Genomic DNA, 55,849 nt, shown 5'->3' with positions numbered 1-55,849 from the left:
CTTTCTGTACCATCTAAATATCGTTTCACCGCTTGGATTTTTTCTTTTGAAGAAAATTTAGCCATAAAAAATGCACCTCCAATTGTTAGACTGTGTCTAACAATTGGGGTGCACTTCACTGCCATAGGTGACTCTAATTTAAAAGTCGTACAAAACCTAAATAACGGACGTTCCATACATTTAGCACCTCCATTATAATTTTTTAAAAAATATAATGCAAGAGGTTTCGTTTCTTGCTGCCTTTTTTAGATAAATAAGAGGTATGTGTTGGAATGTTCCCGAACGAGAGGGGAACTTGGGGAATATGAAGGCTGGAAGCATTACAAAATTTAAGCATTTATCACGATTTAGGGATATAAAAGAATTTAATAATAATGTAGAACAGTGGTTAGTGGATATTAAAAAGGAATTTACTAAAGGTGAATTAGTCGCATTAAAGCGTCTTATTCGTTATGGTTGTAAGTTTGCTGGTGTCTCTAATGCTAAAATTCAAACCATTATTTCAGCTACTCATGAAGGTAGCATAGGCATTTCAAGAAGTACCTTTGAACGTATGCTACGCAAAGCAAAGGAACTTGGTTTAATTGTTGTACATAATACAAAACGAGGTAATTTTCAGGGACATAATGTATATGTATTTCAATGTTATCAATCAAAAATCGACATTAAAGAACAAAATGATGTAGTGAAAAAAGCAAAAATTGACGTACCAAATAAAACTAATAACCCTTCTGAAACTAACAATCAAAATATAAATAAACGTAATAAAGACGTATTTATTAATAATCAAAAAGAAAATGTGAAAAATGGGAAACATACAGAATTAAACGCTGAATTTGTTTCAGAAAGAGTTCCTAGTGCATTTACAAACCTTGTAAAATGCTTCTTTGACAATGCAGCAATAATTGAGGAATTATACAAGATGTATTCTATTTCCGTAAATAAACTGAAGCCTGTATATGAAGGTAGTGAATTATTGCATGAAGGATTAGAAGCGTTTAAACAAACGATTAGAAACATTAAATTAGGGAAGGTTCGTAATATGTATGCTTATTATTACGGAACGTTACAGAAAAAATTAGATGGCTTATATTATTGCTTAATTGAAGAAATACAAGAAGGAGTTCATATAAGACCTAAACTGCTAAATGCTGCTAATGGGATATTTTATGAATTTATTTAATGAGTTAAATGCTATTAAGAATTGTGGTTTAAATGGTATACTTACTTTTTAGGGGGAACGATATTATGACAGAAACATTAAAAAATAACCCACAAATGGTACAAAATAATTTACAGGATAATAATGGATTATACGTAGAAGGCAGTATACCTTCTATCATCAAATACATGGGTTCTAAACGTGCTATCATTGAGTATGTGGTAGAAGGAATTAATGAATGCTACTCAGGAGGCACAGTAGTTGACTTATTCGCAGGAACAACCGTGTTGTCAGGGGCATTGCGTAATCAAGTACCTATGATGTCAAATGACATTCAACAGTATTCAGCAGTTTTAGCAAACACATATTTATCTAACTATGAATGGGACAAGTACCCAAATATTCTTCAAGATACATTAGCAGAAGCTGAAGAACTAGTTAATGTATTTAAAAACTCATACCCTGATTTAGTGTTTAATTATAACCGTGAATTTACATTAGAAGAGTTTAACGAGTTAGAAAAAGCACAGCAAGAATTAATTAACATGGATTTTTCCGAGTTTCCTTTTCACTTGTTCGTAAAGAATTATTCAGGGACATATTGGAATTTTGAACAATGTCTATGGATTGATGCTATAAGGGAAGTAGCAGACAGGTACAAAGATGAACCAGTGTTTTATCCAATCCTAGCTAGCCTAATGTTTGCTATGTCTTATAACTCACAAAGTACGGGACATTACGCACAATATAGGGATGCTAAAGATATTAAATCAATGGAAGACATACTGATTTATCGTAGAAAAGATATAGCTTCATTCTTTGAAAGAAAGTTTACAGAATTTCAACAAACATTAGGGGAAAATCCCTTACAACATAAAGTAATTTCAGTGGACTATATGGACTGTTTGGAAAGCATAGAAAACAATTCTACGGTTTACGCTGACCCACCATATTGTTTTGTACACTATTCACGCTTTTATCATGCAATTGAAACACTTGTGCGTTATGATTATCCTGAAGTGAAATTTAAAGGAAGATATCGTACAGACCGTCACCAGTCACCATTCTGTATTAAAACGAAAGTTAAAAAAGCGTTTCAATCCATGTTTGAAAAGATAAATGAGAAACAATCGAATCTAGTATTGAGTTACAGTGATACTGGTATGATTGAAGCGGACGAAGTAATTCAAATAGCGAAGAGTACGTTTGATGATAATTATTCAATTGAATTTCGCTTACAGGACTACGCACACAGTACAATGGGACGTAAAGAAGATAAAAGTAGAAATGTATTGGAATGTTTAATATTAATTAAGCGTTCATAATAATTAAAAGGTCGTAATACCTACGACCTTTTAATTACCAATATGTAAAAATGTCTTCTGTTATTCCTATTACTACTAAAGGGCAAGTGAACCTGTTAGTTTTAAGTAATTTCTCAAGCTTATCTGTTTGAGTTGTTGTTTCTCCGTATTTATCGGCTATAGGTTTCCCCTTAGATTTATCGTTAACGGTACTAACACCTAATCTTTTGAATAGGTGTTCTAAGTCGTGGTGCCTTGTAATAATTACCCCAACCTCTATAGCTTCGACCTCGTACAGATATGAAAATAATTCTAAATCTCTAGAAAAAAATTGATGTTTGTTGTTCCATTCAATCTCAATGCCAACTTGTTTTTTGAATAAATCAAGTTCGTGAGTTTCGGAGGTTCCTTTAATTCTTTTGTAGACCACTTTATTTTTCTTGTTGAAATTTTTCCCGATTCTAATAACGCTAGAGTGTTCTACTTCTACCCCTCTCCATCCTTTTTTTTTGAAAAGTTTTTCCAGTCTTTGTGTAACTTTAGATTTTCCACCACCAGAACTAGCTACTTCAGAATACAATAATCTAAAGTTACTTAAAACAAATTTTATTTCTTTCCATCTATCAGGATGGCGGGATTTAAGTATAGTTAAACCATTCTTTTTCTCAGCGATATGATAGTGTGCTTCTATCCATGAGTCATCGAATTTTATAGTCATATTTTCTACCTCATGATTTTAAATATTTTCTACATAAAGGTTATCTTTAATTCCGAAAACTAAAATCGGGCAACCGCCACCACTGCCGCCTTCAATACGTGGTACTAATTTGTCCATATGCGTTGTAGAAGCCCCATAAGAACTTCCTTTTCCAAGATTATTAAAGATTGATTGTAAGTGAGTACATCGGGTAATAATTACACCAACACTAACAGCCCTAAGGTCAAATAATAAACGGAAGTTATTTAAGTCTCTATCGTAAAAAGGGTCCTTATTATTCCATTCAATTTCAACAGCAATTCTATTTTTGAAACAATCAATACTATGAGTTGGAGATTCTAGTTCGCTTTCATCGATTACAATCTTAGTATCAAATGATTTCTCTTTCCACTCTAAGCTATAAAAATGCGAGTCAATTTTATTTGAAATTGGTGATTTACGCCCACCTGCTTGTACAATATCACTTCTCAGTAACCTAAAATTACTTAATACATCTATAATTTCATTCCACTCATTTGGAAAATCTTCCTTTAATATGGCACAAGCATGTCTCCATTCATGTACTTCGTAATTGTCTCTAATAAATTGTGGCAATAATTCAATAGTCAAGTCGACGACCTCCTTTCTTTTTTATAGGATTATTTTACCATAATTTTTATTAGTTATATAGATTGTATAATATAGTAGACTTTAGATTCTTTGTACAACGCATATTTAAAAATAAACTTCTTTTCAGCTAAAGTATTTTTAATTTCTTCTATAATAAGCTTGACCAAAAGAGAAGAAAGAACCCTTGTAATACATAGCTGGAAATTGAAAATAATTCTAAAATACACCTGTAAACTCCCTCTATTTCTCACACATTAGTATAGGGGGAACTTATAAGACTGCATACTTCATTGTGTGCGTTTTTTTATTTCCCCCTTATTCTCCTTATATGTTGTACAATTTTCTACCTTAGCCCCTATGTCATTTGATGTGGGGGATTTTTTGTACCAGCAAAAGGAGAAATGAAACTATTTAAACTATCAAAGGGGGTATTTAATAATGCTTGGAGATTATAAGGGCTTACCCTATAAACCTGAAATTAAGCCGCAAATGCTTCGGTACATTCGGCTTTCACGCAATTTAACACAAGCTGATGTAGCTGGAAAGCTAGGGGTAAGTCAAAGAATGATTAGCGAATACGAAAGCGGAAACGTTGAAGATTTTAGTCCAAATGTTTATGCCCGTGTAGAGGAATTAAAACGCCGCTATCGTATCGACAGGGTAGAAATTGATTCTTATAGAAAGCTAATGGAAATCAAATCCAGACGTGGGTACAAAGTATGACAAAGAAATTAGAAAGATTGAGTGCTGCTATTTTAACAAAGGGCTATACCGATGAACAGTTAGACAACAAAGCAAACGCCCTTTTAGATAAGTTATTTCATTTACGTACAACCGAAAAGGAAACAGCTATTAGCATAAAAGAAACAAAATTAGCTATACAAGCTGTAATGTTTGCTAAGAAACAGCAAGGACAAAAGAAAGGGGAAAATACAAATGTTATTTCAAATTGATAGAAAAGAATTAGATAAAGTAATTGCAGGATATAAGCCACACCGTCATACAAAGAAATCTATTCAAGCATTTCAGAAAGATATGGCTGATATTGAAAAGTACGCTAATAGTATTGAGGAACAGCAAGGAGTGAAACAAGCTGAATTAACGAAAGTGCTTGCTGATATGGAAGCGACTTTTGAAATTGGTGAACGTATTTATTTGCAAAATGAACAACAGCACCTAGTAACTGAGTTACAAGCACTTGATGTGTACTTAGAAGAATGTACAGAACGTAAGACACAGGCACGGTTAAAACATGCCCCAGCAGTCGCACAAGCAATTAATGAAGACCGCAGGGAATTAAGTGCCGCATTCACTGAAGAAATGAATAAAGCTGTACGTGTGGGGCTTTCTGATATTATGCAGTCTGTAGCTGACGTTAGTGTAATGCTGGAAACTGATAAGGAAACCTTTGTTACTGATGTATATGACTGTTTAGCTGGTGATAGTGTGATTATTGAAGCTTACAACTACCAACGTAGAACAATTAACACGTCAACACCATTAGAAGTAGGGTATCTAAACATTACACCTTCAGACTTTATTCAAGCTACGAACGGACATAACACCGTTAAGGGTAACAGCTTTATTATTCGTGACTATGGACAAGAAGGGAACGAATAACAATGCAATACAGCAAAGAACTGCTAGACAAGATAAAACAAGGCGATACTAGTATTTTGCAAGGATTACCAGCATTTGCCCTACTCTCATTAGGATTACAGTTACAGCAAGAAGCAAAAGACAAAGCTGAAGGTAAAACAAAATAAATAACATGAGATAGTGAAGGCAGCCATTGTGGTTTGCCTTCTTTTTTTATTAATCACAAATTTAATGTCCCGTTTGGGTGTGATTCAGGTACTACCTTTTTGCAACGCACATGAAGGAGGAACTTACACATGAATAAAAAGACAACTAAACAAAACATTCAAATTCCAGTAAGTGGGACATTAGCAAAAGGAAACATTACCACTAATTATGTAATCTGCCCTATACAGTTGAATTACTACACGCAATTAGGACTAATTTTACCAGCGGATGTACTGACATACCTTAATTTAATTCAATATACCAATGTTGAATATGGTTACGCTTTTCCTAAAATCAGTGACTTAGCGAAGGTAACAGGAATGAACGGGGAAACCGTAAGTAATTCAGTAAAGCGATTGGAACGGGCAGGGCTGATAATTAAAGAAAAGAATTATGAGTACGGAAACAAAAATATTTATTATGTTTTTACTCCATATGAGAAAGAAGATTTGGGCGAAATATTTCCCGACTTAAAAGCCAAAAATGACCAGCGTATTGCTGCTATTGATAAGAAAGAAAAGAAAGACAAGGGGCGTTTAGAGGGATATCAGCAAAAACTAGAAAAAGCGGAGAAACAACGTGAAGCATTGAAGGCTAAAAGTAAGGTAAATTCAACGCCAGAACCACCCGTACAGGACAACGCTAGACAATTGGAAGAAGAAGCGGAAAGAAGTATGCGGGGAAAGTTGGCGAAATTGTAGGCGAGATAGTAATTCACATACGTTGTGTGCTTTATGAAAAAAGGAAACCCTTTAGTTACAAGGATTTTCAGCTTTTATTAATCACAAAAGTTATTAATCACATATGTGTGTTACTTGGAAAATTAGGGTTTAAAGGTAGGAAGAAACCAATTTCTATGAAACGAAAAAAAGGCGGTTATAAAGAATTACAGTATAAAGAATTAAGACAAAGAATTAAAATAGGGCTTCGCCCGTTGTTTCTATCTAAAGATAATATCTATGAAAAGAATACTGTCATAAGTAATAAAGAAAAGAGATAAGAATACGCCGCCGTACTGTGCCATTAGTGGGGCTATTAGGCGTGCAGTAAATAGGGGGAATAAAATGTATACAGAATTTGAAAATGAAATTAGAAGCTATGAAGTAGCTAGCTTTAAAACGTTATCTATTGAGGAATACCAGCAGTTATTGAATGATAAATACGAGAGGTTTATTACAGTTGAGTGGCGTCCTTTTAATGTAATGGTAGCAGTACCACATGAGTGCCGTATTTGTGGCAAAGTCTTCTATAACCGTGCGTTAAATATGTTGGGGAATGCGGAGGAACTTCAGCACCAGTGTTTTTCAGTATTCAAAGGAAGTAATAGTGAAAGTGAGAAGGTACGTAAAAGAAGATTGGCAGAAATAGAGAAGGTAAAACAAAAGCTAAAAAATAAGGTACGTAAAGAAATATAAGACGTTTCTTAAAGTAACCCCTACTGGTTAACGCTAGTAGGGGTTTTTTATTTGTATTAGTGCAAGGCAACTGTATTGACAATACTTTATGCTTTGTTAGCTGAAATAGGCGAATAAATACCGCTTGGGTGTGTGAAATATTGTGAATTTGAAAAATCTTTTTTAATAGTAATGACAGCTATTAAACCCTTGTTATGTATGGGTTTGCGAATGTTTTTCCCTTGTGGAAATTAGTATAAAACCACAAGTATTATCCCCCCTGGCTTCAGCAGTGCGTTTTTAAACTCCTTCTAGAATATACCTCTAAAGACAAAGAAAAAGCCGCCTACCATACAGCAGGGGCTTATAACGTATTTTCGTATTCTTTCACTTTTTTATAAAAGGTTGCTTTTTTCATGCCTACTTCCTCCATAAATTTAACAGCAGTCATTTTGCCAGCTTTCCAATCTTTATATAGCTTGCCCCACTCTTTCGGTAGTTCCATAACAGGACGCCCCAAATGCTTACCCTTAGCCTTTGCAACGTCAATACCTTCCCTTTGCCGTTGTTTAATAGTTTCTCTTTCTTGCTGGGCCAATGTAGTATACACCTCAATAATAATGTTATTAATCATATCTATTACCCATTCTTGTCCTGCTGGAACGTCCTGCATAGTAGTTGGCAAATCAATTATTTTAACCCGTATTCCTTCTTTCTTAAAGTATTCTAGGTAGTCTTTAATTTGTTGTTTATTGCGTCCTAGGCGGTCAATAGACTTAATATAAAGCGTATCGCCTTCACGCATGGCTTTTAGCATGTTTTGGAAGCCTTCACGTTCCATATCTTTACCACTAGCCTTATCACTATATATGTATTTCTCGTCTGTTACATAAGGTTGTAAAGCCGCTAACTGTCTATCTAAATTTTGTTCTTTAGTTGATACACGGATATAGCCAAAATTAATACTCACGATAAAACCGCCCTTTATTTATTCGATAGGCTTAATATACACCAACCGTCTATAAAGGTCAATCATTTCACAAACGTATACAAAGGTTTATTTTTCTTTTTAAATAGACTATTGAAGAAGTTTTTCTTTACCGTCTACAAAGGTACACCTTTATGTACTTTTTTATTTATCTTTTCTTAAAATAACCTTTTCTGAAAGAAATCCTTAAACCAATCTAGCCCCCGTACATAGCTGTTAAATAATATCTCCCTCTTTATTCCCCTATTCCCTCCCCTACGTTATAACACCCTATATACAACCATCTATGAGGTTACTCCCTTAGATATGTGTCCACGTGTACCATGCCTAGTATACTGCACTATATAGCATGCAGTAGTCCCCTTCCCTATCCCCTACGCCGTGCCCACTACATACGGATATACACATGCAATCATATACACATGCAATCACATACACATGAGTCTACGTAGACCACACACGCATACACATACACCAGCACACAAGCCACAGGCACACAGTACACTATCGTATGTGTATACAAATGCAAGTATGAAATCAGCAACGCAAGTATGCGGCTTAAGATACTATCATATGTCCCTGTCACAATGTACCTACCAAAATACACATATATTCTTTTATTTTTTTTGATAGTAAGCCCCCCACAGGGGGAAGTAGGTGGTCTAGGGTCTGGGGCTAGTCCGTTATACATTTCTACACCACTTTTCTAAACTTGGGTAACAGTAACTTTCAATAAGATAAGGGTGGTTCAATTTTAACTAACCTTATCTTACCTGTGATTGTTCTTAAAAATTTCACACCACTTTTGAAAAACTTGGACTGGTGAGTATTTTGTATATTGGATATAATAAAAGTGCTACTTCTTTTAGCGTTAGCATTGTTCACCTCATGCCGTTAAATCTAAAAAAGTCCTATCGGCATAATGAACAGACAGGCGTACTAGTTATATCGACTGGTACGTCTATTTTTTACTTGAAGTTAACTGGATTGAGTTAAAGTTACTCTAAGTTAACTTAAGGTGTATGTGTATACCTACTATTCACTTAACCTATTACGGTATTACGTAATTGTGTAAAAAAATACAGAGAATTATAAATATATAGGTTTAAGGTTTAGATTTATTTGTTCAGCACATACTTAAATTAATAGTAAAAATTAAGGAGTGGGAGTTATTACTTATGAGTAGACGTAAAAGAATACAACTTATGAAAATTACTATTAATGGTGTAAGTGTTGAAGCAAAAGAGTGTACAAAATGTAATGAGATTAAACCCTTAGAGGAATTTAGTAGACATAAAGATGGATTAGGTGGAAGAGTATCGCATTGTAAATGCTGTAAAAAGATACAGTATCAAAAAGATAAAAGTACTATAGGGGAAAGACATAAGCTTTATTATTTAAAGAATAGAGAAATTATTAAACAGCGTGTTAAGGAATACCGTATAGAGAATAAAGAGTATGTTAAACAGCAACATAAATTGTATTATGAGAAAAATAAAACTAAGTTAAAAGAATATAAAAAACAGCATTATATACAGAATAAGGAACATTATAGAGAATTGAGTAAACAACAGTACGAACAAAATAAGCTACAAATTAAGGCTTATAAGAAAAAGCATTATCAAGAAAATAAGCAGCGTTATCAAGAGTTAGGACGGATATGGTGCATTCAGAATAAAGAACTTGCAAGAGAATATAAAAATAAATGGAAAAAACGAAACCCTGAAACAGTAAGGTTGCATAAATTAAGAAGACGGGCTAGGGAATATACATTGCTTGATACGTTAACAATAAAAGAACAAAAAGAAATTTTAGACCATTTCATGGGATGTGCTTTAACAGAAAAAAGGGAAGATATACATTTTGACCATTTTATACCATTATCAGTAGGTCATGGTGGAACAATATTAGAAAATATGGTTCCGTTATGTGCTGAAGTAAATATGTCAAAGGGTAACAAAAATCCCTTTGAGTGGATTAAGACAAGAGATGATATAGCTTTAGAAAAATGGGATAAATTAGTCCGTTATCTTGCTATGTTAAATAATATGACTATGGAAGAATTTGAAACTTATGTTTATTGGTGTTTTGAAAATCCAAATGAAATTGAAATAGAAGAAAGTGAAGAGGACACTGTTTAATATGCAGTAGTCCTTTTTTATTTTGTTTGTCCTTTTTTATTTTATAACTGGTACTACTCATTTGTATTATATAAAACACAATGAAATGGGGTACTTAAAAATGGAGTTTAGCAAAATTGAATGGGAAGAAAAAACAGAGGGGCTATCTGAATTAATAAACGGGAAATCTGTACAAGTTCTAAAGTTAGCGTTTATAGGAGACTTGAAAGAAGAAGCTAATAAATATTTTAGACAAGCTGAGAAGCACTTAAAGGAATTTTTGATATTAGTAGCGGCACATAAAGAAAATGAAAAAAAAGCTAATGACCAGTGGTTTCTATGGGAATTTTTTAATGCAAAAGGTATTTGTTTACAACAAGAAGCCGAAGAATTATATGTTCAATGGTCGTCAAAATGGGAAGTTGTAGCAAAGTAAGCAAATAAAATACTGAAATACATATGTAAAAAGCAAGTAAAGAAAACGACTACAGGCTTAACAGCTTGTAGCCGTTTTATATTATGTTTGTACAAGATGGAAAGTTTACTATATAGATTATCGAACATAACCAGCCAAGTGAAAAAGCCATGAAAGATTTATTTATACGTACATTCGATAAAATTAATAAAAAGCGGCTTAAATAGCCGCCGTCCTAATATCATTTAAATTATTTTCTCTAAACATAATGATTTAGTTCTTTTCTGTTCTTTTCATAAAACCTAAAATACTCTTTTTTCGATTGTCCAGTTTCTCTAGATAATTCTTTGCTTCATCGTAATTAAGAATTAGGCAGCCTGTAAAAGCCCGTGCTATGAATAGGATATAACTCTCTGCTTCAGTGCCTTTCACTTGTATATTGTGGGCTAAATGTAAGGTATTCCAGCTACCTTCTTCAAATTTATAATTAAAATCATTTAATTTTTCGCTTATATCAGTAGGCAGAATGTGACTAGGGTCCAACTGCACAAAAGGATACCCCTTTGCTGAAAGAATATTCAGTAAAGATTCTAGATTATAAAAAGATTTTATATCTCCTTGTACTGCAAATATTTCGAGTGACGGGTCTTTATCTTCATCAAGCATAGGATAAAACATACTACCAAAGGTATAGTAAGTTTCTTCGTTCACAAGCCATCTCCCGTACCTCTGTGTAAAGATTTTCGCAATGTCTTTATTTAGATTACTATGCATAAAGCTATTAACAATTTCATCTTTGACAGTAGTATCTCTTTCTTTTACAAGAAGCAGTTCTCTATGAAAGTTAAGTTGCTTTAATATCTTTACATTCCCAGTAGGTTCTTCCCCTTCTACATGATTTATGAAATCTTCTAATAACTTTTTAACGAAAATATCATTGAATGTTTTTTTATCAATATCCGCATAAATAGTAAGCAAATTAGAGAAATCGTCTAAATAAGTAAGTTGGTTTTCCCATAGATGTTCTAGAAATTGTATCTTATCAGGTTCAAATGCTATATATTTAGCAGCAAAATATTCCATAAAGGATTTGTGAATCCATTTATAGCTAGAACCTTCTTTAATTAATAAAGGAACATTCTGTACTATATCCATAAGAACTTCAGAGGGTTCAATTTTCCTTTCAAGTACACCCTCCTTCAGTATTTCTTTAATTACATTCAAAAGATAATCGGTTTCAAAGTCGTTAATACTATCCTCGATACAACGAAACGCAAAATGTTGTAAAAAAACATCTAATTCATCCCTAGATAGCCCACTCGATATTTGTCTTTTATAACCATCTTCTTTAGTTAAATCGTGGTCAGAGTAAAGTGCATCGTATACCTGACGATAAAAAGACGCTTGAATTAAAGGTAATTCATGTTTATCTCTATATGTAAGGTATAATAAGGAAACATATAGGGGATTCGCTAAAAACTCATTAAATTTACCTTTTGCTTTATTAATGGTTTTCACAAGATTTTCATATATATTATAGCCTGAAACTTTATCGTATTTATCTATTAATTCAAAGGCTTCTTCCTTTCTTAAACCTGCAATTTCAAACTTCTCGAAGTCGGAAAAATTAAGACCGTGGTGCGGTCTAGAGGTGATAATAAAACGATTTTTATTACCATAAGATATAAACTGTTTTAAATCTGAAGATACTTTTTCTCTATCATTTCCAGGGATTTCGTCATATCCATCAAAGAAAAAGAGAAAGTCTCCGTCCTTTATCAGTTCTATGATATGTTCTTTTGTAAAATCAGAAGATAAGTAGTTTATTTTTTTATATATTTCATCTATTACACTGTGGTCACTCTTAAGCTTTCTTAGTTCAATAAACATAGGTATTTGAATTTGCTGCCTAATTGAAGATAAAAATAAAAACTTTAAGAATGTTGATTTTCCCATACCAGCATTATCAGTAATAAGTAATTTGGGATGGTTTTCAAAAAATTCTTCATTATAAGTATCTAGTAATACAGCATTAGTAGGCCTAGTATAAGTATTGAACTCTAAAGATATTATCTTTAATGGTTGATATACTTGTTCTAAATACACTTTGTGGTGTTTTAAAGCAATGGTTGGAATAGTGCGGTATTCATTAACACTACTCTCTAGGTATCTGCTAAACTTTTCAGCTAGTTCATCGTAACATTCAAATTTTATTTTTTTCCTTTCAAAAACATTGTGTATTTTATTTTTTAATATTCCAAATAGGTGCTTAGTACCTTCCGTAGCTAATGTCCTAGTTGCTGAATCTAATAGCAAGGTATCTATATGTTCTATTGACATATCCTTCCTCCCAATCCTTTAAAATAGAATATCTTTACTTTTATTCTATATTTTACAGTATCCATATATATATTTAAATTCTCTTATTTAATTTTCCTCTCATTTGTATTGTTAAAAGATTATATTTAAAATTAATGTTGTTATAAAAAAACTTAGATAAGACAGAATTATCGTTACTATACATCATGAAAGGATTAGAAACAGATAAAGCACCAGTGAAACTATCTTATAATCAGTTACAAAATTATTAATACAACGTCAGAAGCTATAAGAGGACTGAAAACAAAAATCCCTGTCTGTTATAGTAGGACAGGAAACACCCAAAAATAAGAAAGAACTACATGAATTTATTAGCTATCTTTATAAAAGGTTCCTACCTTTTCACCAATAATTAACAATTAAATTATACAGTATAAAGGAAAAAAAGTCCGTGAATAGGATACATTTGAAAAATAGTCTAGCAAACTACTTGACTACATTTTCCAACTACTATAAAATTATTTTAACTTTAACTAGAAGTAAGTGGTTCGTTTTACTTGCCGTTATAAATATGTAGTATTTATGTACCCTATCTTTCTATTCCCTTGACAGGGTGGAGGTCGTGAGTTCGAGCCTCTCCGGGGTCATATGAAAAAGAGACACCATATCAACCTTCTACGTGATATGGCGTCTCTTTTTTATCTCATTCAATTACTTCCCACCAAACATCTTCTCCAAAGACTTCGCATTTGCAAACAATACTTCTTTCAAGTTATCGTCAGCAACGATTTTATAGTCGCCATCTTTGTCTTTCTTTAAGTTCAATGTAACTTCGCGAGTTGCCATTGCTGCATCTTTATCCGTTAAGTTTTTGATGATAGTTGAGGTCATTGTTTTTTCGATTGCTTTTTCAGATTGTTCTTTGTCTTCACTAAATGCGCTAGCGAAGGCCATTGGCACAACTTCTCCCACTGCTTTTGTTACAGCAACGGATAGATCAGCAGATGTAATTTTCACTTTCACTTCTGCTTTGTCATCCTTTTTCGATACTTCTTCTAGCTTTTCAAATTTAAAGTTCTTTGTAATTGCACTTAGCATTGCTTTTGCCTCAGCATCATCTGTTTTTTCATTTAGTTTATTAAATTCCTTGTCACTCTCAACAAATGTACGAGCTTTTTCTACATCACCTTTTTGTATCGCTGTTAAAAATTCTTCTGTAGTATCTTTCGGATTTGCACACCCTGCTAAAACACCTGCTGTTAATCCTACTACCATCATTAATAGCAATAATCTCTTTATCTTTTGCACACTCATTCTCCTCTTATCTTTTCTAGTAAGTCAGCATCATACAATATTATGAAACTTACATTACAAACATTTTTTAGTATAGCATTTATATGATTCGTTTCCTATTAATTCCCAAAAGATAAAGGACCTTGCAGCATTCCTACAAGGTCCCTCTTCTATCAATCTATATCCGTAGCACAAATGAACCACATTTTCTGCTCCCTACTACCCGCCACCATCCACATACTCCAATCAAAAATCATAAGCAATAACCAAAGTGATATATTAATATCAGTAAATAATAAATATAAAATGTAATCTCTCTTTTGTATTGCTCCTCTATTCATCAAAATGTAAGCGGCACCGATAGGAGGAAAAAGACAAATATTTTTCTTAACGACCACGGATACAAAGTTACTGTCTGCATATGAATCCCCTTTTCATCATAATACTTGCTTCAACATCGGTCTCACTACCCTATATTCATCACTATAAGCTTCCTTTATGATTAAAGGCGGGTAATCACTTTTTTCTTCCTCAATCATTATGAATACTTCTGTTTTCTCTTGTAATGTATTAGATTCACTATTTTTAGTAGGTTTTCTACTTGTTTTAATTTTCTTTGTTACTTCGCCAAGTTTTTGCCCAACTTCTTCTACTTTGGCAGGTTCATTCGTAACATAGTATTCTTGTTCGTCCCATACTAATATAGGTGGCACTTGTTCTCTTTTGTTACATATTATATAAGTAGTACTAGCAACAAGTAGTATACAAGTTAATAAATAGAAGATAGTTCTTTTATTCATATACTACACTCCTTATCTATCATTTCATTGGATTATATAACACAAATTATTTACGGTAAATGGATTAGGTGGTAATTTTTAGGTTTAATAATAAAAAAACCTTACCGAAGTAAGGTTCCATTTTTACATTCTATAGTGACTGATTAATTAATACGATCATTACAATAATTGCTATAAGCATAACAACTAAACAGCCGATTAATTTATAAAATCCTCGCTTCGTTAACGTCCCACCTTGAACGTCTTTACGAATAAATAAGAATACGGCTAAAAATAATACAAGCCCAATGCCAAAAGCATACATCATTTGCATATCTTAATCTTCCTTTCTCTCCTCCATCTTAATATCTTTTTGCTAAAACAACAAATGAGATAAAGACGGTACTCATTGTAAGTGCCATAAGTATATTCAATAATTCAGTAGCTGATAGTGTAAGTATTTTTAAGTTTAAGCCGATAGAGAAAAGAAGATAATATGCCGTTAATGCAAAAAAGGTTACAAACATTCCTTTATAACGAATAAGTTTCATTCGCTCATCTTTTTCTTTAAATTGTGGGTGCAAGTAACTAAGGCAGAAACACATAATCATCATTGCAAGTAACGTATAAGTAGGACTTGGCGGTGCAGAATGCGTCATTATACCTGTTAATATCATAAATCCACTCATAAATAGAAAAATAATTCCCATAATCACAAAGTACTTTTGTGAATAATTCATCCCTATTCCCCCTCTTCTTTTCCTTCATAAATAAATACATGTTCTATTGTTGTCTGAAATGTTTTCGCTATTTCAAATGCTAGCGGAAGTGATGGATCGTATTTCCCTTTTTCAATTGAGATAATGGTTTGTCTGGAAACTCCAAGTTTCTCAGCCAACTTTTCTTGAGATAGTCCAAATTTTTTCCGGTATTCGACCATTTTATTTTCCAAGGAAATTTCTCCCTCCTTCCATATACCGAGTATATATGTAAAGGAAACTTTACGTCAAGTTCCCTTTACATATATTTTGATTATTATTCACGCTATTTATATAGAAGAAACTTTTTTAAATTTCAGCACGTCTATTTTGAAGCGAAACACGGAACACTGTAAATAACTGTTACTATATCTCCTCACTTCTTTTTTTAAAATTTAATATCTCCATATTTGTTTTATCCTTTTAAAATATTTCATTTATTTCTTTATTCCAAGAAATGCGTTATTTGTTTTACGGTGTTTTTCGTCATATTTATAGAAACTAACTGTTTATGAAGCATTTTTTATGTTTAGCAACTTTTTTTGTAGAAATCCTTCACTTTCCTTTCAATATTTAACACTATCTAAATAAAGTTTACGATAAATTCATAATTTTTTATTTTTTATACTATATTCCGTTATATTGTTGTATAATATCTATGAAAGCGCTTATTATTTCAATATACATAATTCAAACTATTTTTATCGAAACATTCTAACTATTATACCTATATTTAAATGCAACAATTATAGCTATTAGTATAGGCATACCAAATATATCCACCCCATTTTTCTGTAAAATTACTTTATAACATGAAAGATTAACTTGGGTGATAAGTTATTGTGAATGTTTTTTTACAAAACAGATAAGTAATAGTGTTTGGTATTATGTAAATTATTGTAATAACATAAGAGTAAAGAAAACATTTACATTGATTACTGATTCATTACTTATTGAAAAAGAGCAAAATGCACCTTTGTATGGAAAAGGATTATATGCATTGGGAGGTTTAAACAAATGACGAGGAAGAATACAACGACAAACCCTTGGGCCAAGTTCCACGGTCCGAACCTTGGTTATGTTATTGAGCAGTATGATCTTTACGTAACTGGAGCAGGTTCTGTTGATCCGGAATTACAAGAGCTTTTTGAAATTTTTGGAGCTCCTTCGTTTCAAGATGATGTCGTAACAGGGGACAACACAGCAACACATTTTTCTCCTCAAAACACAGGTAACATTGAAAAAATTCTTAAAGTCGTTCAACTTGTTGAGCAGATTCGTTCTTTCGGGCACACGTTGGCTCACATCAACCCGATGGAAGATGCTGCAAATGGACAATCTCTTCTTGAGAAAGCAATGAACGAACTGAGCGATGCTGACTTGAAAGCGATTCCAGCGAAAACAGTATGGCCAGATGCACCAGAAGGTATTCACACTGCACTTGATGTAATTCATAGATTAAAAGACGTTTATACAAAATCTTTAGCTTATGAATTTTCTCATATACAAGATAGTGAAGAACGCGCGTGGTTGCATCAAATGGTGGAATCAAATTCATTGCGTCAACCACTATCAAATAAAAAACGAACTGCTCTTTTAAAACGTTTAACAGCTGTTGAAGGTTTCGAGCAATTCTTGCATAAAACATTCGTTGGGCAAAAACGTTTCTCTATCGAGGGCGTTGATATGCTTGTACCTGTTTTAGATGAAATTGTTCTAGAAGGTGCTAAAAACGGCGTAGAGGATGTCATGATTGGTATGGCTCACCGCGGTCGTCTAAGCGTACTTGCTCACGTATTAGAAAAACCATATAGTCACATGTTTGCTGAGTTCAAACATGCAAAAATAGAAGGCGCAGTAGCCAATTCTGGCTGGACTGGCGACGTGAAATACCACCTAGGTAGAGAACAAGTCGTTAGTAACGAAGAAGTTAGCACTCGCGTTACATTAGCAAATAACCCGAGTCATCTTGAGTTCGTGAATCCTGTAGTAGAAGGTTTCGCACGTGCTGCTCAAGAGAATCGTAAAAAATCTGGTCTTCCAGATCAAGATACTTCAAAATCATTCGTAATTTTAGTTCATGGTGATGCTGCATTCCCTGGTCAAGGTATTGTATCTGAGACACTCAACTTAAGCAGATTGAACGCGTATCAAACAGGCGGAACGATTCATGTTATCGCAAACAATGCAGTTGGTTTTACGACTGATAGCTATGATTCTCGTTCTACGAAATATTCAAGTGACCTTGCAAAAGGTTTCGATATTCCGATTGTTCACGTGAACGCTGATGATCCGGAAGCTTGTCTTGCAGCTGCTAACCTTGCGATTCAATATCGCATGTTGTTCAAAAAAGATTTCTTAATCGATTTAATTGGTTACCGCCGCTACGGTCATAACGAAATGGATGATCCAGCAGTTACGCAACCACAAGTGTACAAAAAAATTAAAAACCATCCAACTGTAAGAGCAATTTATGCAGAGCAATTACAAGCTGCTGGTGTTCTAAATGCAGATGAGGTTGAAACAATTACACAGTTTACACAAGAGCAATTAAAATCCGACTATGCACAAGTACCACCAGCTGATACGAGCGACGCAACAATTCACGTTAAAGTACCAGATGTTGTTGCAAAAGGTATTCAGTCAATTGATACTGGTGTTGAGATTGACTCACTTCGTGCAATTAATGAAGGTCTACTATCTTGGCCAGAAGGCTTTAACGTATATCCGAAAGTGAAGAAAATTCTTGAGCGCCGTAAAGATGCTCTTGAAGAGAACGGTAAAATTGAATGGGCACTTGCTGAATCATTAGCATTCGCTTCTATTTTACAAGAAGGTACGCCAATTCGTTTAACTGGTCAAGATTCACAGCGTGGTACATTCGCACACCGTCATATCGTATTACACGATACTGATACAAATGAAACATATTCACCGTTACATCGCTTACCAAACATTAATGCTTCGTTCTCTGTTCATAACAGTCCGTTATCAGAGGCTGCTGTTGTTGGTTACGAATATGGTTATAACGTATTCGCTCCAGAAACTCTTGTTATGTGGGAAGCGCAATATGGTGACTTCTCCAATACTGCGCAAGCATTATTTGATCAATATGTTTCAGCTGGAAGAGCAAAATGGGGTCAAAAATCTGGTTTAGTTCTTCTATTACCACACGGTTATGAAGGTCAAGGACCAGAGCACTCTAGTGCACGTCCAGAGCGTTTCTTACAGTTAGCTGCTGAGAATAACTGGACAGTTGCAAACTTAACGAGCGCGGCTCAATACTTCCATATCCTGCGTCGTCAAGCATCTATCTTAGGAACAGAAGCTGTTCGACCATTAGTATTGATGACGCCGAAGAGTTTATTACGTCACCCACTTACGCTTTCAACTGCTAGTCAGTTAAGCGAAGGACGTTTCCAACCTGCTTTAGAACAAGAAAACCTTGGCATGAAACCAAATAAAGTAAAACGTCTTGTTTTAAGCACAGGTAAAATGGCAATTGACTTAGCAGCAGAAATCGAGTCTGGTAAACATGAGTACAACTTAGACGAAGTTCATGTCGTTCGTATTGAGCAATTGTACCCATTCCCTGCTGAGAAAGTTCAATCTATTATTAAACGCTTTAAAAACTTAGAAGAAATCATTTGGGTTCAAGAAGAACCTCGTAATATGGGCGCATGGCATTACATGGCTCCAATTCTGTTCGAACTTGCTGGAGATAAAGTGAAAACAGGTTACATTGGACGTCCTGATCGCTCTAGTCCATCTGGCGGCGATCCATTCGCTCACAAAGCTGAGCAAGAACTAATTGTTGCACATGCTTTAGATGTGAAGTATAACTTCCGTCAAGATAAACAAGAAATTGAAGTTTACAGCAACTAAAAAGTAACAATGAAGGTTTCTAGCTTGTTCCTTGGGCAGAATATCTGCCCAAGGCCAGGCTAACAAATGGAGATTACCGAAGACAAAAGAAGAAAAAACACACCGTTAGGCAAATAAGGGGAGGACATTTAAAATGATCGAAATTAAAGTACCTGAGCTTGCAGAATCTATTACTGAAGGAACTATTTCACAATGGCTTATCAACGTAGGCGACAAAGTTGAGAAAGGTGGCAGCGTTGTTGAGCTTGAAACTGATAAAGTCAATGTAGAAATCATTGCAGAAGATTCAGGTATTGTATCGAAGTTACTAGGCGAACCTGGGGATACAGTTGAAGTTGGCGCAACTATCGCAATTTTAGATGCTAATGGAGCACCAGTTGCAGTAAGTACACCTGCACCGGCTGCTGAGCAACCAAAACAAGAAACGGCTGAAGCACCGAAAGCTGCGGCACCAAATGGTGAGCAAACTGCAACACTACAAGGTTTACCAAATACAAACCGTCCTATCGCATCACCAGCTGCTAGAAAAATGGCTCGTGAATTAGGAATCGACTTAAACGACGTACGTAGTACAGATCCACTTGGACGCGTGAGACCACATGATGTACAAGCTCATGCTGCAGCACCAAAAGAAGCACCAGCTGCTCCAAAGAGTCCAGCTCCTGCTCCAGTTGCAAAAACGGAATTCGAAAAACCAGTTGAGCGCGTGAAAATGTCCCGCCGCCGTCAAACAATTGCAAAACGTCTTGTAGAAGTTCAACAAACATCTGCAATGTTAACAACATTTAACGAAGTTGATATGAGTGCGATCATGGAATTACGTAAAGAACGCAAAGATGCTTTCGAGAAAAAACATGATGTACGTCTTGGCTTCATGTCATTCTTCACAAAAGCAGTTGTTGCAGCATTAAAACAATTCCCACTATTAAATGCTGAAATTCAAGGTGACGAGCTTATCATTAAAAAATTCTATGATATCGGTATTGCAGTAGCAGCTCCAGATGGATTAGTTGTTCCAGTTGTACGCGATGCTAACCAATTAAACTTCGCTGAAATCGAAAGCGAGATTCGTGAATTAGGTAAAAAAGCACGCGATAACAAACTTTCATTAAAAGAACTACAAGGTGGTACATTTACAATTACAAACGGTGGTGTATTCGGTTCTCTAATGTCAACACCGATCCTAAATAGCCCTCAAGTTGGTATTTTAGGAATGCATAAAATCCAAGTACGCCCAGTTGCAATTGATAACGAGCGTATGGAAAACCGCCCAATGATGTACATTGCTTTATCTTACGATCACCGTATTGTAGATGGTAAAGAAGCAGTTAGCTTCCTTGTTGCTGTTAAAGATATGCTTGAAGATCCAAAGTCATTATTATTAGAAGGTTGATAGATTAAAAATCTATTAAAGGCTGTAGAATGAATCATTCTACAGCCTTTTTTTATTGTGTTCATACGGGACAAATTTCATGACATAAGGTAATAATGTATGCCTAAACGTAAGGAGGATTAAAATGAATAACCTTCCAATTCATGCAAAACTTAAAGTAAATAAGGATACTTTCTTCCTCCCCGATTCAAACGGGGGTGTCTATTTTCGAAATAACGCCAGTTCATTTCGCATGGACGGTGATGGAATTTATGACTGGATTGAAAAATTAATGCCAATGTTTAACGGGAATTATTCTTTAGCAGAAATAACCGATGGCCTCCCTCTCCCCTATCAAAATCGAGTATTTGAAATTGGAGAGATTTTATATGAAAATGGTTTCGTTCGCGATGCAAATCAAGATGCACCTCATGAATTAAACAGTACATTACTCGACAGATATGCTTCACAAATTGAATTTTTAGAAGCTGATTCTCATTCAGGTGCTTTAAAATTTGAAACATACCGCGGAGCAAATGTCCTTGTACTTGGCTCCGGAGATATGCTTACTTCTTTAGTTTCTTCTTTATTAGAATCTGGTTTACCTACATTTCATTACCTCGTTACAGATCGAGATGAAACAAACTATGACAGAATACATGAGCTAATAGAACGTGCATATGAAGTTGATAATAGTGTACTCCTTCAAGAAATCGATACTACAATTGACCGTCCCTTGCATGAAGTATTCGAACCTTTTGATTGGATTTTATATGTTTCTCAAAATGGAGACATTGACGGTTTAAAAACAGTTCACACTATTTGTAGAGAAACGAAAAAGAATTTTATACCAGCTATTTGTTTATCAACACTCGGTATAGCTGGACCTGTCGTAACGGAAAATCGTGATGAATGCTGGGAATCCGCATGGCATCGGCTACATGAAACGACTTTGCAAAATGAAAATTCATCGGATTCCTTCTCACCAATTACATCTGCCATGTTAGCAAATGTAATCGTTTTTGAATTATTTAAACATGTCGCGGATGATTCATATCGTGAAAAAGAATCACAATTCTTTTTATTAAACTATGAAACACTTGAAGGAACGTGGCATCCTTTTATAAAACACCCTCTTGCAACTGATGAAAGTTTTACAATTGATACGATAGAAAATCTTTCTGAAAAACTTGAGCATCGGTCGAACCAACATACTTCAACTGATGTATTCCGATTTTTTGACTCATTAACTTCTAAAGAATCCGGTATATTCCATGTATGGGATGAACAAGATTCATATCAATTACCGTTATCACAGTGCTATATTCAAGTAGCCAATCCACTATCAGATGGCCCAGCTCCCCTTCTGCCTCTTATGACTCGCAGTGGATTGACTCATAATGAAGCACGCCGAGAAGCTGGTTTAACAGGAATTGAAACATATGTAGCAGAAATCATTCACCGCCTTATTCCTGAACATAACGATATCGGTATCGGGGCTGGAGAAACGATGACAGAAGGATTTTACCGGGCACTACAACAACATTTAAACAATAAATTGTATGAGCGGCAATCACATATGCTAGAAGAACTTACAACGATTGATTTAACTGATATTCACGATAAACATTGTAGATTTTATTACGATGCCCTTGCTACAATTCATGAAACACCTAAAATCGCAATGAGCGAAGAGATTCTTAGTTTTCCAGTCGTTTGGGTTGGTATAAATGATAGATGGTACGGTGCATCTAATATTAATATGACGTTAGCGTTACGGAACGCACTACAACTATCACTGCTCCACATTCAAAGTGAAGAGACTCCTTACAGAGCTAATATCTTGCCTGAATCGTCTATTATTTTATATGACACGGATTCTTTTAGAGTGGAAATACAAGCGGAAGAAGACATTCCAAGCGTACAATCTTTACAACTCGCCTTACAACATTTAGAAGAACATAATTTTTACCCATTCGTATTTGATTTAGCAATTGAACCATTTTTGAAAGAAAGCTTAGACGGTGTATACGGAGTATTAATTGCAAAGGAGGACGGTCTATGACTCAAAATATATTGCTTATAGGAGATGGCCTTCTTGCAGACTATGTACATGATCAATTATGCAAACAATATTCCATCATTCGCCAGCATACCCTTACAGAAGAACTTCCTGAAAATATTCATCTCGCTCTCGTATTACATGATGGATCTCCTTCTACTATTCATCATGATGCTGAGCTAATTTTTCGGTCAAAACATATCCCGTGGCTACGTGGTTTTACTTCATTTGGCGAAGGTATTATCGGTCCTTACATTCATCCTCTTGCGCCCGGATGTTCCCATTGTTCTGATGGACGCCGTTTTATCGCTGGCTTTGATCAAAAAGAAATGTGGGAACTACAGCGGAAATATGCCTTTAAAGCAGATAATGTAACGAGGCGTGATGTACGTGCCACCCAAAATGGAATGTTGCAAATGTGCCATATTATTTGCGCAGAAACAGAAAAAATATTAACTCATAACCATTCCTCTTTAGAAAATGAACTTATTTTACTAAACTTACAAACATTACAATGTACGCGGCATTCTTTTCTTCCAGATCCTCTCTGTCCTGTATGTAGTAATTTACCTGATGATACTGCGGATGCGGCGGAAGTTTCTTTACAACCGAGTTTAAAAGTAAGCACCGAAACGTATCGCTGCCGTTCCATTCATGAATTAAACACATTTTTAACAAGAGACTATTTAGATTATCGGGTCGGTATGTTGAACGGCAAAATACAGCATTCTTTATTACCATTCGCTGACGTCATTATAAACATGCCATTAATGTTTGGAAATGAAGGTGTTGCAGGCCGAACTCATTCATTTGCAGTGAGTGAAGCAACTGCCATTTTAGAAGGTTTAGAACGATATTGCGGTATGTCGCCTCGTGGAAAAAAAACAAATGTGCATGGTAGTTTTCATGATTTAGAGGAACATGCACTAAATCCCCTCACACTCGGTGTACATACAAATGAACATTACAATCGTAATAATTTTCCATTTAAACCGTTTGATCCTGATTATGAGCAAAACTGGGTATGGGGATATTCTTTATCACAAAACAGACCGCTTTTAGTTCCTGAATCAATTGCTTATTACAGCCTCGGTCATCGAGATGCTTTCGTGTATGAAACATCAAATGGATGTGCAATTGGCGGTAGTTTAGAAGAAGCGATTTTTCACGGCATTTTAGAAATTGTAGAGCGTGATGCCTTCTTACTCACTTGGTATGCCGAATTACCTCTTCCCCGCCTTGATCTTAATTCAGCAAATGATACAGAATTACAATTAATGATCCAGCGGTTACGTACGATTACCGGATATGAATTATACGCTTTTAATGCGACGATGGAACACGGCATCCCGAGCTTATGGGTAATTGCAAAAAATACGCGTGAAAATGGAATGAACGTTGTTTGTGCGGGAGGCGCTCATTTAGATCCTATTCAAGCCTTAAAAAGCGCCATTCAAGAAATAGCAGGCATGTTACTTATAACAGACGATGAGCTCGAGCACAAAAGAGAATACTACGAAAAATGCTTACAAGATCCTTATTTCGTTAATAAAATGGAAGACCATAGTATGCTGTATGGATTGAAAGAAACGGAAGAACGTCTTCACTTCCTTTTACGAGAAGATGCACCGGTGCAAACGTTCCAAGAAATGAATGTATCACAATCATTTGATATGGATTTAACATCCGATCTCCACCAACTTTTAAATCGTTTGCATCAATCTAATCTGGAAATAATCGTTGTAGATCAAACCGTTCCCCTTATAGAAAAGAACGGACTATACTGTGTAAAAGTTATTATTCCAGGCATGTTACCGATGACGTTCGGACACCATCTTACTCGAGTTACAGGATTGGACCGGGTATATACCGTACCGATGACACTTGGATATACAGACGAACCTTTAACGAATGAAAAATTAAATCCACATCCACATCCGTTTCCATAGTAAAGGAGGGATTTCATGCAGCTAGATACTTTTTTACATCATCTCCATTTCTCTATCGATGAAATTATGCCGAATCATGAGGTGGACTGGAAAGACGCACCGCTTCCTTATAAATTATATCGAAATGTACCTACCATCCCGCTCTCCTTAGAAATCCCGTTATCTTTATCGAACTCTTCTACTACACCTACTCTAAATGAGATTGGTTATTACCTTTGGTATTCATTTGGTGTAACACAATTATGTCAGCTAAATAGCGAGAGAAATGTATTACGTAGATCCATTCCTTCAGGCGGTGCCTTATACCCGAATGAATTGTATATCTATTTAAAGGTTGACGATTATCCAGACGGCATTTACCATTATGACGCCGCACATCACCGACTTATTTTACTTCGCGAAGGAAATTTCGATTCTTATTTAACAGACGCACTCGGTAATCGCTGTAATATACATGATTGTTTCGGTGCTGCATTCGTATCCACTATGTTTTGGAAAAACTTCTTTAAATACAATAACTTTTCATATCGACTTCAAGGATTAGATAGCGGGGTTCTCATTGGACAATTACTAGAATGTGCAAAACAGTTCGGTTATACGAACGGCGTATACTTTCAATTTCTAGACCGTGCACTGAACCATTTACTCGGATTGTCAGAAGGTGAAGAAAGTTTGTATGCCGTTATTCCTTTAAGTACAGAGCCAGAAACTAATTGGTTTCACAATGATTACCGTGAAAATAAAACAGTTACTTCTCATGAGTTGTTGCAACAAATTCCGCCGCTCGCACATGAACATTTCATTCGCTCAAAACATGTAGATGAATATCCGATGATAACAAAAATAAATAAAGCTTCTATGATCGAATCGACAGCACACTTCCAAACACTACATCATGAAGAGCACTATCAACATAATACGTACGCTGTACAGCTACCAAAAGTAGAACGGTTATCGTATGATTTCTTGCAACTTTGCAGAAAACGATATTCTCCTGATGCGGACTTTATTTTAACGAAATGGGATGCAGCTGAGCTCGCTACTTTACTACAAGAAGCGAGTCTCTCCTTCCCCTATTACAACGATCTTGACGGTAAGTATACAAATGAAAATACACGCATCTCCTTATATGGATGTTTTTATAACGTGAAAAATATTAAAAACGGGGCTTACGCTTATAACAGTAAAACACATTCCATACAACCAATTCGATATGGAGACCTTCGCTACCCACTTCAGTCTAGTATGACGATGGATAACGTTAACCTTTTTCAAGTACCACTTTGCTTACATGTAGTCGGAAAGAAAGATTACTATACACGTGCATTAGGCTATAGAGGATACCGCATTCACCAAATGGAAGCAGGTATACGCGTTCATAAACTCATTTTCGCTGCAACTGCTATGGGGATGGGCGGGCATCCGTTACTAAGTTTTGATACAAATTCATGTGATCAATTGTACGGTATTGATGCTGGGAATGAAACATCTCTTATTCAAGTTCCAGTTGGGGCATATCGGGCGCGGAATTGGTTAAAAGGGGCTTTGCATAGTTAAAAGCACGCCAATGGACGGCGTGCTTTTTTACTAGATTAACTTAAAAATACTCTTAATTTGTCTAGCAAATAACCAATTTTTCGTACCGTAGTTATCATTTAAACTATCTAAATTAATAGATTGTCCGTTAGCAAACTTTAATTCTAACGTAGTATTTTTGTCATTTGTTTTTAAATTACTATTGGTAATGGCATCATACTTTAATTTTTCAATCTCAACATATTCGTCTTTTTCTTGTCCAATCACGACATGGTCTTGGAAGAAGAAAAAGACTTCTACTTTTTTACCGAAACAAAATACGTTTTTCGTATAAATTAATGTCGCGTTATCAAGTCCGACACATACTTCTTTCATTTCTTCCACAACGTGTCCAAAGTCTTCTTCATGTCTTGCATTTGATTCAGCAATCCATTCTTCGATTGTTTTCATGTTAATTGCCATACTGCGCCCCCTGGTTCGTTCATTGCTTCGTTTAAAAAATAAATACTATATGAAAATATAAGCGATACGTACGATGTTTTCAAGGGGGCACGGTATATTCAAAATAAAGTGAAACTTTATTTACTCCCTCATTGTAAAAAAAATAGCACTTTAAAAAGTGCTATTTCGCTCTCCTTGCCGCTTGCTGAATTGGGTCCCACACGCTGTTATATGGTGGTGCATAACTTAAGTCGACATCTTCTAAATCATGAATACTCATTTTATTGAAAAGCGCCATCGCAATCACATCAATACGTTTATCTACGCCTTCTTCTCCAATTACTTGTCCACCTAATAATTGTTTCGTGTCAGAACGGTATAGTAATTTTAAGTAAAGTGGTTTCGCATTTGGATAATAGCCTGCCATATTTGTGGAATCTACTTTGACTGTTTTATACGGGATATGTAGTCCTTTTGCTTCTTTTTCATTTAAGCCTGTTCTTGCAAGCGTCAAATTCATAAATTTAATAATGCCTGTACCTAACGTTCCTTTAAAAGCTCTTCGTTTATCCAGCATATTCAGCCCGGCAAGTCGCCCTTGTTTATTTGCAGTTGTTCCAATTGGAATATGGTCATAAATTTCTTTTATCACGTGATAATGTGTCGCGCAATCACCAGCTGCATATACGTCTTGCACATTCGTCTGCATATATGCATTTACCTCGATGGCCCCTTTATGATTTGTACGTATGTTCGTTCCTTCAAGAAAATCAGTATTCGGCTTCACTCCGACAGATACTAAAACAAGATCCGCTTTATACGTACCTTTATCCGTTTCAACTGCTTCTACTCGTTCATTCCCTTTGAACGCTTTTACATTTTCATTCGTTAAAATTTCAATATGATGTTTATCTGCTTCTTTATGTATATACTCCGCCATATCCGCATCATAAATCGTACCGATATGATCATTTCGCTCAATCATTCTTACTTTCTTACCAAGTTCGACGAATGTTTCTGCCATTTCCAGTCCGATTGCACCACCTCCAATAATCGTTACATCTTCAACTTTACTCGTTTCTAGCGTTTTTAATATGCGCTCAGCATCAGGAATTGTTTTTAAAAGATGAACACCTTGTAATTCCCGTCCCTCCCATTCTGGCATAACAGGACGCACTCCAGTCGCAATTAATAATCGATCATATGGAAATTCAAAGACATCTTTCGTCTTCGTATGCTCTGCATACACCATTTTCTTTTCCGTATCTACTTTCGTTACTTCATGACGCACTTTCGCATCAATTCCATATTTCTCACGAAACGTCTTCACGTTGCGCGCGATTAACTTTTCAGTTGAAGCGATAGCACCACTAATGACATACGGTAATCCACACTGAGCGTATGAATAAATTTCACCTTTTTCTAAAGTTACAACATTTGCATTTTCATCGTTTCTAACAATTTGCATAGCTGCACTCATACCAGCTGCATCTCCGCCAATAATGACATAGTTCACTTTACCACTCCTTCTTTTTTACATATTCTTTACGTTTTCCATATTTTATAGAAATAACACCTACTTCCATTGTAAAGAAAGAGAATTTCATCTTCAAATTTGGTGCACAAACTTATGTATGAATAGGTAACTGTCGTGTCTTATAAACAACATGTTTAATATGCTATAACAGTAACTATTGAAAGTAGGTGAAACATACATGTGCGCTGGTCTTCTCGCTCAGTTTCCAGAGGAACCGAAAGAACCGAAAGCCGCCCTCCCGCTTGAACAAGAATTTACCGTTAATGCAACATTATACAGTGCTCGCGCTTGGTTATCAGACAATGATACTTTCTCTCAAACTATTTGGAAAGCCACTCGCTTTGCTTCTGCATCACATGCTGGTAAGTCCATCTTCCCCGTCGGTACTATTAAAGTTGTAAATGTTTCTGATGATACAATAACGGTTACTATATCATCAGAATCAGATGATGCACTCAAAATAGTCGTTCCTCCTCATTCTGAAGCTGCCTTAACGTCTAGTTCTTTATCTGATGTGCAAGCCAGTACATCCGGGGGAGCAAGTAAAGTCACATTTCTCTTTCATATCTTTTTCTCTAGGGATCCTGGTCCAGCTAAATAACGATAGAAAAGGTACAGCAATATACACTGTACCTTTTTCAAGCGCTCTATTCTCTTGATTTGATTAGTTCAATATTATAAGTTTCGATATCTGTTAACGTTCCTGTAAAATAAGGATTTTCTCTATACCAAGACTGTTTTGCAAAATACGCTTGCATATCTTTCGTTTGAAAAATATGGCCATGCCTTGCATATATTTCGTTTCTAGCAATTTTCAACTGCTCTTTCGATAAATATGTTAAATCTGCGCTCGTTAATTTTCGAATATCACTATCAGGAAAGATGAAACCATTATATACATACTCAGTCGTAGGTGGCGGGGTAACATTATAAACAACTGGTTTTTCTGTACTTTTCTTTTGGAATGGAAGATTATAAGACGAGAGTGCCGTTACCGTCTCTACTTTTGTCGTTTCCCGTCCACTTTCTCCATTTCGTTCTAAATAAATCGTCGCACTTCCATCAGTCGCTACAGGCCCCCATGTAATTTCTTCTCCTGCCAGCGCTGTAACTGGTTTTTGATTTACGTACAATGTTGCACCAGGCGCGTTCGTTTGAACTGTAATATATTGACCTTGCAACGTTAAATCTACCGTTACGTTATTTTGGCTTTGTTTCATAAGTACAACCTTTTCCTCACGCAATAGTTTTACGTAGTCATTTTTATATTCTGATTGAAACACTTGATTTCCCGGAAGAAATGGCCCATATTGCTTCTCAAACTTTTTGTCATCTGTCTTATCAATTTCTTTTCCGTTCATTTTTAACGATACGTCTTTTTCATTTGTAAGCAAAGTTGTATAGTACGTCTTCGCTTTCAATTTATAGCGATCAAATATAACGAAATACTTTCCATCTTTCGTTAATGAAAAATCAGCTCTTTCTATTCCGTCCCGTTGTTTTTCACCTTGTCTCAAGTATTCTCTTAATTCATTTACGTAAGATGGATTTTCTTTTATATATGAAAATAGAGGCGTTACGCTCTCTCTCGTTATCATAATCGATGGATCATCTGCCGTAACGATCTCAGCTAATTTCTCTCCGTCTCTCTCTTGTAAAATCGTAATCATCCGGTCTACTTGTGCCACCTGCGTATAATACGACGATCCGTACAAATACAATCCAATAATCGCTATAACAAATAGCGCTAACAGTGTAATGCCAACTTTTACACCACCGCTCATGTTCTTCTTTACTACAGAACGTCCCCTCTTCGTCCCGCAGTTTTGACAAAATTGCACACCATCTTCAAACTGAACTCCGCACTTTGTACATACCTTCATCCAGTCAACCACCTTTTCATTAGAAGCCAGTTATTCCTTGTGTTAAGGCTTGAATTATCGTGCTAATGTAAGACCAAAGTACAATGAATGTTGCAATTCCAATTAAAACATTCGCAATAATAAGTGTGTAAACGAGATCTAATCCGCCATTGGCTAGTTTTAATACGGCTACAGTTATACTAATCCCTATATAAGTTGTAGCTACCGATAATAATATCGGTAAGAAAAAGATTAATAAGAAACTAAAAAGAAAAGAAAGGACTAATATGACAATAGCCGGCGTCGCTATCGTTCCCCATATACCGAATACTTCAAGAAACGAAAAAGATGATTTCATCATCTTACCACTTACAAAAATAATAAATCCGACAAATAAAGTTAAAATTAATAAAAAGAAAAAGACCGTAATAGATTCTCCAAAAAACGTGGGAGTAGATATATCTGGTGCAAATGTTCTCGTAACTGCTGATGCTGCACTCATCATTCTATAAAAAATACATGCTCCTAAAAAACAAATAAGAATAAGACTTACAATTCCATTTCGCACTTCAATAGCGCCGCTTTTCATAATCGCTGTCGGTGCTTGTAATGCATGTTTAAAAAATTGAAAATAGCCGCTCGCAAACCGCTTCGCTTGTTCTACCGTTTCATTTGGCCCAGTTTTCTTCGCTTGTGCCGCACGTGCTTGTTCCGGCCCTTCTTCTTGACCACTACTTGCCACTACCTCTTCCGTTAACGAATGTCCACAATTCCCGCAAAATTTTGCCTCCGCTGCATTTTCTGTATGACATGACGGACATTTCATTCTCTTATCCCTCCTTAAGCATATACCATATAGGGTGTTACAAGTTCAATATATGACTTTGGACATAAAACATGACTACAAGAAAAAGATTCTGAAATCCTTCTTCCGAAAGAAAATATATGTGCTAGTAATCTTGAAAAAATGCTATTATGAAACAGAATAAATAATATTTTTAACAGATTGGATGACTGGCAATGGAATTGGTAAACTCAATTTTTCAAATACTCCTTACGAGCGTAATCCAATTATTTTCTTTAATTGGCGTTATCATTGTAATTGGATTTCTATTAGGTTATTTAGAATCACTAACACGGATGTATTGGTCGAGGGCTTTCGGAAGAAAAGGATTCCTTTTAACGGCGTGGATTGGTGTTCCGATTCACGAACTTGGACATGCCATTATGTGCGTACTGTTCCGTCATAAAATTGTAGCAACGCAGTTTTTCCCAACAGATACAAGTCAAGGAGCATTAGGTTACGTACAACATCAATACAATCAAAAAAGTGTGTATCAACGAATTGGGAATTTCTTCATTGGCATCGGGCCTATTATTTCTGGTATTACCGCATTAATCCTTTTAATGCGCTATTTCGTACCAGAATCATATTTTTTATTTAATACAACTCTCGAAAAAACGATTGCTTCTACTTCTATTAATGTAGAAATGATCCAAAACATGCTCTTATCGACGTTTGTATTATTGAAAAGCTTATTTACAATCGGCAATTTATTGAATCCTTCCTTTTGGTTATTTTTATTTATCGCCATTTGTATTTCCGCACATATCGCTTTAAGTAAACCAGACATTAAAGGATCAATAGACGGAGTTATCGTCATGTTTATCGTTTTATTTTTATTCAACATCATAGCGGGACTGTTTCAATACGACAGTAACCAGCTAATTGGACAGGTTATGAAATATAATATGTATCTCATTGCGTTTTCTAGTGTAGCACTGCTTTTCTCTTGTATTTCTACACTTGTTAGTTTTTCGTTTTATAAAATAAGAAGAGGGCGTTCTTTTTAAACGCCCTCTTCTTATTAATTATTCCCCTTATAATCACAATGCTCAACCGGAACGCGAGCATGCCCTTCTTCATCGGTACACCATGACTGTGATTGGAATGCAAGAAAGATACCAATCCATTCTTCTTCCTTTTCAAAGTGAATGAGTATTCCTCCGTCTTGCCATATGCCATCATCACCTTGCCATTTTTCTACATTCCCTTGATTCATATGAATATCATGTATACCGTTTCCTGGTTTGAAATGAAAATAGGAATCTGGTGTATTTTCTTCTGGTCCCCATCTTTCACCAAACGCGTAAATAATTGCTTTTTCTTCTATTGCTCGTTTTATATAACGTTCTATTTTTTCATTTAAATCATTATCTGCTCCTGCTTTTTCGGGAGGCAAAGGAATCATTTGATTTGAGTCAAATAAATTTCCTCTTACATAATCTAAAGCTACTTTCGGTTCATTGTTTTTTATTTCTGTAAAACCGAATGGTAATGTCGGTAAAATATGAATCGCCTCTGACTTAATATTGTTACTCGCAAAATATAAAACTTCTGATGGATAACTTTGCGACTTTACGTTAATTGCAATACGATAATCTACTCCTGTCTCGCCCTGTAAATGAACTTGATAATGAGGTGTTTTCCCTTTTCCAATCTTTGATTGTATAACTGTACCTTTTAACACACCGTAGTTTTTTAGGGGCATACATTTCATCTCCTATTCATCTAAAATCGGCAAGGATACCCCCTACTTCAATCGTGTGAAGGGCGATAGCCCAACGATAAGTGGGGGAGGAATTGCCGGCAGATACGGTATGATACGTTAAAAATCCTAAGATTCTGTACCATATCAAGTATCTGAAACTTCCACCTTTCCTCCTACTTTCTCTACTTAAGTTGTTTGCTTTCACTAAAAATCTGTTACAATTTAATTAGTGAAAGGCGGTGAAAATAATGCCTACAATTACTGCAAAAATACAAATCCATGTTTCCGATAATCAAGCTGAAAGTCTAAAGATAACAACGAACGCTTACCGCAAGGCTTGTAATTGGTTATCAAAACACATATTTGAAACAAAGAACCTTAATCAAGTAAATCTCAATAACTTATATTATTCTGATTTGCGAAATCAATTTAGGTTAAAAAGTCAAATGGCTCAATCTGTGATGAAAACTGTAATTGCTCGTTACAAGTCGGCTAAATCAAATGGACATGAATGGTCTTTGATTGACTTCAAACTTGCAGAATATGATTTAGTCTGGAATCGAGATTATTCACTAACCAAAAACCAATTTAGTGTAAACACGCTTGAAGGTCGCCTAAAACTAAATTATGAGCGTAAGGCTATGAAGAAATACTTCAACAGCACTTGGAAATTTGGTACTGCTAAATTAGTGCATAAGTACAAAAAGTGGTTCTTACATATCCCGATGACAAAAGAGTACCAAACATTAGATTTCGCAGATGTAAACAACATCGTTGGTGTTGATTTAGGAATCAACTTCCTTGCAACCACTTATGATAGTCAGGGCAAAACAACCTTCTACAACGGAAATATTGTTAAACATAAGCGTGGTAAATTTAAAGCTACTCGTAAGCAATTACAAACACGACAAACACCATCTTCTCGTAAGAAAATAAAACAAATTGGCTCAAGAGAAAACCGTTATGTAACTGATGTAAACCATCAAATTACAAAGGCACTCGTTGAGGCATACCCTAGAGGTACTATGTTTGTTTTAGAAGACTTAACAGGGGTTCGTTCTGCGACAGAGAAAGTACGAGTGAAAAACCGCTATGTTTCTGTATCTTGGGCTTTCTATCAGTTCCGTCAAATGCTTGAGTATAAAGCTGAATTGAATGGACAAAAGGTAATTGTGGTAGACCCCAAATATACTTCCCAAACTTGCCCTAAGTGCGGAAACATTGAAAAAGCAAATCGTAATAAAAAGCTACACACTTTTAAGTGTAAAAATTGCCAATACCAATCAAATGATGACCGTATTGGTGCGATGAATCTACACCGTAAGGGAATTAAGCATATCAGTGTAGTTACCACAGGAGTATAGCTCTTGTGGTAGGGGCGAAGTCAACCGTCCTTATGCTCCACCATACTAAGGTAGGAGAGCATTGCTCGTTCGTACTACTGGGTAGGAATAAGCGTAGTTGCTCTCTATGAGGGTAGAAGCACTGTCGAACTCCGACAGACGCAAGCCCCCACTTCAAACGACCCGTAAGGGTGTTAAGTGGCGGGTTGTTGACTTAGTAGAAGCTATTCATATTTAAATCATTATCCATTCATAAAAAAAATCCTCCTATGTTAGGAGGATTTTTAATTTCTCAACATATACCAAACAATAACCTCTACCACTACAAGCAAAACCGCACCAAAGATCATTAACGTCGTCTTCTTTAATAGTTCATTTTCACGGTAAGGGATATTACATAAGTAAGCACCTAGTGTAATCCGTGATGGACAAGCGATTGTAGCTACTGATGATGCGGTGTTTTGAAGTGTTGTGACATATTGCCACGGGAGTGCTACGTTTTGTGCGGTTTGCATTTGTAGTTTTATAAACATTGCATTTGATCCTGCGTTACTACCTGTTAAAAATCCACCAATAGCGCCAATAAACGGAGCAACGAAAACGAAAAAGGTTCCAAATGTTTCACCAGCTGTCTTTGCGAGTAATGAATGCATGCCTGATGCACCCATTAGTTCTGAAATGGCGATAAACATTGTCGTCGTAATAGCAAATGGAATCCATTGTTTTATCGTTTGTGAGAGTGATTGTTTAATAATATTAGACGGGATGCGGAAGAAAATAATAGTAAATAAGCAAGTCATACCGAGCCAAAACCCTGGTGAATATAGTAACTCTAGTTTGTAAGAGTATGATTTCAAATCAAGAACCGCATATGATCTGAACAAATCATGTAATGCTGGAACGAGGCGAGAAAGTAAAATACAAACTGTTAGAAATATATAAGGGCTAATAATTTTTATAATGGATACTTCTCTCTCCGTTGCAGCCGCATGTTCTGTTATAAGATTTTGCCCACTTTTTCCTTTTAATTTAATGATAAAAAAGCCAAAGGTAATCGTAACGATAGAACTTAATATCCCGGCTAGTTCAACACTTACGTACGCATTAGAAAGATAGATTCCGAGAGAAAATAATAGAAAGAACCCTACTCCTTCTTTCCACTTTTCTATAACCGCTTGCCAGCCGCCAACAACGTGTAAAGAAAGAATAACGAAGTAAGCAAACATCGGAATACTTAATAGCGCTGTATTTGTGCCAAGTGTTGTAAGAGGCATATTTATTAGCTGCGAACCGATAATCGTACCAGTTGCCATTGCGCCCCATGAACTAGCTAGTAAGCCGATGAATGAGAGTAGTACAGCTTGAAATGGTTTATACCCTAGTGAAAGAAAAATAGGTGCTGCAACCATGAAGCCAATACCGAATCCACTTACTGATTCAATAAGCGGGCAAATGCCAAAACACATAAGCAGCATTTGTAATAAGCGATCCTGAGTAACTGCTTCTAGAAAACGTGCTACTTGATCGATGTACCCCATTTTGTTCATGAGGTGAAATAAAAAAATACCGAAAAATAAAACGTACCCGACAATAAAACAAATTAACCATCCTTTAATCGTTGCGTGCACAGTTTCACTTATCCCTAATTGAAACATTGGCGAGAGTAAAACAATTCCAACAGACACAGCATAAGAAATTAACGAGGACCTTAATGACGTTTGTTTAAATAAAAATAAACAAATGAAAATCATCATAATTGGGATAAGTGCCAACAATATGGCCATGTTATCATCTCTTTTCATTAAAAATACAATTTTTAACTATTATATAACAGATGTCATAATTTTCAATTGCTTTTACAACAGATTCAAAAAAGGAACCAAACGGCTCCTTTTCATTCACTCCCATTTTCTATTATCCTGAAAAACTGTCTGCTTTCCGACTATTTCTTTCAACACAACAAACACAATGTAAGTACATATTGCTTGCAATATAATATTCCAAAATTTCATTAATGTAAATGAATGAATCCGTAGAAATAATTCGTTTAATAATACAATCGAAACGATACTAAATAATTCTATACTAATCGAAAATAGACATATTTCTAAAATAGACTGTTCTTGAATGCGATTTAAATTGGAAAAGATGAATACATACCCTAAAAATAGAGCCATTAACTCTATTTTCGTCATGCTAATGAGCCAAGCGTATAGCGGTACAGTTAAAAATAGATATAGTAGTTTACGTCTTAGCATGCCTTCTCACCCTCTAAATTATATGTATTTTCTGTATATTTTAACATTTATTACGCAAAACAAAAAGAAGAGACTACGCCTCTTCTTTTTGTTTTGTTGCCTGTATTAATTCACATATTTCTTCTCGTTTTTCATTTTCTAACAGCTCAATCACTTTACTTCCAACGACAACACCGTCACATATTGTAACCATTTCTTCTATATGTTCTTTTGTTGAAATGCCGAATCCAGCGACTACTGGTAAGTTGACGTGTGATTTTACTTTTTCTAAGTAACTATGAATCTCCTCTTTAAAGTTTTGACGTACTCCCGTTACGCCCGCTACTGTAACAGCATAAACGAACCCTTCTGATTCACTCGTAATTTTTTCAATTCTTTCAATAGGGCTCGTTACGGTAACGAGTGGAATGAGCGCAATGTTTGCCTCTCGAAGTAACGGCGCAATAATATTTTGTTCTTCATACGGTAAGTCTGGAACAATAATACCATCCACACCGGCCTCTAAGCACTTCTCTACAAATCGTTCTTTTCCGAATGCAAGTACAGGATTTAAATATGTCATAAGAACAAAGGGCATTTGTACTTCTTTCCTTACCTCTGCTAACGCTTGAAAAATGCCTTTTAATGTTACGCCGCTATCTAGCGCTCGCTTTCCTGCTCTTTGAATCGTTGGGCCATCCGCGACTGGATCTGAAAACGGAATACCAATTTCAACGATGCTTGCTCCAGCTTCATCTAGAAAACGAATTCTTTCTTTTAATTTTTCAAGGCCGCCATCTCCGCCCATTACGTACGGAATAACTGCTTTCTTGCCATTTTCAAACGCTGATTTAATTTTTTCTACTCCCATTTTTTACACCTCTCCCATATAACGTTTTATACTCTCTACATCTTTATCACCGCGGCCTGATAAGCAAATAACAAGTCCTTCTTCTTCCTTCATTTTCGGAGCTAATTTTAATGCGTATGCGACAGCATGTGAACTTTCTAACGCTGGGATAATGCCTTCTTTTCTCGTTAATAATTGAAATGCTTCTAATGCTTCTTCGTCTGTTATCGAATGATAAGAAACGCGGCCAATATCTTTTAGCAAACTATGTTCTGGACCAACACCTGGATAATCAAGTCCTGCTGAAATAGAGTGAGCTTCTTGAATTTGCCCTTCTTCATTTTGCAGAAGATACATCATTGATCCGTGTAAAACACCGACGCTTCCTTTCGTTAAAGTTGCTGCATGCTTTTCTGTATGAACGCCTTTTCCAGCTGCTTCTACGCCGTAAAGAGCAACTTCTTCATCGTGTACGAACGGATAAAACATCCCCATCGCATTACTACCACCGCCAATACAAGCAACGACTGCTTCTGGTAACTTTCCTTCTAACGCCTCATATTGTTTTTTCGTTTCATTTCCAATTACACTTTGGAAATCACGGACAATTTGCGGGAATGGATGTGGTCCGAGAACAGATCCCATAATGTAGTGCGTATCATGCACATGTGAAACCCAGTAACGAAGCGCCTCGTTTACCGCATCTTTTAATGTACCGCTACCTGCCGCTACACTTTCTACTTTCGCTCCGAGTAATTCCATTCGGAACACATTTAATTTTTGACGTCTTACATCTTCTTCTCCCATAAAAATGACGCATTCTAATCCGAGAAGAGCACATACAGTAGCTGTTGCAACTCCGTGTTGTCCAGCTCCTGTTTCAGCGACAACTTTTTTCTTGCCCATTCGTACCGCAAGAAGCGCCTGACCAATTGTATTGTTAATTTTATGAGCCCCTGTATGATTCAAATCTTCACGTTTTAAATAAATCTTTGCACCTCCGCAATACTCCGTCATATTCTCAGCGAAATAAAGCGGTGTTTCTCTTCCGACATACGTTTTTAAATAATGATTTAATTCCTTTTGAAATGCTTCATCTTCCATCGCTTCTTTATATGCTTCTTCTAGTTCTAGTACAGATTGCATTAACGTTTCTGGAACGTATCGTCCTCCATATATACCGTAGTGACCTTTTTCATCTGGATATGCGTAATTCATTTGGAACACTCCTTCGCTTTTTTAATAAATTGTTTTATTTTCTCTACATCTTTCTTTCCTTCTGTCTCTACTCCGCTACTTACATCAACCATATATGGTCGAACAGTTTGAATTGCTTCTTCTATATTAAGAGCGTTTAATCCACCAGCTAATATCGTTTTCTCTCGTAATTCTTTTGGCATATACCCAAGTAATTCCCAAGAAAATGTCTTTCCATTTCCTCCGTGAAACTTTTCCTTCGGGCTATCAAATAATATATAATCCGTTTCATACCCTTGGGCGTTTTTCATATCACTCTCTGAAGTTACTCCTAGCGACTTTATAGACGGAATATTCAATCTTCTAATTTGATAATTGTCTTCATCCCCATGTAGTTGTACATGTGTTAACCCGCACTCATCTGCAATTTTCTGGATCACTTCTACTGATTCATTTACGAAAACACCGATTTTTAACACGTTGGGTGGAAGCTCCTGAATGATTTCTTCCGCTCTCTTTGGAGTGATTTTCCGCTTACTTTCTGCAAAAACAAATCCGAGTGCATCTGCTCCGTATTCGCAAGCACGTTTTGCTGTTTCCATATCAGTGATGCCGCAAATTTTCACTTTCATATGTTCACCTTACAATCTTCAAAAAAGGTACGAATAGAAGATGATGTCATAAGTGCTTCTCCAACTAATACACCTTTTGCTCCAGCTCTTTTAACACGGATAATATCCTCTTTTGAATGAATCCCGCTTTCGCTAATCCAAAGTAATTTCTCCTCATTTAATCGTTTTCCAAGCTTTTCTGTTTGGCCTAAATCGACTTCGAATGTTTTTAAATTACGGTTGTTAATACCGATAACGTGCGGATTTAATTCGATTGCAATTTCTAATTCCTCTTCATCATGAACTTCAACAATTGCTTCTAATCTTTTTTCTCGTACATAGCTATATAACTCTTTTAATTTCTCTTTCGTTAAAGCTGCTACAATTAATAAAATAATATCTGCGCCAGCTTCATACGCTCTATCGATTTGAATCTTATCTATTATGAAATCTTTACATAAAAGCGGAATGTTACTTTCTTCTCGTGCTGTTTGTAAATCGTGAAACGATCCTTTAAAAAATTGACCGTCTGTTAAAACAGAAACTGCTCCTGCGCCACATTCTTCGTATGTTTTCACTTGTTTTCGTACATCAACGTGTAAATTGATATCTCCTTTTGATGGTGACGCTCGCTTTACTTCTGCAATAACAGTAAACTGCTGTAATGCTTCTACGAGTGAATGTGTCTTTCTTTTTGCTTTTACTGGTGTATATATTTCACATAACTCCGCAACTTCCTTTTTCTTCTGTTCTACAATTTTATCTAAAATCGTCTCCACTTTAGTTCACCCTTTCTAATTTTTCGTTGCTTGCTGCAATTAATAAGTTTAATTTGGCTAATGCTTTTCCAGAGTCAATGCTATGTGCCGCGAGTTTAATTCCTTCTTCAATCGTTTCCGTTTTTCCATTTGCGAAAAGAGCTAGACCTGCATTTAATAAAACGGTATCGCGGTAAACACTCTTTTCTCCGCTCAATACGCCGACTGTAATCTTTGCATTTTCTTTCGAATCCCCGCCTCTAATCTCTTCATTGTTCACTATTGAGAAACCGTATTTCTCAGGTTCAATACTCGTTTCTACTATTTCATTATCTTTTAAAAGAACTACGTGATTTTCCCCTTGTAATGATGCTTCATCTAAAAAACCACTTCCATTTACGACAAGCGCTTGTTTCCGGCCTAACTTTTGTAATACTTGTGCAACTGGTAATAACATATCTCGTTTATAAATACCGACAAATTGTGTTTCTAAATTCACTGGATTTGTTAAAGGGCCAATTAAATTAAAGATCGTCGGAACATTTAATTCTTTTCTTATTTTCATAATGCGCCTTAATGCTGGGTGCATCGCTGGTGCGAATAAAAATGCGATTCCGACATGTTCTAATAAATAATCAATTTCGTTTGGCGTACTACTAATATTTACACCGAGTTCTTCTAATAAATCTGCACTTCCTGTTTTACTAGAAACAGCGCGATTACCATGTTTTGCAACCTTTAAACCTGCTCCTGCCAGTACGAATGCTGATGTTGTGCTAATATTAAACGTTTGGGCACCGTCACCACCTGTCCCGCAATTGTCCATCGCGCCTTGTATATGGTTCGAAAATGGTAATGCCTTTTCACGAAGAGCTCGAACGAGACCGTATATTTCTTCTGCTGTTTCACCTTTCGCTTTCAGTAATACTAAAAAAGCTGCAATTTCACTTTCCAATATGTTTTCATTTAATAAAAGAAGCCCTGCTTTATACATTTCCTCTTCTGTTAAATGTTGCCCCTCCACTAATTTACGAAGATAGTTATTCATACTCTTTCCTCCTCTTTCACTTCGCCTAAAAAGGCATGTATTAACTTTCCGCCTTCTTCTGTTGCGATTGATTCCGGATGAAACTGTAATCCGAAGAGCGGATAATAATTGTGACGAACTGCCATTATTTCTCCGTCGTCCATCGCTGTCGCTAATATGTCAAAACACTCTGGCAAGCTCGTTTGCTCTGCAACAAGGGAATGATAGCGCATTGCTGTTAGCGGCTGCATCACATATGAAAAGATTGACGTTCCGTTATGTTTCACACGCGATGTTTTTCCGTGTCTAATACGTTCTGCTCTAACAATGTCTCCTCCAAATGCAGCTATGATCGCTTGGTGGCCAAGACAAATCCCTAATATAGGAACGTTCTTATAAAAATGACCGATGACGTCGATACAAATGCCAGCATCCTCTGGTTTTCCTGGTCCTGGTGAAAGTACAATTCCTCTTGGATTCATCTCTTCTAACTGTTTTATCGTTATTTCATCATTTCTTACAACTACAATTTCTTCTTCATGTTTGCCTAACAGCTGGTACAAGTTATATGTGAACGAATCGTAATTATCGATAAGTACAATCATTTCATTACCTCCAAAAGCGCTCTCGCTTTATTTAATGTTTCTTCATATTCAGCTACTGGATCTGAATCGTAAACGACTCCTGCTCCTGCCTGAACGTATGCTTTTTCATCCTTTACGACCATCGTTCGGATGGCGAGCGCCATATCAAGATTTCCTGAAAAACTAACGTATCCAACTGCACCAGCGTATACATTTCTTTTTTCATTCTCTAGTTCATTTATAATTTCCATCGCTCTAATTTTCGGAGCTCCAGAAACCGTCCCTGCTGGTAAGCAATATGCTAACGCATCAAATCCGCTCATTTGTTTTCGCAATGTTCCGTAAACTTCAGATACAATGTGCATAACGTGAGAGTATTTTTCTACTTTCATATATTTATCTATCGTAACCGAGCCAATTTCGCTCACTCTACCAATATCGTTTCGCCCAAGATCTACAAGCATCATATGCTCTGCTCGCTCTTTCTCATTGCCTAACAGTTCTTTTGCGATTTCCTCATCTTCCCTCTTCGTTTTCCCTCTTGGTCTCGTACCAGCAATTGGATTTGTCATCACTTTATCCTCCCTTACTGATAGTAAACTTTCCGGCGAAGAACCGAGTACAACATAATCTTGGAAATCGATATAAAACATATATGGTGATGGATTTGCAATTCGAAGTTTTCGATATAACGCGAATGGATCACCAATACATTCACTTTGTAAACGCTGTGACAGTACGACTTGGAATATATCTCCCGCTCTTACATATTCTTTGGCCATTTCTACCATCTCACAAAACTCTTTTTCCGTTATAGAAGAAGTGAATGATAATGTGGATGGTATTGCATTTACTTCAGCTTCTTCTCCTTGTAGCACTTCTTCTTTGTATACTCGTAGTCTTTCGTATACTTCCTCATAATTTGCTGAATCATCTTCCCTGCATACATATACAAACGATAACTTTTGGCGTAAATGATCGTAAACGATAAACTCACGATATAGTAAAAGGTGTACTTCCGGAATATTTAATGGGTCGTGTAAATCCGCTCCAATGTTTTCATACTGCCGAATGACATCATATCCAATATAACCAACTGCTCCTCCGCAAAATGGAAATGGACTGTCTACTTGTGATGGTGCAACTACTTCTTCTAACACTTGTAGTACGTTACCTTGTAACTTTTCTGCGCGGCCGAAAATCGTTCGTTCCACTTCCGTACCAACGCTTTTCACTTCTCCATAAGGATTACATCCTAAGTAAGAATAACGCCCTTTATCTTGATGAAGCTGTGAACTTTCTAATAAGAATTTCTTCTTCCCTTTCATACGTCTATATAAAGAAATTGGCGTAATGCTATCCCCTTCTTCTTCAGTGATTACTAAAAATGTCTTTCTCTCTCTTTTTTGTTTTATAAATTCTTCTTTCGTCATCATGTCCTTCACCTCGCCCTGAAAAATAAAAAAGTCCTCTACATATCGAAAATATGTAGAGGACGATAAATATACCGCGGTACCACCTCGTGTTGGATGCAAAAGCATCCCGCTTTGTTCAGGTACAAAATTTATACCTTATCCTTGTAACGGCGGAACCCGGGTTGCCTACTGAATATAATTGTTCAGCATACCTCTCGTAAGCCCATTCCGTATATGGCACCGTACCGGGCTCCCACCTATTCCCGGCTCTCTGTAACGTCTCCAATATACGTACTCTTCTTACTTAAACGATTTCATTTATTTAATTTTTTATACACAAAAAGGGAGTACTCATCCTATAGAAAGGACGGGTACTCCCGTGGTGCCACCTTAATTCGTTACAAATGTAACGCACTTTACCGTATCAAAAACAATACGTGTCTCTTGTATCGATGAGATCATGTCGCCAAAGCCTACTTCTTTCGTTTCGGTTTGGAAGCTCCGAAGCCCATTCCACATCAATTCCATACTGATTCGCACCAACCATCAGCTCTCTGACATGTTCATCATGTGTACTCTTCTTCATCAACGCTTGCATTTTTTTAAGTTGCACTCATTATAGACCTGAATTTTTTCACAAGTCAATACTTTTTTAAAAATTTTATTTTTCTTTCCTTTCAATATTATATTGACAAAACAACCTCTTTTTATGTAAATATAATAAATACTCTATTAAAAATAAGGTTTTTTGTATGAATATTATATATTAAAAAAGTAAAATGACGCCAAAAAACGCTTACATTTCTGAAAATTCGTATTTCTATATGGATTTTTCAGAATAATCATGATAGATTATAAAGTGAAACTTTAATCAGTGGGGGGTGTTCATCCCCACTGATTATTAGTTGAACCAATCGGGCATTTACGGGCAGTTGCTCTCCCACCTAACTTCCTTGCACAGCCAATTTTAAGGTGGGAGTTTTACTACCCGTTAATGCGGGATAAATATGCATAACGCATCAAAAGACATGACAAAAGGAAGGGGAACTATATGAGTACGCAGATGTTAACTTTAACTTCAATCTCTATCTACATGCTCGGGATGTTAGTAATTGGCTATTTCGCCTATAAACGAACGTCCAACTTAACAGATTATATGCTTGGCGGGCGTACACTAGGACCCGCAGTAACGGCATTAAGTGCTGGAGCATCCGATATGAGTGGTTGGCTTTTAATGGGATTACCAGGTGCAATGTTTAGCGTTGGATTAAGTAGTAGTTGGATTGCGATCGGCCTAACACTAGGCGCATACGCAAACTGGCTTTATGTTGCTCCTCGCTTACGTACCTACTCAGAAATTGCAAATAACTCTATTACTATTCCAGAATTTTTGGAACACCGTTTCCACGACAAATCTCATATGCTACGTTTAGTATCTGGACTTGTTATTATGATTTTCTTTACTTTCTATGTAGCTTCAGGATTAGTTTCAGGCGCTGTATTATTTGAAAATTCATTTGGCATGAACTATCATGTTGGATTATTCATTGTAGCAGGCGTTGTTGTAGCTTACACATTATTTGGTGGTTTCTTAGCAGTAAGTTGGACAGACTTCGTGCAAGGAATCATTATGGTAGTTGCTCTTATTCTTGTTCCTATCGTAACAATTATGAATTCGAACGGACTTGGACCTGCATTTGATACAATTCGATCTGTAGATCCAACACGTCTAGATATTTTTAAAGGTGCCTCTACTTTAGGAATGATTTCTCTATTCGCATGGGGCCTTGGTTATGTCGGACAACCTCATATTATCGTACGCTTTATGGCAATTTCTTCTGTAAAAGAACTTAAAAGCGCACGAAGAATTGGTATGAGCTGGATGATTTTCTCTGTTGTTGGAGCTATGTTTACTGGTCTTATTGGTATTGCTTACTATTCACAACAAGAGTTAACATTATCTAACCCAGAAACAATTTTCCTTGAACTTGGGAAAATTTTATTCCACCCACTTATTACTGGATTTTTATTAGCCGCTATTTTAGCAGCGATTATGAGTACAATCTCATCTCAGTTACTCGTTACTTCTAGTGCCGTAACGGAAGACTTATATCGTACATTCTTCAAACGTTCTGCATCTGATAAAGAACTTGTATTTGTCGGTCGTATGGCTGTACTTGTTATTGCATTAGTTGGGTGCGCTTTAGCGTTTAAACAAAATGATACGATTTTAGCTCTTGTTGGATACGCTTGGGCTGGTTTTGGTTCTTCATTCGGACCTGCTATTTTATTAAGCTTATATTGGAAACGTATGACGAAATGGGGCGCGCTTGCTGGTATGATTTCTGGTGCCGCTACAGTCATTATTTGGACTCAATTCAAATTCTTAAAAGATTTCTTATATGAAATGATTCCAGGTTTTGCTATTAGTTTACTAGCCATCGTAATTGTTAGTTTACTAACACAACCTTCAAAAGAAGTTGAAGAGCAATTTGAGGATTTCGAAAAACAACATCGTCATAATTTATAAAAAAATCTCTGCTGTTATCGTAACAGCAGAGATTTTTTACAGTTCGACAATCTTCTTATCAAATTTAACAAATTCTTTATGTTTCGTTAAATTTAACATAACACTACTCCTTTATAGTATGAGTATCAGCACTTATACAGAAAGGGGACTCCAACATGTTAGCAGCTTTCCAGCAACAACAAACACGAAAATTTTCACCTATCACAAATACTTCTGCGTCTTGTTTAAACATGCAACCTAACCCGCCTAAAATTTCAATTGCTCCTTCTGTTATTTCAGTCATCGTTGTTCATATGGAAAAACATAAATTAAAAATAAAAACGGGACAAAACATTGTGTTAGCAGCTTCCATTTTGCCAATACAAGCAACGAATAAAGAGCTTATTTGGTCAAATATGAATTCTGATATCATCACCATATATCCAAAAGGTGACACCGTGACGATTACTGGAAAAAGTGCAGGTAAAGCAGTCGTAATTGTCACAACTGCTGAAGGCAAATTCCGTGACCTATGTGTCATTCATGTACAACCTTATATGACAAATCCAAAGTAAAAGAGTGGCTTCATAGCCACTCTTTTACTTGATTTCAATATTTAAGTTTTTACTTTTTACAAGGTTAATAAATTATTCTTTATTTCTTGGAGAGATAATTTCTGTTTTATGTGTATCGTAAACAATTTCAAGTCGGTCAAATGATAATGCATGAGCTGCTATTGGATTTTTCGTATTTGAAATTTGTTTTATATCTCTTATAAATATACGTTTTGTAACGAGACCCGATCTAATTGTAATTATTTCTTCCCCGGCAATATATTTTGCCAAAAACCAACTCCAGCTAAACAACATTGCTAATGGAATTGTAAAAAGCAAAAGAAAATATTCTCTCCCTACAAAAATTGTCGCAAAATAAGCACCAAAAACAATGAAAACAAGTGGATATAACCATGTATCTTTTTTTGATGGAATTTCGATTTCCATCCCCCTTCTATGCCCATATTTCTATAAAACAAAAAGAGAAGTATCACAACTTCTCTTTTCTCCCCTAACACTATAATTCCTGTGTATACACCGGCTCGTTTACGACGTTTTTTGCTGTACGTTTTTGTTGCTGCAGTAAGAAAACAGATACACCAAACAATACGAGCATGCTACCGATAATTTGCATTGCATTTAATTTTTCTCCAAGTAAGAAGAACGCAAGTATAGATGCTCCAACAGGTTCTCCTAAAATACTCATTGAAATTGTCGTTGCATTTACATAATTTAACAGCCAATTATTAATTACATGTGACACTGTCGGCACAACCGCAAGTAAAAGAAAAACGGTCCAATCCCATTTCGTATAACCTGTAAAAGGTACTTGTAGTATGACATTATAAATCCCCATAAAAAGACCTGCGAACGCAAAGACTGTAAAACTATAAATCCAGTGTGATACTTTCTTTACTGTCGTTTGCCCGATAAATAAATAACCGACAACTGCTATTACACTTAGAAAGGATAATATGTCTCCATAAATTGCTTGCTTACTTAACCCTAAATCTCCCCAACCAATGCACATTACCCCTAAAATAGCGATTCCCATCGTTGCAATGGCTGAATATGTTGTTCTTTCTTTAAACAGAAAAAAACCTCCAACTAAAGATACGATCGGTTGAAGTGCCAAAATAATTGTTGAACTAGCAACTGTTGTATGCTTTAAAGATTCAAACCATAAAAGAAAATGAAGTGCTAAAAAGAAACCAGATCCAATTAAAAAGCCCCAATCTTTCATTTGAATCCTATTAAATTCCTCTCTTTTTTTCCATACGATAGGCAGCATAATAAGTACGATAATCCATAAGCGGTACATACTTAATATTGAAGATGGTGCTGAGGACATCTTTACAAAAACTGCTGCAAAGGAAATGGCAATTATAGAAATAGCCAATGGTAGTGCGATTGATTTTTCTTGTTTCAAATCCTGTCTCCCCTCTCACCTGTCAAAAATCCCACTTCATTATATCCGTTTTCTTTCGTAACTTAAATACTAATTTTTTAGATTCTTCGTACCATTATGGTAAAATAGAAATTAAGGCGCCAATTAGTGAATATTTCTTTCCTTTTCACTACAAGCGTCGCTCTTACAATCGTTACAGTAAATTTTTATTTAGGGGGATCTACATGAGTCAAACAATAGGGAGAATTGAAGAAATTTCATTTTATAGCGCATCACTTCAAGAAGACATTACACTTCTCGTTTATTTACCTGTAAATTACACACCACTGCACAAACATACAGTTGTAATTGCACAAGATGGTAGAGATTATTTTCAGCTCGGTAAAGCGCACCGTGTAATTGAGCGCCTTCGTGAAACCGAAGAAATTGACCGTACAATTATTGTCGGTATTCCATATAAAAATGTACATGATCGTAAAGAAAAATATTTCCCAAATGAAGTGAAAAATGCTGCATATATTCGTTTCCTTGCTCATGAACTTGCACCATACATTGATGAAAATTATCCAACGTACCAAATGGGAAAAGGTCGTGTTTTAATTGGTGATTCTCTTGGCGGAACAGTTTCCTTTATGACTGCACTTATGTATCCGCATACATTCGGTAAAGTCGTTATGCAATCACCATTTGTGGATGAGACAGTGATGAACTTAGCAAAAGAATTCAAAGATCCACAGGCGTTAGAACTGTATCACGTCATCGGTACAGAAGAAACGGCTGTAAAGCGTACTGATGGACAAGTATCGGATTTCGTAGGGCCGAACCGTGAGTTAAATAAGCTTCTTACAGATAGAAATTTCATCACGCATTACGAGGAGTTTGAAGGCAATCATACTTGGAAATATTGGCAAACTGATTTACCGAAAGCCTTCTCTCATATTCTAGCAATGAAATAATAGAGAGCAGTATTCAGAATAATTTGATATAATAGATAAAGAGATTTATTTATCTCAAAATCTAACTAGACTTACAAAGGGAGGAATTGGAACATGAAATTAGGCATTGTAATTTTTCCATCTAAAATGATTCAAGATAAAGCGAACGGATTGCGTAAACGTTATGACCCGCACTACGCATTAGTTCCACCACATATTACATTGAAAACACCCTTTGAGGCGCAAGATGAACAATTAGAGTCGATTGTAAACGAATTACATACAATCGCAAGTAAAACGAACCCTTTCACCCTTCATGTTGGGAAAGTTGGTTCATTCGCACCTGTTAATAACGTCCTTTACTTTAAAGTAGAAAAAACACCTGAACTTACTTTCTTAAATGAAGAAATGCATAGCGGGTTATTCACGCAAGAACGCGAATATGCTTTCGTACCTCATTTAACAATCGGACAAGGCTTATCAGATGCAGAGCATGCTGATGTTTTGGGCCGATTACGTATGAAAGATTTCTATTACGAACAGCCAATTGATCGTTTCCATCTTCTATATCAATTAGAAAATGGAACATGGACTGTACACGAAACATTCCGTCTTGGAAAGGGGAACAACTAATTTGCACGCACAGATTGTACAAACGGACGAACAACTAAGAGATGCATTCTCTGTACGTAAACAAGTGTTTGTAAATGAACAACGTGTCTCTGCTGAAGAAGAGTACGATGAGTTTGAAGAAACTTCCACACACGTTGTTATATATGACAATGATGTTCCAGTTGGTGCTGGACGTTTTCGCACCCTTGATGGTATAGGAAAAATGGAACGCATTTGCGTGTTAGGTTCCCATCGTAAAAAAGGTATCGGAAAAATTGTTATGGATGCGCTTGAAGCGTATGCAAAGGAAAATTCGTTACCGAAATTGAAACTTCATGCTCAAACACATGCTGAAGATTTCTATAAAAAACTTGGATATGTAACAAGTTCTGATGTATTTATGGAAGCAAATATCCCACACGTCATAATGATAAAAGAATTGTAATTTGAAAGCAGGAGGTGACCCCTCCTGTTTTTTTACATTGCTATTTTCTTTTTCTTCCGCTAAAGTTAAATGTTGATGCTATAGTTTTGAAGGTGAACATATGACACAAGAAAAATTTTCACAAAAATCGTTAACACACGCTGATATTCCGCGTGCGACATATCATATTCCGAAAACATCTACCCATTTAATTATGGAAGAAGATGTAGATGCGGCTTATTTCCGCGCTCTAGAACAACAAAATGTTTTTTTAAACGAAAAACAATTAGAAGCTGTGCGCACAACAGAAGGTCCTGTTCTTACACTAGCTGGTGCCGGAAGCGGGAAAACATCTGTTTTAACAACTCGCGTTGGTTATTTAGTAAATGTAAAACAAGTTCATCCACGAAATATTTTATTACTTACATTTACACAAAAAGCTGCTGAAGAAATCCGAAGTCGTGTTGCGAAGTTACCAGGTATGAATCATGCAGCAAGTAGCTACGTAGTTGCTGGTACATTCCACTCTGTTTTCTTAAAATTGCTTCGTAGTCAAGGGTATAATCAACAAATTTTAGCAAATGAAAAACATAAACAAATTATGATAAAGAAAATCTTAAAAGAATTGCGTTTAAAAGACGATTACGATGCTGAAACGATGCTCGCGATGATTTCACTTGAAAAAAACAAATTAAATCGTCCGAAAGATGTAAAAGCGAAAACACCAGTGGAACAAGAATTTAAAGAAGTATATGAACGTTTTGAAGAGGTAAAACAACGATACAATTATATTGATTTCGATGACATCTTATTGGAAACATATTATATGTTAGAAAATAATGCTCCTTTACTAACTCAATTACAACAACGTTTTCACTACATTGAAGTAGATGAGTTTCAAGATACATCCTATGCACAATATGAAATTGTAAAATTGTTAGCCACGCCAAGAAATAATTTGTTCATCGCAGGTGATGATGATCAAGCAATTTATGGCTGGCGAGGGGCAAGTCACCAAATTATTTTATCTTTTCCAAAAGAATTTGATAACACAACAATTATTGCACTAAATACGAATTATCGATCCAATCCCTTTATCGTCGGGCTTGGAAATGAAGTTATAAAATTAAATCAAGAACGTTTTGATAAAGAGCTATACTCCGTTCGCGAGGAAGGTGTACAACCTTTTTATGCACGACCTGCTACGACTCTTGATGAAGCAAATCAAATTTTACAGCTCATTCAAGAAAAAGTAGATAGCGGTGACCGAAACTATAAAGATTTTTGTTTACTGTATCGCACACATTCTGTAAGTCGTTCGTTACTTGATCAGCTTACCATTCATAAAATCCCGTTTATTAAACACGGGGCGAGCCAATCATTTTATGAACATTCTTTAATTAAGCCTGTATTAGATCATTTAAGACTCGTGATTGAGCCGTTTCGGCTAGAATCACTTTCAAACATATTGCCGACGATGTATATCGGACGTGATGATTGTATTTCATTTATTGAACGTGAACAATGGAAATATGGTGAGGGACGCTTCCCTTCTCTTCTTCATTTCTTACTATTAAATCCAAGCTTAAAACCTTTTCAAGTGAAAAAGGTAAATGAGCGCATCGATTTTATTAAGTTTATTAAAGAATTAGAACCGAAAAAAGCATTAAAAGAAATCATTCATGGTAAAGGAAAATATTTAGAGTACTTACAAAGTAACGATCGTTCTTCCTTTACGATGCATAAAGACATACAAGAAGAAATGTTGGAAGAATTAATGGAGTCTGCAACTCGTTTCACCGATATTCCAGCTTATTTACAATTTATCGACGAGGCGATTCAAGGTCAAAAAGAAATGGAAGCATTAAAAACAATGCCGCAAAAAGATGCCGTTTCACTTATGTCCATCCATAACGCAAAAGGCCTTGAATTTCCATGTGTCTTTTTACTTGGAGCGAGTGATGGAATCCTGCCCCATACTTCTTCTTTAAAAGATGCAAATGATCGTATTACGGAAACTTCTGAAGCGTTAGAAGAAGAACGCCGATTACTGTATGTCGCCATTACACGTGCAAAAGAAGAACTTTACATTTCTTCTCCGCAATTTTTCAGAGGAAAGAAATTAGATATATCTCGTTTTTTATATACTGTGCGAAAAGATTTACCTGAAAAGACATCCACTAAATAAGGATGTCTTTTTTTATATCACGTTATGTACATCCCTCCTATATAAATTCCCTGTTTTTATCGTGAGAATTAACGTAATATCAGCCATATCCCACTCATATTGTAATAGTGTATGTCAGAACTCACGAGAAGGAGTGAACATAATGAGCTGCAATTGTAACGAAGACCATCATGAACATGATTGTGATTTCAACTGTGTATCTAATGTCGTTCGCTTTATACATGAACTGCAAGAATGTGCAACGACAACATGTGGATCTGGTTGCGAAGTTCCATTTTTAGGAGCACATAACACTGCATCAGTAGCGAATACACGTCCTTTTATTTTATACACAAAAGCCGGAGCACCTTTTGAAGCATTTGCACCATCTTCAAGCCTTACTAGTTGCCGATCTCCAATTTTCCGCGTAGAAAGTATAGATGATGATGACTGTGCTGTATTACGTGTATTAACTGTAGTATTAGGTGATAACTCACCCGTACCACCTACCGATGACCCAATTTGTACGTTTTTAGCTGTACCAAATGCAAGATTAGTATCAACCTCTACTTGCATTACTGTTGATTTAAGTTGCTTCTGTGCTATTCAATGCTTACGCGATGTTACAATTTAAAACTAAATAATGAGTTAAGTATGGATTGGGTGGCAGATAATTCTGCCACCCAATCCATGCTTAAAGAGTATTATTATGTAAATTTCTTAAAATTGGGAACTTGTCTAGAACATAGAACCTGTCCTTTTCATTAACTGAAAGTAGAAACAGATAAAGGAGTGAAAAACATGTTCTCTTCTAATTGCGAATTTACTAAAATTGATTGTGAGGCAAAGCCAGCTAGTACACTACCTGCCTTCGGTTTTGCTTTCAACGCGTCTGCACCTCAGTTCGCTTCACTATTTACACCACTACTATTACCTAGCGTAAGTCCAAACCCAAATATTACTGTTCCAGTAATAAATGATACAGTAAGTGTTGGAGATGGCATTCGAATTCTACGAGCTGGTATTTATCAAATCAGTTATACATTAACGATTAGTCTTGATAACGCACCTGTAGCACCAGAAGCTGGTCGTTTCTTCTTATCATTAAATACGCCAGCTAACATTATTCCTGGATCAGGTACAGCGGTTCGTTCTAACGTTATTGGTACTGGTGAAGTAGACGTATCCAGCGGTGTTATTCTTATTAACTTAAATCCTGGTGACTTAATTCAAATTGTACCAGTTGAGTTAATTGGAACTGTAGACGTCCGTGCAGCAGCATTAACAGTTGCACAAATTAGCTAGTAAAAAGCGGTATTTCTAATACAGAAATACCGCTTTTTATATGTATAATAAAAAACACTCACAGTAACATGAGTGTTTCATTCTTCATATTGTTTTATTGTGTTCTTCTTTTTCCCACAATTACATCCCTTTTTCTTCACAAATCCTTGTTGTTGCAATTGTTCTTGATATGCCTGTTGTTGTGCATGGTGCTGTTGCTGTATTTGATACCACTGCTGCAGGTCATATGAATTTTGCCTTGGATTATTGCTCACAGCAAACATCTCCTCTACTGTCAATTCTGTCTATTTACTATATGAACAACTCTTTATTTCCGTTCCCTCATTCTTTTAAACTCCGCTTTTTCTCTTATTATGAAAATATATTATTCTCCCATAAAATATCCTGTAATCGTTTCAATGATTGCTGCTGCTCCTGCAATAGCCAATAATGCAAGTAACGGCTCCGCAACAATAGGAATCCAATTATATAAAACTAATAAAAAAGCACTAACCCATACACCTGTACACCAATAACAGCTTAATAATTCGCCAATCCACTTTCTTAATCCTTTACCTTTCACTTTTGTAAACGTTGATACACTTCCATCTGGCTCCGTAATCTCTAATTCATCAATAAATGGTCTTCGCAAAAAGGCTGTAATTTTATCATAAACAATTAAACGAGTGAGCCTAAAGGCTGCTAACGCGAAAATAAAAAATAAAAGCCAGCTTGTAAACAGCATAATTCCACCTCCCCTTATCCTCTTTCGCCTATTTAAAAAAAAAGGTCTTGAGATTGTGACCAAATCTCCTCGACTCCAATATCTTATTAATGTAAATACAAACAAGAAGATAAGGAGTGACATTAATGAGTTGTAACGAAAATAAACACCATGGCTCTTCTCATTGTGTAGTTGACGTTGTAAAATTCATCAATGAATTACAAGATTGTTCTACAACAACGTGTGGATCTGGTTGTGAAATTCCATTTTTAGGTGCACACAATACTGCATCAGTAGCAAATACACGTCCTTTTATTTTATACACAAAAACTGGAGAACCTTTTGAAGCATTTGCACCATCTGCAAGCCTTGTTGGCTGCCGATCTCCAATTTTCCGTGTGGAAAGTGTAGATGATGATAGCTGTGCTGTACTACGTGTATTAAGTGTAGTATTAGGTGATAGCTCTCCTGTACCACCTACTGATGACCCAATTTGTACGTTTTTAGCTGTACCAAATGCAAGACTAGTATCGACATCTACTTGCATTACTGTTGATTTAAGCTGTTTCTGTGCGATTCAGTGCTTACGCGACGTTACTATCTAATGTGAAGTGAACTAAAAAACTATTGGGGTGGTAGAAGCTTTCTACCACCTTTACATATTTAAAAGCCGGCCATACTAATCGATTGGATATCATCTATAGACAACCTAATATCTCTCATACTATTTTGCGGCATAATAGATACGATGCCATTACGATACGATATGATTGATCCAACATAAGAAACTGTAGCTGTTTTTATTCTACACCTTACTTTCGGAATGTAATGAGGGCGGTTTAATAAAAAATGAATTTTTTCATCATTATTCATATCCTTAAATGATTTATTATACGGGACGGTTCTTACCTGCTCTTGTTCTTCTTGTTCTTCTTGTTCTTCTTTTTCCTCTTCTTCTATTTTTCCTTCCACTTGCTGTTCTTCTTGCTTCTCTTCTTGTTGTTCTTGTTCTATTACCTCTTCCACAGCACTACTTACAATATTTTCTTGTCTATTACTTTTTTCTTTTTGATCTTCATTTTCAAAGTTTGTCAGGATAATCCTTTTTATTTTCGGTGCAGCAAGTTCTAAACTTACTTGCGTAATATATAACAACGGTTTTCCAACTGTTGAACTTTTATTTTTATTCTTCACACTCGTCCCTCCCACTTCCATACGTAGCTGAATAAATCGTGTACTATTATAGTTATATTCATCACGTGGCAAGAACTTTCGTTAAAAATCGTTCTTTCTAAGAACAAATAAAAAGGACAATCTCAGCATTTAGAGATTGTCCTTTAAAAATTAATATTATATTTATCCTAGGATATGATACCCTGAATCAACGTGAATGTTTTCTCCTGTTACACCGCGTGCTAAATCACTGAATAGGAATACTGCTGTATCGCCAACTTCTTCTTGCGTTGTTGTACGACGAAGTGGTGCGCGCTCCTCAATTTCTCTTAAGATTGAGTTGAAATCGCCTACACCTTTTGCAGATAACGTACGAATTGGTCCTGCAGAAATAGCGTTGACGCGAATACCATGTTGACCTAAATCGTTCGCTAAATATTTCACGCTCGCTTCTAATGAAGCTTTCGCAACACCCATAACGTTATAATTTTTCACAACGCGCTCGCCGCCAAGATATGTTAACGTTAAAATATTTCCGCCTTCTGTCATTACTTTCTTCGCTTCTCTTGCTACAGCTGTTAAAGAGAATGCACTAATATTTTGTGCAAGTAAAAATCCATCGCGAGAAGTATCTACAAATTCACCTTTTAAGTCATCGCGATTTGCAAAAGCAATACAATGTGCTACACCGTGAATAGTACCTACTTCTTGTTTAATTGTTTCAAAACAAGCTGTAAGTTCCTCATCATTCGTTACATCACAAGGTAATACAAGTGATTCTTGCCCTTCTAATGTGTCCGCTAATTCACGAACGTTTCTTTCTAAACGTTCTCCTGCATATGTGAAGATTAATTTTGCACCTGCATTATGCAAAGAGCGAGCAATTCCCCATGCAATACTTCTTTGGTTCGCAACGCCCATAACAACAAATGTTTTCCCTTGTAATAGTTCCATGATATATCCTCCCAGAAATACTTATACTTGTTATTAGTACCTGATACTATAATTATAGTAACATAAAACCGCTTAAAGGCAAACAAAAAAGTCATTAACAGAAATTGAAGTGACCCCCGAAAGTTAGACAGGTCGTTTCATTAGGCAGCCTCTAGGGTATGAGCCCGGTATTGTACTGGGCTCATACCCTTTAATTTTGCCTTAATTCTTTTATGATTATAG

At 35.9% G+C, this 55,849-nt stretch carries 58 protein-coding genes, 2 pseudogenes and 2 other annotated features; of the genes and pseudogenes, 29 read left to right on the top strand and 31 right to left on the bottom strand.

The features are described from left to right. Window positions 1–304 precede the first annotated feature (304 nt). Both CGQ22_RS29105 and CGQ22_RS29100 read left to right on the top strand, forming a co-directional pair. On the top strand, window positions 305–1,183 hold the full coding sequence (locus CGQ22_RS29105; RefSeq protein WP_175423352.1) for a hypothetical protein: 879 nt from the start codon (window positions 305–307) through the stop codon (window positions 1,181–1,183). 65 nt (window positions 1,184–1,248) lie between these two features. After that, complete coding sequence (locus CGQ22_RS29100) at window positions 1,249–2,487, top strand: DNA adenine methylase (protein ID WP_254704092.1); 1,239 nt, start codon at window positions 1,249–1,251, stop codon at window positions 2,485–2,487. A gap of 34 nt (window positions 2,488–2,521) precedes the next feature. Here CGQ22_RS29100 and CGQ22_RS29095 read toward each other — a convergent pair whose 3' ends face one another. Continuing rightward, window positions 2,522–3,184, bottom strand: coding sequence for a BglII/BstYI family type II restriction endonuclease (locus CGQ22_RS29095; RefSeq protein ID WP_089149702.1), 663 nt, complete (start codon window positions 3,182–3,184; stop codon window positions 2,522–2,524). A gap of 18 nt (window positions 3,185–3,202) precedes the next feature. Continuing rightward, window positions 3,203–3,793 (bottom strand): BglII/BstYI family type II restriction endonuclease, encoded by a 591-nt coding sequence (locus CGQ22_RS29090; RefSeq protein WP_089149701.1) that lies wholly within the window; start codon window positions 3,791–3,793, stop codon window positions 3,203–3,205. A gap of 438 nt (window positions 3,794–4,231) precedes the next feature. Between CGQ22_RS29090 and CGQ22_RS29085 the strand changes: the two genes are divergently transcribed. The 7 genes from CGQ22_RS29085 to CGQ22_RS29060 all read left to right on the top strand — a co-directional run bounded on the left by CGQ22_RS29085 (window position 4,232) and on the right by CGQ22_RS29060 (window position 7,014). Continuing rightward, on the top strand, window positions 4,232–4,516 hold the full coding sequence (locus CGQ22_RS29085) for a helix-turn-helix domain-containing protein (protein ID WP_089149700.1): 285 nt from the start codon (window positions 4,232–4,234) through the stop codon (window positions 4,514–4,516). Next, window positions 4,513–4,746 (top strand): hypothetical protein, encoded by a 234-nt coding sequence (locus CGQ22_RS29080; RefSeq protein ID WP_089149699.1) that lies wholly within the window; start codon window positions 4,513–4,515, stop codon window positions 4,744–4,746. Before CGQ22_RS29085 ends, CGQ22_RS29080 begins: the two co-directional genes overlap by 4 nt. Continuing rightward, window positions 4,730–5,413 carry a metalloendopeptidase gene (locus tag CGQ22_RS29075; RefSeq protein ID WP_089149698.1) on the top strand — a complete coding sequence of 228 codons (684 nt, stop codon included), beginning with the start codon at window positions 4,730–4,732 and terminating at the stop codon, window positions 5,411–5,413. The genes CGQ22_RS29080 and CGQ22_RS29075 overlap by 17 nt, the downstream gene beginning before the upstream one ends. 2 nt (window positions 5,414–5,415) lie before the next feature. Next, window positions 5,416–5,559, top strand: coding sequence for a hypothetical protein (locus CGQ22_RS32210; protein WP_175423351.1), 144 nt, complete (start codon window positions 5,416–5,418; stop codon window positions 5,557–5,559). A 129-nt stretch (window positions 5,560–5,688) separates the two neighbouring features. Then, window positions 5,689–6,300, top strand: coding sequence for a helix-turn-helix domain-containing protein (locus CGQ22_RS29070; RefSeq protein ID WP_089149697.1), 612 nt, complete (start codon window positions 5,689–5,691; stop codon window positions 6,298–6,300). 155 nt (window positions 6,301–6,455) lie between these two features. Continuing rightward, window positions 6,456–6,599 carry a hypothetical protein gene (locus CGQ22_RS32205; RefSeq protein ID WP_175423350.1) on the top strand — a complete coding sequence of 48 codons (144 nt, stop codon included), beginning with the start codon at window positions 6,456–6,458 and terminating at the stop codon, window positions 6,597–6,599. Window positions 6,600–6,663: 64 nt separating this feature from the next. Next, window positions 6,664–7,014, top strand: a complete 351-nt coding sequence (locus CGQ22_RS29060) for an RING finger protein (protein WP_089149695.1) — start codon at window positions 6,664–6,666, stop codon at window positions 7,012–7,014. Window positions 7,015–7,357: 343 nt separating this feature from the next. Here the strand turns inward: CGQ22_RS29060 and CGQ22_RS29055 are convergent, their stop codons facing one another. Beyond that, the gene (locus CGQ22_RS29055) at window positions 7,358–7,963 is read right to left on the bottom strand and encodes a recombinase family protein (RefSeq protein WP_089149694.1); all 606 of its coding nucleotides are present in this window, start codon (window positions 7,961–7,963) and stop codon (window positions 7,358–7,360) included. A gap of 1,196 nt (window positions 7,964–9,159) precedes the next feature. Here CGQ22_RS29055 and CGQ22_RS29050 point away from each other — a divergent pair. Beyond that, window positions 9,160–10,122 (top strand): HNH endonuclease, encoded by a 963-nt coding sequence (locus tag CGQ22_RS29050; RefSeq protein ID WP_089149693.1) that lies wholly within the window; start codon window positions 9,160–9,162, stop codon window positions 10,120–10,122. A 100-nt stretch (window positions 10,123–10,222) separates the two neighbouring features. Continuing rightward, window positions 10,223–10,537 (top strand): hypothetical protein, encoded by a 315-nt coding sequence (locus tag CGQ22_RS29045; RefSeq protein WP_089149692.1) that lies wholly within the window; start codon window positions 10,223–10,225, stop codon window positions 10,535–10,537. Window positions 10,538–10,789: 252 nt separating this feature from the next. On the opposite strand, the gene CGQ22_RS29040 is transcribed toward CGQ22_RS29045, so the two are convergent. Beyond that, entirely contained in the window at window positions 10,790–12,856 is a 2,067-nt protein-coding gene (locus CGQ22_RS29040) for an NACHT domain-containing protein (RefSeq protein WP_089149691.1), read from the bottom strand. A gap of 185 nt (window positions 12,857–13,041) precedes the next feature. Between CGQ22_RS29040 and CGQ22_RS33055 the strand changes: the two are divergent. Beyond that, window positions 13,042–13,247 (top strand): annotated as a pseudogene (locus tag CGQ22_RS33055) (GntR family transcriptional regulator). 299 nt (window positions 13,248–13,546) lie between these two features. On the opposite strand, the gene CGQ22_RS29030 reads toward CGQ22_RS33055, so the two are convergent. The 6 genes and pseudogenes from CGQ22_RS29030 to CGQ22_RS29005 all read right to left on the bottom strand — a co-directional run bounded on the left by CGQ22_RS29030 (window position 13,547) and on the right by CGQ22_RS29005 (window position 15,859). Next, window positions 13,547–14,143: a DUF4878 domain-containing protein gene (locus CGQ22_RS29030; protein ID WP_001169497.1), complete on the bottom strand. Its 597-nt coding sequence runs from the start codon at window positions 14,141–14,143 to the stop codon at window positions 13,547–13,549. 158 nt (window positions 14,144–14,301) lie between these two features. Then, window positions 14,302–14,549, bottom strand: a pseudogene (locus CGQ22_RS32640) (hypothetical protein). Window positions 14,550–14,565: 16 nt separating this feature from the next. Then, window positions 14,566–14,928 carry a hypothetical protein gene (locus CGQ22_RS29020; protein WP_001042764.1) on the bottom strand — a complete coding sequence of 121 codons (363 nt, stop codon included), beginning with the start codon at window positions 14,926–14,928 and terminating at the stop codon, window positions 14,566–14,568. 130 nt (window positions 14,929–15,058) lie between these two features. Beyond that, window positions 15,059–15,241: a DUF3976 domain-containing protein gene (locus CGQ22_RS29015; protein ID WP_001178294.1), complete on the bottom strand. Its 183-nt coding sequence runs from the start codon at window positions 15,239–15,241 to the stop codon at window positions 15,059–15,061. 28 nt (window positions 15,242–15,269) lie between these two features. Further along, window positions 15,270–15,647: a hypothetical protein gene (locus tag CGQ22_RS29010; protein ID WP_001109911.1), complete on the bottom strand. Its 378-nt coding sequence runs from the start codon at window positions 15,645–15,647 to the stop codon at window positions 15,270–15,272. Window positions 15,648–15,649: 2 nt separating this feature from the next. Then, window positions 15,650–15,859: a helix-turn-helix transcriptional regulator gene (locus CGQ22_RS29005; protein WP_000428506.1), complete on the bottom strand. Its 210-nt coding sequence runs from the start codon at window positions 15,857–15,859 to the stop codon at window positions 15,650–15,652. Between the two features lie 823 nt (window positions 15,860–16,682). Between CGQ22_RS29005 and odhA the strand changes: the two genes are divergently transcribed. The 5 genes from odhA to CGQ22_RS28980 all read left to right on the top strand — a co-directional run bounded on the left by odhA (window position 16,683) and on the right by CGQ22_RS28980 (window position 26,490). Next, entirely contained in the window at window positions 16,683–19,550 is a 2,868-nt protein-coding gene (odhA, locus tag CGQ22_RS29000; protein ID WP_089149690.1) for a 2-oxoglutarate dehydrogenase E1 component, read from the top strand. Window positions 19,551–19,683: 133 nt separating this feature from the next. Beyond that, entirely contained in the window at window positions 19,684–20,943 is a 1,260-nt protein-coding gene (gene odhB, locus CGQ22_RS28995) for a 2-oxoglutarate dehydrogenase complex dihydrolipoyllysine-residue succinyltransferase (RefSeq protein WP_000569894.1), read from the top strand. A 124-nt stretch (window positions 20,944–21,067) separates the two neighbouring features. Next, window positions 21,068–22,987, top strand: coding sequence for a putative thiazole-containing bacteriocin maturation protein (locus CGQ22_RS28990; RefSeq protein ID WP_001061558.1), 1,920 nt, complete (start codon window positions 21,068–21,070; stop codon window positions 22,985–22,987). After that, window positions 22,984–24,933: a TOMM precursor leader peptide-binding protein gene (locus tag CGQ22_RS28985; RefSeq protein ID WP_089149689.1), complete on the top strand. Its 1,950-nt coding sequence runs from the start codon at window positions 22,984–22,986 to the stop codon at window positions 24,931–24,933. Before CGQ22_RS28990 ends, CGQ22_RS28985 begins: the two co-directional genes overlap by 4 nt. A gap of 15 nt (window positions 24,934–24,948) precedes the next feature. Continuing rightward, window positions 24,949–26,490: a SagB family peptide dehydrogenase gene (locus tag CGQ22_RS28980; RefSeq protein WP_089149688.1), complete on the top strand. Its 1,542-nt coding sequence runs from the start codon at window positions 24,949–24,951 to the stop codon at window positions 26,488–26,490. A gap of 30 nt (window positions 26,491–26,520) precedes the next feature. On the opposite strand, the gene CGQ22_RS28975 is transcribed toward CGQ22_RS28980, so the two are convergent. Both CGQ22_RS28975 and CGQ22_RS28970 read right to left on the bottom strand, forming a co-directional pair. After that, window positions 26,521–26,931, bottom strand: a complete 411-nt coding sequence (locus CGQ22_RS28975) for a DUF3908 family protein (protein WP_000996782.1) — start codon at window positions 26,929–26,931, stop codon at window positions 26,521–26,523. Between the two features lie 160 nt (window positions 26,932–27,091). Next, a complete protein-coding gene (locus CGQ22_RS28970) occupies window positions 27,092–28,426 on the bottom strand; it encodes an FAD-dependent oxidoreductase (protein ID WP_089149687.1) in 1,335 nt (444 codons plus the stop codon). A 199-nt stretch (window positions 28,427–28,625) separates the two neighbouring features. On the opposite strand from CGQ22_RS28970, the gene CGQ22_RS28960 reads away from it, so the two are divergent. Further along, window positions 28,626–29,048, top strand: coding sequence for a hypothetical protein (locus CGQ22_RS28960; protein WP_042990049.1), 423 nt, complete (start codon window positions 28,626–28,628; stop codon window positions 29,046–29,048). A gap of 46 nt (window positions 29,049–29,094) precedes the next feature. On the opposite strand, the gene CGQ22_RS28955 is transcribed toward CGQ22_RS28960, so the two are convergent. Both CGQ22_RS28955 and CGQ22_RS28950 read right to left on the bottom strand, forming a co-directional pair. After that, window positions 29,095–30,330: a TcaA 3rd/4th domain-containing protein gene (locus CGQ22_RS28955; RefSeq protein ID WP_061883903.1), complete on the bottom strand. Its 1,236-nt coding sequence runs from the start codon at window positions 30,328–30,330 to the stop codon at window positions 29,095–29,097. A 19-nt stretch (window positions 30,331–30,349) separates the two neighbouring features. Next, window positions 30,350–31,135 (bottom strand): zinc ribbon domain-containing protein, encoded by a 786-nt coding sequence (locus CGQ22_RS28950; RefSeq protein ID WP_046945132.1) that lies wholly within the window; start codon window positions 31,133–31,135, stop codon window positions 30,350–30,352. Between the two features lie 194 nt (window positions 31,136–31,329). Between CGQ22_RS28950 and CGQ22_RS28945 the strand changes: the two genes are divergently transcribed. Next, entirely contained in the window at window positions 31,330–32,163 is an 834-nt protein-coding gene (locus CGQ22_RS28945) for a hypothetical protein (protein WP_047385758.1), read from the top strand. Window positions 32,164–32,177: 14 nt separating this feature from the next. On the opposite strand, the gene CGQ22_RS28940 is transcribed toward CGQ22_RS28945, so the two are convergent. Further along, window positions 32,178–32,861, bottom strand: coding sequence for a DUF2278 family protein (locus CGQ22_RS28940; RefSeq protein ID WP_074626135.1), 684 nt, complete (start codon window positions 32,859–32,861; stop codon window positions 32,178–32,180). Window positions 32,862–33,109: 248 nt separating this feature from the next. Between CGQ22_RS28940 and CGQ22_RS28935 the strand changes: the two genes are divergently transcribed. Then, window positions 33,110–34,225, top strand: coding sequence for an RNA-guided endonuclease InsQ/TnpB family protein (locus CGQ22_RS28935; protein ID WP_001142359.1), 1,116 nt, complete (start codon window positions 33,110–33,112; stop codon window positions 34,223–34,225). Window positions 34,226–34,488: 263 nt separating this feature from the next. On the opposite strand, the gene CGQ22_RS28930 is transcribed toward CGQ22_RS28935, so the two are convergent. The 9 genes from CGQ22_RS28930 to trpE form a co-directional block, all read right to left on the bottom strand. Next, entirely contained in the window at window positions 34,489–35,988 is a 1,500-nt protein-coding gene (locus tag CGQ22_RS28930; protein ID WP_000996243.1) for an L-lactate permease, read from the bottom strand. 114 nt (window positions 35,989–36,102) lie between these two features. Beyond that, window positions 36,103–36,462 (bottom strand): DUF4029 domain-containing protein, encoded by a 360-nt coding sequence (locus CGQ22_RS28925; protein WP_000946131.1) that lies wholly within the window; start codon window positions 36,460–36,462, stop codon window positions 36,103–36,105. Window positions 36,463–36,535: 73 nt separating this feature from the next. After that, on the bottom strand, window positions 36,536–37,312 hold the full coding sequence (gene trpA, locus CGQ22_RS28920) for a tryptophan synthase subunit alpha (protein WP_086409345.1): 777 nt from the start codon (window positions 37,310–37,312) through the stop codon (window positions 36,536–36,538). A gap of 3 nt (window positions 37,313–37,315) precedes the next feature. Beyond that, window positions 37,316–38,509: a tryptophan synthase subunit beta gene (trpB, locus tag CGQ22_RS28915; protein ID WP_089149686.1), complete on the bottom strand. Its 1,194-nt coding sequence runs from the start codon at window positions 38,507–38,509 to the stop codon at window positions 37,316–37,318. Further along, on the bottom strand, window positions 38,506–39,120 hold the full coding sequence (locus CGQ22_RS28910) for a phosphoribosylanthranilate isomerase (RefSeq protein WP_089149685.1): 615 nt from the start codon (window positions 39,118–39,120) through the stop codon (window positions 38,506–38,508). The genes trpB and CGQ22_RS28910 overlap by 4 nt, the downstream gene beginning before the upstream one ends. Continuing rightward, window positions 39,117–39,878, bottom strand: coding sequence for an indole-3-glycerol phosphate synthase TrpC (trpC, locus tag CGQ22_RS28905; protein ID WP_000447789.1), 762 nt, complete (start codon window positions 39,876–39,878; stop codon window positions 39,117–39,119). Before trpC ends, CGQ22_RS28910 begins: the two co-directional genes overlap by 4 nt. Before the next feature lies 1 nt (window position 39,879). Then, a complete protein-coding gene (gene trpD / locus CGQ22_RS28900; protein ID WP_089149684.1) occupies window positions 39,880–40,905 on the bottom strand; it encodes an anthranilate phosphoribosyltransferase in 1,026 nt (341 codons plus the stop codon). After that, a complete protein-coding gene (locus tag CGQ22_RS28895) occupies window positions 40,902–41,489 on the bottom strand; it encodes an anthranilate synthase component II (protein WP_000636359.1) in 588 nt (195 codons plus the stop codon). Before CGQ22_RS28895 ends, trpD begins: the two co-directional genes overlap by 4 nt. Then, window positions 41,486–42,904 (bottom strand): anthranilate synthase component I, encoded by a 1,419-nt coding sequence (gene trpE / locus CGQ22_RS28890; RefSeq protein WP_061883900.1) that lies wholly within the window; start codon window positions 42,902–42,904, stop codon window positions 41,486–41,488. The genes CGQ22_RS28895 and trpE overlap by 4 nt, the downstream gene beginning before the upstream one ends. 52 nt (window positions 42,905–42,956) lie before the next feature. Further along, window positions 42,957–43,201: a binding site (T-box leader), on the bottom strand. A 42-nt stretch (window positions 43,202–43,243) separates the two neighbouring features. Further along, window positions 43,244–43,481: a binding site (T-box leader), on the bottom strand. A gap of 453 nt (window positions 43,482–43,934) precedes the next feature. On the opposite strand from trpE, the gene putP reads away from it, so the two are divergent. Both putP and CGQ22_RS28875 read left to right on the top strand, forming a co-directional pair. Further along, window positions 43,935–45,413 carry a sodium/proline symporter PutP gene (putP, locus tag CGQ22_RS28880; RefSeq protein WP_000107210.1) on the top strand — a complete coding sequence of 493 codons (1,479 nt, stop codon included), beginning with the start codon at window positions 43,935–43,937 and terminating at the stop codon, window positions 45,411–45,413. 155 nt (window positions 45,414–45,568) lie between these two features. Next, on the top strand, window positions 45,569–45,967 hold the full coding sequence (locus tag CGQ22_RS28875; RefSeq protein WP_089149683.1) for an Ig-like domain-containing protein: 399 nt from the start codon (window positions 45,569–45,571) through the stop codon (window positions 45,965–45,967). A gap of 72 nt (window positions 45,968–46,039) precedes the next feature. Here CGQ22_RS28875 and CGQ22_RS28870 read toward each other — a convergent pair whose 3' ends face one another. After that, the gene (locus tag CGQ22_RS28870) at window positions 46,040–46,387 is read right to left on the bottom strand and encodes a PH domain-containing protein (protein ID WP_089149703.1); all 348 of its coding nucleotides are present in this window, start codon (window positions 46,385–46,387) and stop codon (window positions 46,040–46,042) included. A 76-nt stretch (window positions 46,388–46,463) separates the two neighbouring features. After that, the gene (locus tag CGQ22_RS28865; protein WP_000806939.1) at window positions 46,464–47,375 is read right to left on the bottom strand and encodes a DMT family transporter; all 912 of its coding nucleotides are present in this window, start codon (window positions 47,373–47,375) and stop codon (window positions 46,464–46,466) included. Between the two features lie 203 nt (window positions 47,376–47,578). On the opposite strand from CGQ22_RS28865, the gene CGQ22_RS28860 reads away from it, so the two are divergent. The 6 genes from CGQ22_RS28860 (at window position 47,579) to exsF (ending at window position 52,797) form a co-directional block, all read left to right on the top strand. Beyond that, complete coding sequence (locus tag CGQ22_RS28860) at window positions 47,579–48,310, top strand: alpha/beta hydrolase (protein ID WP_089149682.1); 732 nt, start codon at window positions 47,579–47,581, stop codon at window positions 48,308–48,310. A 93-nt stretch (window positions 48,311–48,403) separates the two neighbouring features. Then, the gene (locus tag CGQ22_RS28855) at window positions 48,404–48,922 is read left to right on the top strand and encodes a YjcG family protein (RefSeq protein WP_000765863.1); all 519 of its coding nucleotides are present in this window, start codon (window positions 48,404–48,406) and stop codon (window positions 48,920–48,922) included. Window position 48,923: 1 nt separating this feature from the next. Then, a complete protein-coding gene (locus CGQ22_RS28850) occupies window positions 48,924–49,346 on the top strand; it encodes a GNAT family N-acetyltransferase (protein ID WP_000543304.1) in 423 nt (140 codons plus the stop codon). Window positions 49,347–49,446: 100 nt separating this feature from the next. Further along, window positions 49,447–51,513, top strand: coding sequence for an ATP-dependent helicase (locus CGQ22_RS28845; protein ID WP_000191198.1), 2,067 nt, complete (start codon window positions 49,447–49,449; stop codon window positions 51,511–51,513). A 142-nt stretch (window positions 51,514–51,655) separates the two neighbouring features. Beyond that, window positions 51,656–52,126 carry a spore coat protein CotY gene (cotY, locus tag CGQ22_RS28840; RefSeq protein WP_001277698.1) on the top strand — a complete coding sequence of 157 codons (471 nt, stop codon included), beginning with the start codon at window positions 51,656–51,658 and terminating at the stop codon, window positions 52,124–52,126. A gap of 167 nt (window positions 52,127–52,293) precedes the next feature. Further along, entirely contained in the window at window positions 52,294–52,797 is a 504-nt protein-coding gene (gene exsF / locus CGQ22_RS28835) for an exosporium protein ExsF (protein WP_089149681.1), read from the top strand. Between the two features lie 77 nt (window positions 52,798–52,874). Here exsF and CGQ22_RS28830 read toward each other — a convergent pair whose 3' ends face one another. After that, window positions 52,875–53,060, bottom strand: a complete 186-nt coding sequence (locus CGQ22_RS28830) for a hypothetical protein (RefSeq protein WP_033672524.1) — start codon at window positions 53,058–53,060, stop codon at window positions 52,875–52,877. Window positions 53,061–53,161: 101 nt separating this feature from the next. Beyond that, on the bottom strand, window positions 53,162–53,521 hold the full coding sequence (locus CGQ22_RS28825; protein WP_000899662.1) for a DUF1360 domain-containing protein: 360 nt from the start codon (window positions 53,519–53,521) through the stop codon (window positions 53,162–53,164). A gap of 125 nt (window positions 53,522–53,646) precedes the next feature. Here CGQ22_RS28825 and exsY point away from each other — a divergent pair, with 125 nt between their 5' ends. Further along, entirely contained in the window at window positions 53,647–54,105 is a 459-nt protein-coding gene (gene exsY, locus CGQ22_RS28820; protein WP_001277741.1) for an exosporium assembly protein ExsY, read from the top strand. A gap of 58 nt (window positions 54,106–54,163) precedes the next feature. Here the strand turns inward: exsY and CGQ22_RS28815 are convergent, their stop codons facing one another. From CGQ22_RS28815 to CGQ22_RS28805, 3 genes are all read right to left on the bottom strand, one after another. Next, on the bottom strand, window positions 54,164–54,715 hold the full coding sequence (locus CGQ22_RS28815) for a spore coat CotO family protein (protein ID WP_080029703.1): 552 nt from the start codon (window positions 54,713–54,715) through the stop codon (window positions 54,164–54,166). 141 nt (window positions 54,716–54,856) lie between these two features. Continuing rightward, window positions 54,857–55,627: an enoyl-ACP reductase FabI gene (fabI, locus tag CGQ22_RS28810; RefSeq protein WP_000421886.1), complete on the bottom strand. Its 771-nt coding sequence runs from the start codon at window positions 55,625–55,627 to the stop codon at window positions 54,857–54,859. A gap of 140 nt (window positions 55,628–55,767) precedes the next feature. Further along, window positions 55,768–55,849, bottom strand: an 82-nt coding sequence (locus CGQ22_RS28805; protein ID WP_140420774.1) for an IS3 family transposase, incomplete at its 5' end; no start/stop codon positions are given.

Source organism: Bacillus sp. M13(2017), from assembly GCF_002218325.1.
In the GTDB taxonomy this organism is placed as follows: Bacteria; Bacillota; Bacilli; order Bacillales; family Bacillaceae_G; genus Bacillus_A; species Bacillus_A thuringiensis_K.
Note: the sequence above shows the minus strand (reverse complement) of the source record. Positions and strands in the feature narration are given on the sequence as shown.

Bases quoted from the DNA above. Each gene is read 5' to 3' on its own strand.
- exsF (WP_089149681.1), top strand. From the start codon at position 52,294: ATGTTCTCTTCTAATTGCGAATTTACTAAAATTGATTGTGAGGCAAAG.
- CGQ22_RS28875 (WP_089149683.1), top strand. From the start codon at position 45,569: ATGTTAGCAGCTTTCCAGCAACAACAAACACGAAAATTTTCACCTATC.
- CGQ22_RS32205 (WP_175423350.1), top strand. From the start codon at position 6,456: ATGAAACGAAAAAAAGGCGGTTATAAAGAATTACAGTATAAAGAATTA.
- exsY (WP_001277741.1), top strand. From the start codon at position 53,647: ATGAGTTGTAACGAAAATAAACACCATGGCTCTTCTCATTGTGTAGTT.
- CGQ22_RS29075 (WP_089149698.1), top strand. From the start codon at position 4,730: ATGTTATTTCAAATTGATAGAAAAGAATTAGATAAAGTAATTGCAGGA.
- CGQ22_RS28830 (WP_033672524.1), bottom strand. From the start codon at position 53,060: ATGTTTGCTGTGAGCAATAATCCAAGGCAAAATTCATATGACCTGCAG.
- CGQ22_RS28815 (WP_080029703.1), bottom strand. From the start codon at position 54,715: ATGGAAGTGGGAGGGACGAGTGTGAAGAATAAAAATAAAAGTTCAACA.
- CGQ22_RS28935 (WP_001142359.1), top strand. From the start codon at position 33,110: ATGCCTACAATTACTGCAAAAATACAAATCCATGTTTCCGATAATCAA.
- CGQ22_RS29100 (WP_254704092.1), top strand. From the start codon at position 1,249: ATGACAGAAACATTAAAAAATAACCCACAAATGGTACAAAATAATTTA.
- CGQ22_RS28825 (WP_000899662.1), bottom strand. From the start codon at position 53,521: ATGCTGTTTACAAGCTGGCTTTTATTTTTTATTTTCGCGTTAGCAGCC.
- CGQ22_RS28950 (WP_046945132.1), bottom strand. From the start codon at position 31,135: ATGAAATGTCCGTCATGTCATACAGAAAATGCAGCGGAGGCAAAATTT.
- CGQ22_RS28985 (WP_089149689.1), top strand. From the start codon at position 22,984: ATGACTCAAAATATATTGCTTATAGGAGATGGCCTTCTTGCAGACTAT.
- CGQ22_RS28930 (WP_000996243.1), bottom strand. From the start codon at position 35,988: ATGGCCATATTGTTGGCACTTATCCCAATTATGATGATTTTCATTTGT.
- CGQ22_RS28910 (WP_089149685.1), bottom strand. From the start codon at position 39,120: ATGAAAGTGAAAATTTGCGGCATCACTGATATGGAAACAGCAAAACGT.
- CGQ22_RS28855 (WP_000765863.1), top strand. From the start codon at position 48,404: ATGAAATTAGGCATTGTAATTTTTCCATCTAAAATGATTCAAGATAAA.
- fabI (WP_000421886.1), bottom strand. From the start codon at position 55,627: ATGGAACTATTACAAGGGAAAACATTTGTTGTTATGGGCGTTGCGAAC.
- CGQ22_RS29095 (WP_089149702.1), bottom strand. From the start codon at position 3,184: ATGACTATAAAATTCGATGACTCATGGATAGAAGCACACTATCATATC.
- cotY (WP_001277698.1), top strand. From the start codon at position 51,656: ATGAGCTGCAATTGTAACGAAGACCATCATGAACATGATTGTGATTTC.
- CGQ22_RS28975 (WP_000996782.1), bottom strand. From the start codon at position 26,931: ATGGCAATTAACATGAAAACAATCGAAGAATGGATTGCTGAATCAAAT.
- CGQ22_RS28945 (WP_047385758.1), top strand. From the start codon at position 31,330: ATGGAATTGGTAAACTCAATTTTTCAAATACTCCTTACGAGCGTAATC.
- CGQ22_RS29105 (WP_175423352.1), top strand. From the start codon at position 305: ATGAAGGCTGGAAGCATTACAAAATTTAAGCATTTATCACGATTTAGG.
- CGQ22_RS29040 (WP_089149691.1), bottom strand. From the start codon at position 12,856: ATGTCAATAGAACATATAGATACCTTGCTATTAGATTCAGCAACTAGG.
- CGQ22_RS29085 (WP_089149700.1), top strand. From the start codon at position 4,232: ATGCTTGGAGATTATAAGGGCTTACCCTATAAACCTGAAATTAAGCCG.
- trpE (WP_061883900.1), bottom strand. From the start codon at position 42,904: ATGATGACGAAAGAAGAATTTATAAAACAAAAAAGAGAGAGAAAGACA.
- CGQ22_RS28980 (WP_089149688.1), top strand. From the start codon at position 24,949: ATGCAGCTAGATACTTTTTTACATCATCTCCATTTCTCTATCGATGAA.
- odhB (WP_000569894.1), top strand. From the start codon at position 19,684: ATGATCGAAATTAAAGTACCTGAGCTTGCAGAATCTATTACTGAAGGA.
- CGQ22_RS28960 (WP_042990049.1), top strand. From the start codon at position 28,626: ATGTGCGCTGGTCTTCTCGCTCAGTTTCCAGAGGAACCGAAAGAACCG.
- CGQ22_RS28925 (WP_000946131.1), bottom strand. From the start codon at position 36,462: ATGCTAAGACGTAAACTACTATATCTATTTTTAACTGTACCGCTATAC.
- CGQ22_RS29080 (WP_089149699.1), top strand. From the start codon at position 4,513: ATGACAAAGAAATTAGAAAGATTGAGTGCTGCTATTTTAACAAAGGGC.
- CGQ22_RS29045 (WP_089149692.1), top strand. From the start codon at position 10,223: ATGGAGTTTAGCAAAATTGAATGGGAAGAAAAAACAGAGGGGCTATCT.
- CGQ22_RS29050 (WP_089149693.1), top strand. From the start codon at position 9,160: ATGAGTAGACGTAAAAGAATACAACTTATGAAAATTACTATTAATGGT.
- trpA (WP_086409345.1), bottom strand. From the start codon at position 37,312: ATGGGAGTAGAAAAAATTAAATCAGCGTTTGAAAATGGCAAGAAAGCA.
- CGQ22_RS28895 (WP_000636359.1), bottom strand. From the start codon at position 41,489: ATGATTGTACTTATCGATAATTACGATTCGTTCACATATAACTTGTAC.
- CGQ22_RS29060 (WP_089149695.1), top strand. From the start codon at position 6,664: ATGTATACAGAATTTGAAAATGAAATTAGAAGCTATGAAGTAGCTAGC.
- CGQ22_RS29010 (WP_001109911.1), bottom strand. From the start codon at position 15,647: ATGAATTATTCACAAAAGTACTTTGTGATTATGGGAATTATTTTTCTA.
- CGQ22_RS29020 (WP_001042764.1), bottom strand. From the start codon at position 14,928: ATGAATAAAAGAACTATCTTCTATTTATTAACTTGTATACTACTTGTT.
- CGQ22_RS28940 (WP_074626135.1), bottom strand. From the start codon at position 32,861: ATGCCCCTAAAAAACTACGGTGTGTTAAAAGGTACAGTTATACAATCA.
- CGQ22_RS29070 (WP_089149697.1), top strand. From the start codon at position 5,689: ATGAATAAAAAGACAACTAAACAAAACATTCAAATTCCAGTAAGTGGG.
- trpD (WP_089149684.1), bottom strand. From the start codon at position 40,905: ATGAATAACTATCTTCGTAAATTAGTGGAGGGGCAACATTTAACAGAA.
- trpB (WP_089149686.1), bottom strand. From the start codon at position 38,509: ATGAATTACGCATATCCAGATGAAAAAGGTCACTACGGTATATATGGA.
- CGQ22_RS28955 (WP_061883903.1), bottom strand. From the start codon at position 30,330: ATGAAGGTATGTACAAAGTGCGGAGTTCAGTTTGAAGATGGTGTGCAA.
- CGQ22_RS28990 (WP_001061558.1), top strand. From the start codon at position 21,068: ATGAATAACCTTCCAATTCATGCAAAACTTAAAGTAAATAAGGATACT.
- putP (WP_000107210.1), top strand. From the start codon at position 43,935: ATGAGTACGCAGATGTTAACTTTAACTTCAATCTCTATCTACATGCTC.
- CGQ22_RS28845 (WP_000191198.1), top strand. From the start codon at position 49,447: ATGACACAAGAAAAATTTTCACAAAAATCGTTAACACACGCTGATATT.
- CGQ22_RS32210 (WP_175423351.1), top strand. From the start codon at position 5,416: ATGCAATACAGCAAAGAACTGCTAGACAAGATAAAACAAGGCGATACT.
- CGQ22_RS28860 (WP_089149682.1), top strand. From the start codon at position 47,579: ATGAGTCAAACAATAGGGAGAATTGAAGAAATTTCATTTTATAGCGCA.
- CGQ22_RS29015 (WP_001178294.1), bottom strand. From the start codon at position 15,241: ATGCAAATGATGTATGCTTTTGGCATTGGGCTTGTATTATTTTTAGCC.
- odhA (WP_089149690.1), top strand. From the start codon at position 16,683: ATGACGAGGAAGAATACAACGACAAACCCTTGGGCCAAGTTCCACGGT.